Below are 54337 nucleotides of genomic sequence, written 5' to 3' on the forward strand. Positions count from 1 at the left end.
TTCCCGACAGCTCCGGGCAGGACCGTCAGCGATGGTTGGCGACGGCGCAACATCCCGATCTCCCCCCTTGTGGGGGAGATGCCCGGCAGGGCAGAGGGGGGTATCGAGCGCCGCCAGTGCCGACATGATTACCGCTTGACCTCCCAGGTCGTGACCCGCTCGCCGGTGACGGGGTCCTTGCCGTCCTTGAGCTGGATGCCCTTGGCCAGAAGATCGTCGCGGATCTTGTCGGCTTCGGCGAAGTTTTTCGCCTTCAGCATTTCGAGGCGCATATCGACAAGGGCCTCGACGGCGGCGGAAAGCTCATTATTCGCCTGATAATCGCGAAATCGCTTCACCATCTCGTCAATGCCTTGTTGAATCTTTGCTAGCAGGGGCGGCGATCTACGATCCGTAGCTGTATCAAAGTGCTCCTGAATTGCACGAGACGGCATAAGTCCCATAAGGCCAAGTGTACTTGCGAGAGCTCCTACTCGATCTGAAGATAAGTCACCGGAATATTTGTTGTTAAGCAGCTTTATCGCCTCCCCAATCTGGAGGTCATCTGCAGCGAGCAATAGTGCGTCATGGTCGGGTGCGGAGAACATCCAGCGTGAATCGTGCCCGGACAGCTTGGACATCCAGCCTCTAGATATATTCTCTGCCTCCTCCAGCCGCTTCACCGAAAAGTCGATCGGCTCGCGATAGTGCGTCATCAGCATGGCGAGCCTGAGCACTTCGCCCGGCCATTTGCGGCCGCCGAATTTCTCCGTTTCCAGCAACTCGTTGATGGTGACGAAGTTACCCTCCGACTTCGACATCTTGCGGCCCTCGACCTGCAGGAAGCCGTTGTGCATCCAGACATTCGCCATCACATGGGTGTTGTAGGCGCAGCAGGACTGGGCGATCTCGTTCTCGTGGTGGGGGAAGATGAGGTCGAGCCCGCCGCCGTGGATGTCGAACTGGTGCGGTTTCGCCTTGCCCTTCGGCGACAGCCGGTCGCGGGCCTCCTGCCAGAGATAGCGGTCGGACATCGCCGAGCACTCGATATGCCAGCCGGGACGGCCGTAGATCGAGACGGCGCTGCCCGCGACGGTGAAGGCGGCGGCCCAGCCGGGCTCGGTTGCGGCCGATTCCTTCCAGAGCACGAAGTCGGCCGGATTGCGCTTGTGCGCCTCGACGGCGATGCGCGCGCCGGCCTGCTGGTCCTCGAGCTTGCGCTTCGAAAGCTTGCCGTAATCCGGCATCGAGGCGGTGGAGAACAGCACTTCCTGGCCCTCCGCGCCGGCCGCCACATAGGCATGGCCGGCGTCGAGCAGCCGCTGGATGATCTCGATCATCTGCGGGATGTTGTCGGTCGCCCGCGGCTCGACGGTGGGCGGCAGCGTGCCGAGTGCGGCCACGTCCTTGTGGAACTGGCTCTCGGTCTTTTCCGTGACCGCACGGATCGCCTCGTTGAGGCTCATCGAGCCGTCGGCGATCCGGCCGCCGAAGTCACGCAGCGCCCGGGCGTTGATCTTGTCGTCGACGTCGGTGATGTTGCGCACGTAGGTCACGTGCTCTTCGCCGTAGACATGCCGGAGCAGCCGATAGAGGACGTCGAAGACGATCACCGGGCGCGCATTGCCAATATGGGCGAAGTCGTAGACGGTGGGGCCGCAGACATACATGCGCACGTTCGTCGGGTCGATCGGCTCGAAATCGGCCTTTTCGCGCGTCAGTGTATTGTAAAGCTTGAGGCTCGCGGCCATCGAATGTCTCCCAGAATCAAACTGCCGGCTGGGCCGGGTCGTTTGTCATCTGGGACTGTTCAGGAGACGAAAACGGCCGGGCCAGCGGTTGCGCTAGCGAATAATAATCCCGCAAATGCAGATCGTCGTTTTCATGGCCAGCGTTATGGCGCGCCGGCTGTGATTGGTCAAGGGCCCATGCCTCGGGTTCCCGCCGGCGTCACGATCAGGGCGCGGCCGGTGCCTTGAACCTGAGGGGCAGGAGGCCGAGCACCATGGCGCAGCCGGCGATGATCACCGCCGCCCCGGCGAACTGGATGGTGGTGAGTCGCTCGCCGAGAACCACCGCGCCGACGAGGACGGCGACAACCGTCACGGCGAATTCGACGCTGATTGCGCGCGTCGCACCGATCCGGGAGACGAGGCCGAAATAGACGACATAGGTGAGCGAACTCATCACGCCCGCGAGCACCACGAGGTAGAGGTAGTCGGTCGGGGCTGGTGTGCCGGGCACCGGAACCAGATAGACGAGCGGCAGGGTGAGGAAGCCGCCCGAGAGGAAGGAGCCGATCGTCACCTCCCATGCGCCGGTGGTCTTCAGGTGGCGGCTCGCATAATTGCTGCCGAAGGCCGCCGAGAAGGTCGAAAACAGCATGCCCGCGCAGCCGAGCACGAAGGTGCCGTTAATCGGCGCCGCCGGAAAGCCGACCAGCATCACGATGCCGAGCGTGCCGAGCACGAGGCCCACGATGCGCGCCGGCGTGATCCGCTCGATCCCCCAGAGCTGGCCGATGATCATCGAAAAGAGCGGGATCGCCGCGACGAAGATCGCGGCCATGGCGGTGCCGATCAGCGGCGTGGAATAGGAAAGGCCGATGAGCTGGCCGGCGACCGTCGTGGCGCCGACCACGATAAAGGGCAGGGGACCAGAGGAGAAATCGAGCCTGCGTCCGGTCGCCTTCGCCGCAACGAGCAGGATCAGACCGGCGAGGAAGCAGCGGAAGGTGACGGCGCCGATCCAGCCGAAGGCCTCGACGACCCTCAGCAGCAGCAGGAAGGAGAGCCCCCAGGCGAGCGAAAGGAAAGAATAGGCTGCGATGTCGCGGGGCTGCATGGGTGTGGCCCTGGTCTGAGTGGATGTCTGAGGGCGGGGCAGGTCAAGACCCTTGTGTTTCGACCATCCGCCTGATCTTCACGGCTTTCTCGAAGTGGTCGAGCCGATGGGTGCGTATCCACCATTCAGCTGCTTCCATTAGAAGTTCCGGGTCATCGTTCTTGTTGGCGAAGAAGGCGTAGAAGGACAGGCCGACGCCCGGACCTTTTTCCGCGACCTTCCGGTCACAAACCTCGATGATCTTCAGTCTCAGGCTCTCTCGCATCAACGACCGCCATTCAGGGAGTTCAGCGTGGCGGAAGCCCGCCCTGTTTGCGTGCCGGCTCGCTTCACTCCGGCAGGCGATAGTCCTTGAGCTTGCCGTCGCGCACGACGAAGAGCTTGCCGGTCTCGGTGAGTTCCGGTCCGCAGAGCGGCAGGATCCGGGCGGCGACCTCGGACGGATGCGGCAGCGTCGAGGGGTCTTCGCCGGGCATGGCCTGGGCGCGCATGGCGGTGCGGGTGGCGCCGGGATCGACCGAGACGACGCGCAACGGCAGGCGCTGCGTTTCACCGGCCCAGGTGCGGGCGAGCGCCTCGACGGCGGCCTTGGAGGCGGAGTAGGGGCCCCAGAAGGGCCGGCACTTGTGCGCGGCCGCCGATGACATGATGACGGCACGGCCCTGGTCGGACTTGACGAGCAGCGGCTCGACCGAGCGGATCAGCCGCCAGGTGGCCGTGACGTTGGTCGTCATCACCTTTTCGAAGACCTTCGCCTCGACATGGCCGATCGGCGAGATGACGCCGAGGATGCCGGCATTGGCGACGAGAATATCGAGCTTGCCCCAGCGCTCGAAGATCGAGGCGCCGAGCGTGTCGATCGCCTGCATGTCGGCGAGGTCGAAGGGCACCAGCGTCGCCGAACCGCCGACGGCTTTGATCGCGTCATCGAGTTCCTCGAGCCCGCCGACGGTGCGTGCGCAGGCAATGACATGCGCGCCGGCCTTGGCGAGTTCGAGCGCGGTGTAATAGCCGATGCCGCGCGATGCGCCGGTCACGAGCGCGATGCGGTCCTTCAGGTCGATTGTCATATAAGAATTCTCCCGGAGAAGCGGTGCAATGCCACACCGACGATAGGAATTCAGGCGGTGCGGCCCGCACCTTACCTCCCCCTTGAGGGGGGAGGTCGCAGCGAAGCTGCGGGAGAGGGTGAGCGGCAACAGCAGAAGATGTCACCCCACCCCGGACCTTCGGTCCGACCCTCCCCCTCGAGGGGAGGGTGGCTGCGTCATCACCCGTTGCTGGCCAGCATGGAAACCTTGCGGCCGACCTTTTCGCCTTCCCGGTCGAGCAGGCGGGTCGGATAGTCGCCGGTGAAGTAATGGTCGGTGAACTGCGGGCGTTCCGGATCACGCGGCGCTCCACCGACCGCCTTGTAGAGCCCGTCGATCGACAGGAAGGCGAGCGAATCGGCGCCGATATACTTCGCCATCGCGTCGACGTCGGCATACTGGTTGGCGAGCAGCTTGTCGGCGTCCGGCGTGTCGATGCCGTAGAAATCGGGATGGAAGATCATCGGCGAGGCGACGCGGATGTGCACTTCCTTGGCTCCGGCGTCACGGATCATCTGCACGATCTTGAGCGAGGTGGTGCCGCGCACGATCGAATCGTCGACCAGCACGACGCGCTTTCCCTCGATCATCGCGCGGTTGGCGGAGTGCTTGAGCTTCACCCCGAAGGCGCGGATCTGCTGCGTCGGCTCGATGAAGGTACGGCCGACATAATGGTTGCGGATGATGCCGTATTCGAACGGGATGCCGCTCTGCTGCGCATAGCCGAGGGCGGCCGGCGTGCCGCCGTCCGGAACCGGCACCACGACGTCGCCTTCGACCGGCGCTTCCTTGGCGAGGTTCATGCCCATGTTCTTGCGGGTCGTATAGACGTTGCGACCGCCGACGACCGAATCCGGCCGGGCGAAATAGACGTATTCGAACAGGCAGAGCCGCTCCGGCTGGGGCTTGTTCGGCTTGCGGGCATCGATGCTGATCGAGCCGTCCGGCTGGATTTCGCAGATGATGACTTCGCCGTTCTCGACGTCGCGGATGAATTTTGCGCCGATGATGTCGAGTGCGCAGGTTTCCGAACAGAAGATCGGCTTGCCGTCGAGCTCGCCCATGACGAGCGGCCGGATGCCGATCGGGTCGCGGGCGGCGATGAGCTTGGTGCGGGTCATCGCCAGCATAGAATAGCCGCCTTCCATCTGGCGGATCGCGTCGATGAAGCGGTCGGAGGTCGACGCATGGCGCGAACGGGCGATCAGATGCAGCACGACTTCGGTGTCAGAGGTCGACTGGCAGATGGCGCCTGTCGCGATGATCTGCCGGCGAAGCGTCAGCCCGTTGGTGAAATTGCCGTTGTGGGCGATCGCGATGCCGCCTTCTTCCAGCTCGGCGAACAGCGGCTGCACGTTGCGGAGCGCCACTTCGCCGGTCGTCGAATAGCGGGTGTGGCCGATCGCGACCGTACCGGGCAGCTTCGCCAGCGTCGCCGGATCGGTGTAGTGGTCGCCGACGAGGCCCATGTGCTTTTCGGTGTGGAACTGCTGGCCGTCGAAGGAGACGATGCCGGCCGCTTCCTGGCCGCGGTGCTGGAGCGCGTGCAGGCCGAGCGCCGTCAGCGTCGACGCGTCGGGATGTCCCAAAATGCCGAACACCCCGCATTCCTCATGCAGGGTGTCGCCGTCGAGACCGTCTTCGAAGGAGGTGAAATCAGACTGGTTCATGGAAGCAGGCCTTTGCTCGGTGCGGGACAGGTACACTATACACGGTTCTCGGGGCGCTTTCGCCGGATGATCCCGCTCCGGCGGCGCCCGATGGCTTTCATGTTCTATATAGGAAGCGGCAGCCGCCGCTGCCCGTCAGTTTCCGGTCGGCTGCGTCGTTTCTGCCGGCGGGGCGAGAGTCTGCGACGGTGCCGCCTGTCCGGCCGGCGCCTGATCGGTGGGAGCCTGCTCTGCCGGCGCCTCGCCGTCGGCCTGTTCCTTGCCGAGGATGCGGGCGCGCAGCTGCGGCTCGATGTCTTCCGGCAGCACCGCTTCGAGCTTCAGGACCAGCGCGTCGAGGAAGGGTTTCGATTTGGCGTTGTTCACCCAGTCGGGGCGATGCTTGACGTCGATCAGCCAGTTCCAGAAGGCGACCGCGACCACCAGCAGCAGGATGCCGCGGGCCGCACCGAAGAGGAAGCCGAGCGTCCGGTCCAGCGCGCCGATGCGGCTGTCGATGATGAAGTCGGCGATGCGCGTCGTGATGAAGGAGATGACGATCAGCGCGATCAGGAAGACGATGCCGGCGGCACCGGCGAGCGCGATGCGCTCATCGCTCGTGTAGTTCTTGATGTAGGGAAGCACCAGCGGATGCAGATAGTAGGCGGCGGCGACGGCGCCGACCCAGCTTGCGATCGAGAGCACCTCGCGGGAGAAACCGCGAACCATGGCGAGAACGGCGGAAAACAGGACAACGCCGATGACAATACCGTCAAAAATAGTGATGGGCATCTAAATCAACTCCAAGACGGCCGGCCCCGGCCTGCGTGATCGTCATCGCGTTCGGTGATCCCATACACCGCATTGCGGCCGAAAAAGGATCAGTTGCCGTCCGTGTCCTCTCCGGCCTTCACCCTGGACCCGGCGATGCGCGCGACCAGGTCTGGAAGGCTTTCGATCTCGCTCCACCGCCCCGCCGTGCCTTTTGGCAGATCGGGCGAGGCCGAAGGCAGCACCGCACGTGCAAAGCCGAGCTTTTCCGCTTCCTTCAGCCGTTGGGCCGTGTGCGCAACCGGCCGGACGGCGCCGGACAGGCTGACCTCGCCGAAATAGACGCAATCGGCGGGAAGGGCAAGTCCGGCCAGCGAGGAAACCAGGGCAGAGGCCACAGCCATGTCCGCGGCGGGTTCCGAGATGCGGTATCCGCCGGCGACGTTGAGGTAGACGTCGTGGCTGCCGAGCCGCACGCCGCAATGGGCCTCGAGGACGGCGAGGATCATCGACAGGCGGGAGGAATCCCAGCCGACGACGGCCCGTCGCGGCGTGCCGAGCGAGGTCTGGGCGACCAGCGCCTGCACCTCGACGAGCACCGGCCGCGTGCCCTCCATGCCGGCGAAGACGGCCGCTCCCGGGGCTTTTTCGTTGCGTTCTCCGAGGAAGAGCTCGGACGGATTGGCGACTTCACGCAAGCCCCGATCCGACATTTCGAAGACGCCGATCTCGTCGGTCGGACCGAAGCGGTTCTTGACGGTGCGCAGGATGCGGTAGTGGTGGCCGCGGTCGCCCTCGAAGTAGAGGACCGCGTCGACCATGTGCTCGACGACACGCGGGCCGGCAATCTGTCCGTCCTTGGTGACATGGCCGACGAGCACCATGGTGGCGCCGGTCTGCTTGGCGAAACGAATCATCGCCTGCACGCCCGTGCGGACCTGGGTGACGGTTCCGGGCGCCGAATCGGCGGTGTCGCTCCAGAGCGTCTGGATGGAATCGATGATGACGAGGTCAGGCCGCTTGCCCTCGGCGAGGGTCGCCAGGATGTCCTCGACATTGGTCTCGGCGGCGAGCAGCACGTCGGTTTCGGCCGCCTGCAGGCGCTGCGCCCGCAGCCGGACCTGCGCGACCGCCTCTTCACCCGAAACGTAGATGACGCGCCGGCCCTTGCGCGACAGCGCCGCCGCCGCCTGCATCAGAAGCGTCGACTTGCCGATGCCCGGATCGCCGCCGATCAGCACCGCCGAGCCGCGCACGAAGCCGCCGCCGGTTGCCCGGTCGAGCTCGGCCATGCCGGTCGGGATGCGCGGCGCCTCCTCGATCTCGCCGGAGAGCGAGGTGAGCGTCACCGGCCGGCCCTTCTTCGGCACCTTGCCGGGGCCGGCGCCGATGCCGCCCATCGGGTCTTCCTCGACGATGGTGTTCCACTCGCCGCAGCCGTCGCATTTGCCCGCCCATCTCGTATGGACGGTGCCGCAGTTCTGGCAGACGAATTGGGTTCGGGCTTTGGCCATGGATCAGGTATCGCTTTCGGGGAGATTTTCGGTGGTGGTGTCCTGGCGCCCGTGCATCACGCGGAGGACCGTGACGGTTTCATCCGTGACACGGACAAAAAAGCGCCGGTCTCGATAGGTGAAGACACGAATGTCGTCGCCCATATCTTTCATGCTCGTGCCGGTGAGGCCGAGCCGTGCCAGGTTTTCGATCTTGTTGTAGAGGTCGAGCGCAAACCGATTGGCCGCGACAGGGCTGAACCTTGCAATATGGCGATAGATCGACCGGAGATCCTGCCGTGCCTTTCTCGACCAGACAACCTCACGGCTTTTGGGCATCGTTCTCGGCGCGCTGCAAATCCGCCAGGAACTCCTCGGCACTTCCATAAGTGTAGACGCGGCCGGCTTCCACGTCGTCGATCCCTTCCTGGATGAGCATGCGAAGGTCCGCTTCGTCCCGTTCGCGCAAGAGCCGGAGACCTGCAGTCACCACCTCGTCGGCGCTCCCATAGAGGCCCGAGCTGATCTGCTTCTCGACGAACTTCTCGTCGCGCTTATTCAACTGGATGTTTGGCACGGTTGGCTCCGTTCAGCAGATGGTGCAGGGTTTGCTCTTGAGAACAATAGCAGAACAAACCCTTGGCTGCCAGAGGTCAATTCTCGTCTTCGAGATAGTGCCGCTCGTAGCGAAGGCCGAGGCCGACGAGCATTTCGTAGCCGATCGTGCCGCCGGCGCGGGCGACCTCGTCGAGCGGCATGTTCGGGCCGAAAAGCTCGACATAGTCGCCGGCCCTGACGGCGCCGTCCGGCAGGTCGGTGACGTCGAAGATCGTGAGATCCATGGTGACGCGGCCGGCGACCGGAACGCGCTTGCCGGCGATGAAGCCGCAGGCGCCCGCGATACCGGTCTCGCGGAGCGGAACGCCGCTGCCGGAGAGGCTGCGCAGATAGCCGTCGGCATAGCCGGCCGCGGCGATCGCGAGCCGGCTGTCGCGCTGAAGTGTCAGGGTGCCGCCATAGCTCACCGTTTCGCCCGCCGCGGCCTCGCGGACCTGAAGAATGCGGGCCTCGGCCTTGGCGACCGGGCGCATCGGGTTCTCGACGCCGTTGACGGCCTCGCCGCCGTAGAGCGCGATGCCCGGACGGGTCAGGTCGAAGTGGTAATCGGACCCGAGGAAAATTCCAGCAGAAGCTGAGAGACTTGATTCGATCCCTTCGAAAGCGGCGCTAACCTCGCGGAAAGATTCCAGTTGCCGGCGGTTCATCGGCGACGACGGATCGTCCGCGCAGGCGAGATGGCTGAGCACGAGGACCGGCGAGAAGCTCGCCGGGCGCGATACGTCGCCGGCCAGTTCGAAGGCTTCTTTCATGCTGAGGCCGAGCCGGTTGAAGCCGGTATCGACATGCAGCGCGCAGGGGTGGTCGCCTCGTTCGGAGACGGCCGCCATCCACAGCGCGAGCTGCTCCTCAGAGGCGATCACCGGCACGAGGTCGTTCTCGAAGAAGGTCTGTTCTGCACCGGGCCAGAGGCCGGAGAGCACGAAGATGCGCGCGTCCGGCGCATAGGCCCGCAGCGTCGCCCCTTCGGAAGGAACGGCGACGAAGAAGTCGCGCGCGCCCGCCTCGTAAAGCGTGGTGCCGGCGTCCTCGATCCCCATGCCGTAGGCGTCCGCCTTCACCACCGCCGCGGTGCGCGCGCTGCCGGAGCGCCGCGCCATGTCGCGCCAGTTGTCGGCGAGCGCGCCGAGATCGACGGTGAGCCGCAGCGGCGCATTGAGGAAGTCTTCGGGAAGCTCCGGGATTTCGGTGAGAGCGGTCATCTGGCACTATGCATCGTATGGGGAGGAGCGGAAGGGTCGGAGAGGCGACCCGGTGACGGCCCGACCCTATCACTTTTGTTCAAGACTGGAATGGTCGAGTGCGGTAATATTTTGCGATGCACAACGTTTCGCAGACAGAGGCGGCGAGCGGCATGCCGCTGACGACGGCCGAACGCACCAATTTCTGGCGCGACGGCCGCTTCGCCGGCATGGAATGCCTGAGCGCCACCTTCCGCACCCACGAATACGCGCCGCACGCCCACGACACCTTCTCGATTGGAGCGATCGAGAGCGGCAGCCAGATCTCCCGCATCCGCGGCAGCCGTGAGGAGACCGGCCCCGGCCATCTCTATCTCATCAACCCGGAGGTCGTGCATGACGGCGCGCCCGGCGCTGAAGGCTATCGCTACCGCATGATCTACCCGGGTGAGGCGCTCTACCGCGATGTCCTGGAAGACGTCACCGGCAGGGCCTGCCACGGGACGCCCGCTTTCGCCCGCGGCACGCCGCTCGACCCGGAGCTGGCGCAGGCCTTCCACCGAGCGCACTGCGCGCTGGAAGACAATGTCGGGGCGCTCGAGGCCGAGGAGAGCATGTTCTCGGTGCTCGCGGCGATCTTCGTCCGCCACGGCAGCCGGCGCATCTCACCCATCGACACCCGGGAACGCAGCGCAGTCTGGCGGGTGCGCGACCATCTCTCGGAGAATTTCGCGAAAGACGTCGGCCTCGACGAACTCGCGGCGACGGCGGGCCTGTCGCGCGCGCATCTGATCCGTGCTTTCCGCAAGGAATTCCACATCACCCCGCACGCCTTCCTCACCGACATCCGCGTGCGGCAGGCGCGCGTCCTGTTGCGGCTCGGTCGCCCGATCGCCGATGTCGCGCTCGACTGCGGCTTCGCCGATCAGGCGCATTTCAGCCGGCATTTCAAGGCGCGCACCGGCGTCACGCCCGGCCAGTTCCGCAAGGGTTGATCACTTTCCTTCAAGACCCGTCTGCCCTGCCTGCCTATGAGAGACGTATCATCGACAACAGGATGCCTGACATGCCGGACCATCGTGGCGGCCGCGCCGCCGAAGTCTTCTCTGCCATGCGCCGCATGGCGCCGCTGATCGCCGCCGTGATCCCGATCGGCCTCGTCTTCGGGGCGGCCGCGGCGGGCAACGGCCTTTCGCCGCTCGAAGCGACGCTGATGAGTGCGCTGGTCTTCGCCGGCGGCTCGCAATTCGTCGCCATGGACATCTGGACGCATCCGGCGAACTGGGCGGCACTCGGCGTCTCCGCCTTCCTGGTCAACATCCGCCACGTGCTGATGAGCGCGTCGCTCGCGCCGAAGCTCGGGCACTTTCCCGGCTGGCGGAAGTATCTCTCGGTGCTCTTCCTGACCGACGAAGGCTGGGCGGTTGCCGAAACCCACGCGGCGAGTGCGAGGCTCACCTCGCTCTGGTATGTCGGCGCCGTCATTCCCTTCTACTTCGCCTGGGTGGCGTCCGGCCTTGCCGGGTCGCTCGCCGGCGCCTTTCTCGGCGACCCGGCCGTCACCGGACTCGATTTCGTCTTCTGCGCCGTCTTCATCGTGCTGGTCATGAATTTCTGGAAGGGTGCGCGCACCGGAATGGTACTCCTTGCAAGCGGGCTGTCTGCCGTGCTGGTGCATGCGGCCGTGCCGGGCGTCTGGTATATCCTCGCCGGCGCGCTCGCCGGTGTCGCCACGGCCGTCCTCATGCCCGACGGCCAGGAGGTCACGGCATGACGCTCGATCCGCAGACCTTTCTCGCGATCCTCGCGATGGCGCTCGCAACCGCCGCAACCCGCATCGGCGGGCTCGTCCTCTTCGGCTTCCTGACGCTGGACCGCCGGCAGAAGCGGGCGATGGAGGCGATCCCGCCGGCGGTGCTGATGGCGGTCGTCGCACCCACGGCGCTCGCCACCGGACCGGCGGAGACGATCGCCGCGGCCGTCACGGCGCTAGCGGCGCTGCGCCTGCCGCTGCTTGCCGCAACCACGCTCGGCGTCGGCGCCGTGGTGGTGTTGCGGGCAATTGGGCTCTGAGATCGTCACGCCGCGGTAGGCTCCAGGTTCTCGGCGATGAACCGGGCACGGAACTCCGTGGGGCTGATCCCGAGCTTCCGGCGAAAATGGTGCCGGAGCGAGTGAGCGGATCCGAAGCCGGCGGCGATGGCAATCTCCTCCATCCGGGCCGTGCCGCGGCGGAGCAACTGCTTCGCCAGCGTCACCCGTTCGGTCACCAGCCATTCGCCGGGCGCCATGCCGGTGGCGTCGCAAAAGCGGCGCTGGAAGGTGCGATCGCTCATGCGGCAGAGGCGGGCCATTTCGGCGATGGTCCACTCGCGGGCGAGGTCGCCGCGGATGGCGTCGAGCACCGGTGCGATCTCGGCGCCTTCGCGGAGTGCGACCGGCCGTTCGAGGAACTGTGCCTGCCCGCCGGAACGATGGGCAGGCATCACCAGCCGTCGGGCGACCGAGTTGGCGGCAGCCGGACCGAAGTCGTGCCGGATCATCTCGATCAGGAGGTCGATGCCGGCGGCACTGCCGGCCGCCGTAAATATCCCGTCATGCGACCTGTAAAGGGAAGCTTCGTCGACGACGAGGCCGGGGTGCTTGCGGCGCAGGGCATCCGCATAACGCCAGTGTGTCGTGGCGACCCCCTTGTCGAGAAGACCGGTCGCCGCAAGTACGAAGGCGCCGGAACAGAGTGAAACCAGCCGTGCGCCGCGCGCATGCGCCGCCCGCAGCCGCCGAAGCAACCCATCCGGCACCGGCATGTCGACACCGCGCCAGCCGGGCACGACGATGATGTCGGCTTCGTCGAGGCGATCGATGCCGCCGTCCGCGGTCACGGTCAGGCCGCCATGGGCTCGCATCGGCCCCTCATCGACCGCACAGGTGGCGAAGCGGTACCAGCCCGGTCCCATCTCCGGGCGGCTGAGACCGAAGATCTCGGTCACGATGCCGAATTCGAATGTGCACAGGCCGTCGTAGACGAGAGCGACGACGAGAGGGCCGGTTGTCGGGGCGGGGTTTGTCATGATTTACACGCTTATTGTCATTCCTGCCAATTTGCAACGCTGGCGTTTCGTTCGATGTTTGCCGCGTCGAAAGGAGACCAAGTGATGACCTCTGCCGTGACTGCCGTGAAACCCGCTCCGAGCAACATTGCCCAAGAGCACTTTTCCGCCGAATTTTCCTTTGAAACCGATTGCTGGGACGTTCACGATGCCCTGGCGAGAGGCGCGGACTTCGTACTGCTCGACGTTCGTAGCCCCGCCCTCTATGCGAAGGGGCACATCCCGGGGGCGGTGGGGCTGCCGCATGGGAAGATCACCGCCAACCGCATGTCGGAGTGGCCGAAAGATACGGTCTTCGTCACCTATTGCGCCGGACCCCACTGCAACGGCGCCGCCCGCGGCGCACTGCGGCTTGCCGGTCTCGGCCGCCCGGTGAAGATCATGGCCGGCGGCATAACCGGCTGGCTGGACGAGGGCTTTGAACTCGCGGCCGCAGAGGCGCCGTGATGCCCGTCGTGGGTGAGGCGGCGTCGCAGCACGCCGACGACCTCCTCGAACTGATCCGGGAACACGCCGCCTATGAGCGGACGACGGCCGGAATCACGCGGGAGGAGCTTCTGCGGCTGCTGACCGAGAGGCATGTTCCCGTTCGCCTCTTCGTCGCGCAAAGCGATCGCTTGCAGGGATATGCCGCCCTGACCTTCGATCACTCGCTGTGGCGGGCCCGCCGCTTTGCTCATCTCGACTGCCTGTTCGTCCGCGCATCCGGTCGCGGCAAGGGAATGGGAGCCAGGCTTTTCGCGCATGTCGTCGATGAGGCGCGCGCATCCGGCGCTGATCGTCTCGAATGGCAGACACCGGACTGGAACCGGGACGCGATCCGGTTCTACGAGCGCGAAGGCGGTGTCTGGCATGCAAAGGCCCGCTTCAGTCTCGCGCTCTCCTGACGGCCGAAGCCGAGGCAGGCCGGCATGGCGACGAATTGGGCGCGGGCAATGGGGCTCTGAAGCCGGCCCGCGACGCTACAATCGTTAGCGAGGCGAATAGGCAACCGCGGCACGGCGCTCCAGGTATTTGCTGAACTTCGATAGCGGGAAGCAGATGACGAAATAGATCAGCGCCACGAAGCCATAGACGATGAACGGCTGGAAGGTCGCGTTCGTGACGATCGTTCCCGCCTTTGACAGTTCGACGAAGCCGATGATGGAGGTCAGGGCCGTGCCCTTGACGACCTGGACGGAAAAACCGGCCGTTGGCGGGATGGCGATGCGAAGCGCCTGGGGCAGGATGACGAGGCGCATCTGCTGGACATGGTTGAGGGCGAGGCTTTGTCCGGCCTCCCATTGGCCCTTCGGGATCGATTCGACGCAGCCTCGCCAGATCTCGGCCAGGAATGCGGCGGTCCAGCAGATCAGAGCCGCCGCTGCCGCAAGCCATGCCGGTACGTCGATCCCGAAAAGCCCGAGGCCGAAGAAGGCGAGAAACAATTGCATCAGCAGCGGCGTGCCCTGAAAAAGCTCGATATAGCCGCGCGCCAGATTCCGGACGAATTTCGACTTGCCGATCCGCAGGAACAGGATCGCCAGCGCGACAACGCCGCCGCCGAGGAACGACACCATGGACAGTACCAACGTCCAGCGGGTGGCCAGCAACAGATTGCGCAGGATATCCCAGGTCGAAAAATCGCTCATCGTGCCGGCACTTTCGGGAATATCCGGCGGCCGACCAGGGCGAGCAGCTGGCGCAGGATGATCGCCAATGCCAGATAGATTGCTGTCGAGAGCATGTAGGCCTCGAAAGCCCTGAACGTGCGTGACTGGATGAAGTTGGCCGCGAAGGTAACGTCTTCGGCGGCGATCTGCGAGACAACCGCCGATCCGAGCATGACGATGACGATCTGGGAGGAGAGTGCCGGCCAGATGCGCTGCAACGCCGGCACCAGCACGACGAGGCGGAAGGTCTGGAGGGGCTTGAGAGCAAGCGCGGCCCCGGCCTCGAACTGGCCCTTGGGCGTCGCTTCGATACCGGCGCGGATGATCTCGCAGCTGTAGGCGCCGAGATTGATGATCATTGCAAGATTTGCGGCCTGCAGTTCGGAAAACCGAACCCCCAAAGAGGGCAAGCCGAAGAAGATGAAGAAGAGCTGGATCATGAACGGCGTATTGCGGATCAGCTCGACATAGGCGGCGACCGGCGGGCGCAGCATTCGCGGTCCGAGTGTCCTTGCCCAGGCGCACAGAACTCCGAGAAGGACGCCGACCACGGCGCCAACCAGTGTCAGTTCGACGGTGATGAGAAGGCCGTTGAAGATGATGGGGCCGTATTCCCAGACCCAGCCGAAATCGAAAATGTAGTGCACGGCGCCCGCCTGTGTCTGCAGAATGGGCCGCCGCCCGTCCAGGCGGGCGGCGGTGTCCGGTCAGCCGATCAGAGATCGGCCGGCAGCGACGTGCCGAGCCACTTCTCGGCAATCGTGTTCAGCGAGCCATCCGCCTTGGCGGCGGCGATGATGCCGTTGACTTGTTCGAGCAGGGCGGGTTCGTTCTTGTTGAGGCCCACATAGCAGGGCGAGTTCTTGATGAGGAACTTGGGTTCCGGCCGCTTCGGCGGGTTCTTCTCGAGAATTGCGGCGGCGACCACGTTGCCGGTCGCAACCGCCTCGACCTGTCCGGAAAGGAAGGCGGAGATCGTGCCGTTATTGTCCTCGTAGCGCTTGATGGTGGCGTCTTGCGGCGCGACCTTCGTCAGTTCGAGATCCTCGATGGCGCCGCGGGTCACGCCGACGGTCTTGCCGGCGAGATCGGCGGCCGATTTGATCTCCAGGCCCGCCGGGGCGAAGACACCGTTGTAGAAGGGGGCGTAAGCCGCGGAAAAATCGATCACCGCCTCGCGCTCGGCATTCTTGCCAAGGCTCGATATGACCAGATCGACCTTGTTGGTTTGCAGATAGGGTATGCGGTTGGCGCTGGTCACTGGAACGATCTCGACCTCAACGCCGAGCTTGCCCGCGATCAGCGTCGCCATGTCGATATCGTAGCCCTTTGGTGCCATGTCCGCGCCAACGCTGCCGAAGGGTGGGAAATCCTGCGGTACGGCGACACGCAGCTTGCCGCTGGATTTGATGCTTTCCAGCGCGTCGGCCAAGGCCGGAAGCGGTCCGGCGAGAGTGGCCGCCACGACGGCTGCTGTGGCGAAGGCACGTGTCATGAAGGTTCTGCGTTGCATGTAATGCTCCCTGTTCTGTCTGGAACAGCAGGAGCAATCCGCGTGCCAGTTCCAGAGAACCTGCAAGGGACAGCGGCCCGAACGCTTACGAGTTGTCGAAATTCTCCGGACAACCGGGGTTCTGTGGCTCTCCGATTTCTATTGCATGCCCGTCGGGATCATAGAACCGGAACACGCGTTGCCCCCATGCCTGCCGCTCAACGGGATGTATTAGTTTCACGCGAGGCCCGATTTCTGCGAAAGCCGCGTCAACGTCTTCATGCTCAAAATACAATAGTAGATTTCTCTGGCCATAAGGTTCTTGCGAAGTGGTTGCTTCGCGCCAGACCGTCTGTTCGAGCGACTGCCCCTCGTGTATCGCAAAGCCCGTTTCGAAGAGCACGAAGCTCCCAAAATCCTCCAATACTCTCAGGCCGAGTATATCTTGGTAGAAGGCCTTGGACCGGCCGATGTCGCGGACGAAAGGAATAGGATTGACGAAACGCATCGAATTCCTCTCGCGACGTTCAAGTCTCCGTCACACAAGGCAAAACCCCCGTGCCTCCTGCGACCGCGCCCCGCAATGTCCAAAATCTCCGAAAGCCTGCTGTCGGCAGAAGCAGATGCAGGCCTTCGATGGTCAAGAGATGGGCACGCGGCTCCCGCTCAATGCTCCTCGTACTGCGTGAAGCTCGGGTCGGCGAGATCGGCGAAGCGGGTGTATTCGGCCTGGAAGGCGAGCTTGACGGTGCCGGTTGGCCCGTGACGCTGCTTGGCGATGATGACGTCGGCCGTGCCCTTGACCTTCTCCATCTGTCCTTCCCATTCGGCGTATTTCGGGTCGGCGGGGTCGCGCGGTTCCATGTTCTTCACATAGTATTCCTCGCGGAACACGAAGAGCACGACGTCCGCGTCCTGTTCGATAGAGCCCGATTCACGCAGGTCGGAGAGCTGCGGGCGCTTGTCGTCGCGGCTTTCGACCTGACGGGAGAGCTGCGAGAGCGCGACGATCGGAACGTTGAGTTCCTTGCCGAGCGCCTTGAGGCCCGTGGTGATCTCGGTGATTTCCTGCACGCGGTTCTCGCCGGCCTTCTTGGAGCCGGTCATCAGCTGCACGTAGTCGACCACCAGGCAATCGAGGCCGCGCTGGCGCTTCAGGCGACGGGCGCGTGCCGCGAGCTGTGCGATCGAGATGCCACCGGTCTGGTCGATATAGAGCGGCACCTTCTGCATGGTCTGGGAGAAGCCGACGAGCTTCTCGAAGTCCTGCTCGGTGATATCGCCGCGGCGGATCTTCGAGGACGAGACTTCGGTCTGCTCGGACATGATACGGGTGGCGAGCTGTTCGGACGACATTTCGAGCGAGTAGAAGCCGACGACGCCGCCGTTCCTGGCCTTGAAGGAACCGTCCGGCATGACCTCGGGCTCGTAGGCTGCGGCGATGTTCCAGGCGATGTTCGTCGCAAGCGAGGTCTTGCCCATGCCCGGACGGCCGGCGAGGATGATCAAGTCGGAGCGCTGCAGACCGCCCATCTTCGAGTCGAGCGAATGGATGCCGGTGGAAATGCCGGAGAGATTGCCGTCGCGTTCGAAGGCGGCGCCCGCCATGTCGACGGCCAGTGCCACCGCGTCGCTGAAGGCCTGGAAGCCGCCGTCGTAGCGGCCGTTCTCGGCGAGTTCGAAAAGGCGGCGTTCGGTGTCCTCGATCTGCGCCTGCGGCGGCATGTCGAGCGGCGCGTCATAGGCGATGTTGACGACGTCCTCGCCGATCTGGATCAGCGCGCGGCGCAGCGCCAGATCGTAGATCGCGCGGCCGTAGTCCTCGGCGTTGATGATCGTCACCGCCTCGGAGGCGAGGCGGGCGAGATATTGCGCGACCGTCAGGTCGCCGACCTTCTCTTCGGCCGGCAGGAAGGTCTTGATGGTGACGGGGTTCGCCGTCTTGCCCATGCGGATGATCTCCGAGGCGACCTCGAAGATCTTGCGGTGCAACGGCTCGTAGAGATGGACGGGCTTCAGAAAGTCCGAGACGCGGTAATAGGCGTCGTTGTTGACGAGGATCGCGCCGAGAAGCGCCTGTTCGGCCTCGATGTTGTTCGGCGCTTCGCGATAGAGCGGCTCGGCCTGCTGGGGGGGCGTGATCTTGCGCACAGCGTCGTTCATTGCGGGCTACCGTTTCCCTCGTTCATGCTCGTCGACAGCCAACCGGTTTGACGATCGACGACAGGATAGTCAACAGCAATCGGGCGATTCCACGCCCGCTCGGCGGGCAGACGGTCCGTGCCGGCAGTTGTCCCTTTTATCCACAGGCCGGCGGGTTTCCGTACGGTCCGATTGGGATTCCGCTTGCGCGCCCGCGGGCGGCGGCGAATCGCCCGGCACGGATGATTCTACACCGTGGCGGAAACGTCCGGAGGGAATTCTTCGGCGGCCTGTGGGGCCGGGCCCTCCCGCAAAAGAAAACGCCCGGGCCGCATGGACCCGGGCGTCGAAATCCGGCTTGCGACGGATGTTATTCCTGTTCGCCTTCGAACTCGGCGTCCGGGTTGAAGAAGTCTTCCGGACGCAGGGCGTCTTCGTCGACGCCGTAGATCGCGTCGGCGGAGGTCAGGCTTTCGCCCTTGGCCTGGCGTTCGGCTTCTTCGGCCGAGCGGGCGACGTTGAGCTCGATCGACAGCTCGACTTCGGCATGCAGGTGCAGGGTGACCTGGTGCAGGCCGATCGACTTGATCGGCTGGTTGAGTTCGACCTGGTTGCGCGAAACGTTGAAGCCTTCGGAGGCCAGGATCTCGGCGACGTCACGAGCGGCGACGGAGCCGTACAGCTGGCCGGTTTCGCCGGCCGAACGGACGACGACGAAGGACTTGCCGGAGAGGGCGTCGGCGACCTTCTGGGCTTCCGACTTGCGCTCGAGGTTGCGGGCTTCGAGGGTGGCGCGTTCGGCTTCGAAGCGGGCCTTGTTGGCGGCGTTGGCGCGCAGCGCCTTGCCCTGCGGCAGGAGATAGTTGCGGGCAAAGCCGTCGCGAACCTTCACGGTTTCGCCCATCTGGCCGAGCTTGGCGATACGTTCGAGAAGAATGACTTCCATTTTCGTTTCCTTTCAGTCTTGAAGTTCAGGTGTTGCGGTTGTCAGGTTTGTCGGCGGGTCGCGCCGGCGTCAGCGCCACGGTCCGCCGGGTGTCCGACAGGCCGAGGACGAGAATGAAGAAGGCGGGCAGCACGAGCAGCGCCGAGAGATAGGCGAGCACCAGCGCCGGCGCGCGCCAGTCCTTGCCGCGGGTGCGCAGGTGCAGGGAGGCGAAGCCGGCAAGCAGGAACCCCGCGCCGAAGGTGCCACAGACGGTTGCGCCGACAAGGGCCGGAACCCCGCCGTAGAAGCTCGCGAGAATGCCGGCGAGGAACACGAAGAGCGCGTTGCGGTTCATCCTGAGTGCGGACGGAATGTCCTCGCGCGGGCGCAGGGCGTGGCCGGAGGCGGCGACGATCCGCACGGCGACGTAGTAGGCCGAAAAGAGCATCAGCACCCAGGTGCCGCCCTGCATGACCGGCAGCATCGTCAGCATCATGCGCTTCAGCTGCGCGACGCTTGCGGCATCCGGCGCCATTGCGGGGTTCTCGCCGCCCTGGACCGACTGCAGCAGCGCATCGACCATCTGGCTGACGAGGTCCGGGCCGTAACCGATCATGATCCCGAGCACGACGACGGCGAGCGCAACCAGCGAACAGAGGTGCAGCAGGATATCGGAGAGCGGATACCATGCCATAAGGTGGTCGGGGCCTCCGATCTCGGAGGCGGGACGCGCGAGGTTCGCAAGATGGCTGAGCCAGCCCGCCGGCAGCAGCGTGAAGATCGCCATGGCGAAGGCGAAGAGCGGCGAGACGGCGATCGCGCCGACGGCGGCGGCGGTGACGACTGCGATGATCGCGGCAATGTTGCCCCAGCCGAGGCCGACGATGAGCACGGGAAGGGCGGACGCCGCGTAGAGGAGAGAGGCAAACGACGGCTGCGCATTCGCGCCCAGCACCAGCAGGGCGGCGGTAATGCCGGCGAGAACGCCGGTCAGCAGCAATGTCGCATTCACCTGTTTCACGTCGCTGTCCTGCTTTTCGAAGCAGTTAGGGGAAGATCCGGATTCGATCTGTGAACGTCCGGTCCCCAACATGGGTTTTCAAGGGTGCCGATCCGCGCCCATCGCGGAAGGGCGGTTCCGCCGGCCGAAGCCGGCGGAACGATGTCGGATTACGCTACGACGTAGGGCAGCAGGCCGAGGAAGCGGGCGCGCTTGATGGCCTTGGCCAGTTCGCGCTGCTTCTTCTGGGAAACTGCCGTGATGCGGGACGGAACGATCTTGCCGCGCTCGGAAATGTAGCGCTGCAGGAGACGAACGTCCTTGTAGTCGATCTTCGGTGCGTTCGCGCCCGAGAAGGGGCAGGTCTTGCGACGACGATGGAACGGGCGGCGTGCCGGAGCAGAGGATGCATCAGCCATTGTGTTTTCTCCTTGTGCTCGAAATTACGCGCGGTCTTCGCGCGGACGACGCTCGAAGCCGCCTTCGCGCGGACCACGGTCCGGACGCGGGCCACGGTCGCCGAAGTCGCGGCGCGGGCCGCGGTCGTCGCCTTCGCGGCGCGGACGGTCGTCGCGGTCACGCTTCTGCATCATCGCGGACGGGCCTTCTTCGTGGGCTTCGACGGCGATGGTCATGTAACGAAGAACGTCTTCGTTGATGCGCATCTGGCGTTCCATTTCATGGATGGCGGCCGCCGGAGCGTCGATGTCCATGAGCGCGTAATGCGCCTTGCGGTTCTTCTTGATGCGGTAGGTGAGGGACTTCAGGCCCCAGTTCTCGATGCGCCCGACCTTGCCGCCGTTAGCTTCGATGACGCCCTTGTACTGTTCGACGAGGGCATCAACCTGCTGAGCGGACATATCCTGCCGGGCAAGGAATACATGTTCGTAAAGAGCCATTGTAGACTTGCCTTTCTTGCGGTTGTCGTCACCCGGATCCGGCGCTAAGCCTCAACGACTGCTCTTGGAACTGGAAAATCCAGGCAAGAAAAGCGTTTGATCGAGACGGTCGAGAGCGGAGACACGGGAGGCCGGCAACCCTTCGGTGCCTGCGATCCTTGGTTCAAGGACCTGCCCTCCGTTCAGCCACCAGCCGAAGGACCGGGTGTTTTGAACAGCGCGCTTATACGCATTTTTCGCGGAAAGGCAAGGCTGAAAAGCCGGAAGTGTGCTTCCGTCAGATCGCGAGCGCCAGATAGCCGCCGTAGAGCACGAGCAGCAGGACCCCGAAGAGCCGGTTGACCGGCCGGTCGAGCAGGATCGCCGCGGTGAAGACTGCCGCCGCGGCCAGCATCACCGGCACGTCGAAACGGGAGAAGCGCGGTGCGACGGGAACCGGCAGCACAAGCGCCGTCACGCCGAGGATGAAGAGGATGTTGAAGATGTTCGAACCGACGACGTTGCCGACGGTGACGTCGGACTGGCGGCGGGACGCCGCCACGACGGCGGTCGCGAGTTCCGGCAGGCTGGTGCCGACCGCGACGACCGTCAGGCCGATCACCGCCTCGGAGACGCCGAAGTCGACGGCGAGCTTCGTTGCGCCGCGAACGAGCAGTTCGGCGCCGGAAAACAGCGCCGTAAGGCTTGCCGCGATCAGAATGGCGATCCGCGACCACGGCAGTTCCTCGCCCTCGATCGTCTCGACGATGCGCGTCGACGGATCGCGCCGGGCCTTGCGGTAGCCCTGTCGCAGATAGACGCCGAGGAGAACCACCATCACCAAGCCGGCGATCCGCCCGACGGCGCTGAACTGCACGAGCAGGAGCATCAGCGTGGTGGCGGCGAGCATCACCAGCGCGTCACGCCGGACGGCACCGTCCCATTCCTTCATCGGCGAGATGGCAGCACCGACGCCGATGATGAGGAGCGTATTGGCGATGTTGGAGCCGACGACGTTGCCGAGCACGAGTCCCGGCGACGCAGCGAAGGCGGCGCGTAGCGAAACCAGGAGCTCCGGCAGCGAGGTTCCGAAGCCGATGACGACCAGCGAGACGAGCAGCGTCGGGATGTCCAGCCGGCGGGACAGGGAGACGGTGCCGCGCAGCAGCCATTCCGCGCCGAAATAGAGACAGACCAGGCCGCTCGCTACGAGGAGGTAATCCATATTGCTCCGCTTCGCCGTCCAGACGGTTCCATTGGAGCAGTCCGGACGGCCGTGCGCAATATGAAATGGCAGCTTCTGCGTATGTCGCGATGCCGCGGGGGGCCTCAGATCGGCATGGGATAGAAGCGATGGACCTTGGCGATCTCGGCGAGAACCTCGTCCGAGAGCGCGAGATCTGCGGCCGAGATATCGGTCTTCAGCTGCTCCATGCTGGTCGCGCCGATGATCACCGAGGCCATGAAAGGTCGCGTGAGGCAGAAGGCGAGTGCCATCGCGGACGGATCGAGGCCGTGCTTGCGGGCAATCTCGAGATAGGCGCGCGTCGCCGGCTCCTGGCGGGGCTGCAGGCGTCCGCCGATGTCGCCGTTGATCGAGCCGCGGGAGCCTGCCGGCTTCTGCCCGTCGAGATACTTGCCCGAAAGGATGCCGCCGGCGAGGGGAGAATAGGCGAGCAGGCCGACATCCTCGTGATGCGAGACTTCTGCAAGGTCGAGATCGAAGCTGCGGTAGAGGAGGTTGTACTCGTTCTGGAGCGTCGCCACCCGCGGGAGCCCCTTCTTCTCGGCGAGCGAGAGATATTTGAGCGTGCCCCAGGCCGTTTCGTTGGAAAGGCCGATCGCGCGGATCTTGCCGGCCTTCACGCAATCGTCGAGCGCGGAGAGTTTTTCCTCGATGTCGGCGACAGCCTTCTCGTGATCCTGCTTGAAGGGATTGTAGGTCCACGCCTGGCGGAAATGATAGTGGCCGCGGTTCGGCCAGTGGATCTGGTAGAGGTCGATATAGTCGGTCTTCAGCCGCTTGAGGCTCGCGTCGACCGCCTCGCGGATTGCCGCACCGGTGATCGGGCCACCGCCGCGGATATAGGGCCGGCCGGAGCCGGCGACCTTGGTCGCGAGCACGACGTCCTTCCGCTTGCCGGTCTTTTCGAACCAGTTGCCGATGATCGTCTCGGTGTCGCCATAGGTCTCGGCGGAGAGCGGCGTGGTCGGATAGAGTTCGGCGGTATCGAAGAAGTTGATGCCGCGGTCGAGCGCGTAGTCCATCTGCGCGAAGGCCTCGGCCTCCGTGTTCTGCGAGCCCCAGGTCATCGTCCCCAGGCAGATTTCGGACACGGTGATGCCGGTGCGGCCAAGCCGGTTCATTTTCATCAGATATGCCTCAAGTTATGGAAGGCGGGCCGGAAGGGCCACGGAAGGTTTCCCGTAATGTAGCGAGAAATCGAAGCGCCGCAAGATCGCCGCCTTTCACCTGCTCCACGGGAGGATTCTCCCAGAAGTGCGGGTGCCCGTAAGGGTAGTAACCGGACCTTCATTGTTCGCGTATAACTCCCACCTTCATTAGATGCGAATGTCAGCGGAGGGACGATGGAGCGCGCAACGATCGCCTCACATGTATTTGCGCTAATCTGCACGTCACTCTTGATGGGCTTTGCGGCACATAACGCGCTCAATGCCGAACACATGGCAGAACATATGCTGGAGGTTGGAGCAGTTACGGAAGCACGGGTGCTCGCGGCGAGAGTGACGGGTGGTCGAAAGCACTGCCGATATGACCTGAAATATTCCTTCCGCACGGATGATGGTCAGACAGTCTTCGGCGAAGCCGGGCCTAGATGCCGGAAAAATAGCTGGTTGCCTTGGGCTGCTTCCGACCCGGTGCCGGATGCTCTGAGTGTTGTGTACATGAAGAATGATCCCTCTCGCTTCCGTCTCATGTGGGAGCTGGAGCAGGACTTGAAAATTACCTCGCCTTTCGTTGCTATCCTCGCCTTTCTCGTCTTTTGGGCAGGCCTCTACACGCTTGCTCGTCGGACGATCGCGTGGATGGCAAAACTACCGTAGTTCGGGCGAGATATGTTTGGCGGATGTGCATTAAGCCCGGTCCATTAGCTCAAACACTTGACTTGCAAGGCAAGAGTGTGAATTGAAAGCCGCCAAATGAGGCAATTCAGCGAGGCAGCAATGACAATTGCATTCACCTTTCCCGGCCAGGGCAGCCAGGCCGTCGGCATGGGCAAGGAGCTTGCGGCGACCTATCCCGAGGCCCGCGCGGTCTTCGAGGAAGTCGACGAGGCGCTCGGCGAAAAACTCTCCTCCGTCATGTTCGAGGGGCCGGAAGAAACCCTGACGCTGACCGCCAACGCCCAGCCGGCGCTGATGGCCGTATCGATGGCGGTGATCCGCGTGATGCAGGCCCGCGGCCTCGACCTCAAGTCCAAGGTCGCCTTCGTCGCCGGCCATTCGCTCGGCGAGTATTCCGCGCTCTGCGCCGCCGGCACCTTTTCGCTCGCCGATACCGCACGGCTCCTGCGCATCCGCGGCAACGCCATGCAGGCCGCCGTTCCGGTGGGCGAAGGCGCCATGGCCGCGATCATCGGGCTCGAGCACGGTGACGTGCAGTCCATTTGTGTCGAAGCCTCGGCCGTCGGTCCCTGCCAGATCGCCAACGACAACGGCGGCGGCCAGCTGGTGATCTCCGGCGCGAAGGCCGCGGTCGAAAAGGCGGCAGCGCTTGCGACCGACAAGGGTGCCAAGCGCGCCATCATGCTGCCGGTCTCGGCGCCCTTCCATTCCGCCCTGATGGGCCCGGCCGCCGAGGCGATGCGCGAGGCGCTCGCCAAGGTCGAGAAGAAGGACCCGGTCGTGCCGCTGATCGCCAATGTGCGCGCCGCACCGGTCACCGCCGCCGACGAGATCGCCGCCCTGCTGGTCGAGCAGGTCACCGGTCAGGTCCGCTGGCGCGAGACGGTGGAATGGTTCGCCGCAAACGGCGTCACGACGCTTTATGAACTCGGCTCCGGCAAGGTCCTGACGGGTCTCGCCCGCCGCATCGACAAGTCCGTGAACGGCATCGCCGTCAATACGCCGGCCGATATCGACGCCGCGCTGGCAGCACTTCTCGCCTGATACTCCGTTTCAAAAAAACAAGGATTGCGATCATGTTTGATCTGACCGGCCGCAAGGCTCTCGTCACCGGCGCAACCGGCGGCCTCGGCGAGGAAATCGCCCGCCAGCTGCACGCGCGCGGCGCCATCGTCGGCCTGCATGGAACGCGTGTCGAAAAGCTCGAGGCGCTCGCCGCCGAGCTCGGCGACCGGGTCAAGGTCTTCCCGGCGAACCTGTCGAACCGCGACGAAGTGAAGGCGCTGGGCGAGAAGGCGGAAGCCGATCTCGAAGGCGTCGACATCCTCGTCAACAATGCCGGTATCACCAAGGACGGCCTCTTCGTTCGGATGAGCGACGAGGACTGGGACAGCGTGCTCGAGGTCAACCTGACGGCGGTCTTCCGCCTGACGCGCGAACTCACGCATCCGATGATGCGCCGCCGCTTCGGCCGCATCATCAACATCACGTCGATCGTCGGCGTCACCGGCAATCCGGGCCAGACGAACTACTGCGCCTCGAAGGCCGGCATGATCGGCTTTTCGAAGTCGCTCGCCCAGGAGATCGCGACGCGTAACGTGACCGTCAACTGCGTTGCGCCGGGCTTCATCGAAAGCGCTATGACCGGCAAGCTGAACGACAAGCAGAAGGACGCGATCATGGGCGCGATCCCGATGAAGCGCATGGGCACCGGCGGCGACATTGCAGCCGCCGTCGTCTACCTGGCGTCGAACGAGGCGGGCTACGTCACCGGCCAGACGCTCCACGTCAACGGCGGTATGGCGATGATCTGACGCCTGCGCACGATGTGTGCGGGATTTGCATGTTGAGCAGCCTCTCGCCGGTGATTTTCAGGCTTTGCGAAGGGCTTAAAGCATGTTAAGCGGGCCAAGGCTGTGTACAGTCGTCCCGAAATGACAGGCGGCAGTTATGCCTAGGCTGCTGTTCGTTGTGGATTGGGCTGAACGAGTTTGCCGGTGAGGTTGCAAATGCATCGATCGCCGGTTTGATACAGGGTAGGGGACCGTCGCGGCGCCCCGATACAAAGAAGGTCGAGGAAACCGACATGAGCGATATCGCAGAACGCGTGAAGAAAATTGTAATTGACCATCTTGGCGTTGATGCCGAGAAAGTCGTCGAAGGCGCGAGCTTCATCGACGACCTGGGCGCAGACTCGCTCGACACGGTCGAATTGGTCATGGCTTTCGAAGAAGAGTTCGGCGTTGAAATCCCGGACGACGCGGCCGATTCCATCCTGACCGTCGGCGACGCGGTAAAGTTCATCGAGAAGGCTCAGGCCTGATCGTTGACATGCTAGGCAGGCGGATCGTTCTCGATCCGGCCTGCGGAGGCCCGCTCCTGGCGGGCCTTGCTGTTTTCAGACCGAAAGAACAGGTGGGCTGCGGACTATGAGACGGGTCGTTATCACCGGTACCGGCATGGTATCGCCTCTGGGGTGTGGAACCGAGGTGACGTGGTCGAGACTTCTCGCCGGACAGAGCGGCGCACGCCGCGTGACCGAGTTCGAGGTCGATGACCTGCCCGCGCAGGTCGCCTGCCGCATTCCGACCGAGGGCGAAGGTGCATTCAGTCCGGACGACTGGCTGGAGCTCAAGGAACAGCGCAAGGTCGACAATTTCATCATCTACGCGATCGCTGCCGCCGACATGGCGCTCGAGGATGCCGGCTGGCACCCCAAGAGCGACGAGGACCAGATCGCAAGCGGCGTGCTGATCGGCTCCGGCATCGGTGGCATCGAAGGCATCGTCGAAGCGGGATTCATCCTGCGCGACAAGGGCCCGCGCCGCCTGTCGCCGTTCTTCATTCCCGGACGCCTCATCAACCTCGCGTCCGGCCAGGTTTCCATTCGCCACAAGCTGCGCGGCCCGAACCACTCGGTCGTCACTGCCTGCTCGACCGGCGCCCATGCCATCGGTGACGCAGCGCGCCTGATCGCGCTCGGCGATGCCGACGTGATGGTCGCGGGCGGCACCGAATCGCCGATCAGCCGCATCTCGCTTGCCGGCTTTGCCGCCTGCCGTGCGCTGTCGACTGCCCACAACGACGACCCGACCCGCGCCTCGCGCCCTTACGACAAGGACCGTGACGGCTTCGTCATGGGCGAGGGGGCCGGCATCGTCGTGCTCGAAGAGCTGGAGCACGCCAAGGCCCGCGGCGCCAAGATCTACGCCGAAATCGTCGGCTATGGCCTTTCCGGCGACGCCTATCACATCACCGCCCCGTCCGAAGACGGCGAAGGCGCGCAGCGCTGCATGGCGATGGCGCTGAAGCGCGCCGGTCTGACGCCCGCCGATATCGACTACATCAACGCCCATGGCACCTCGACCATGGCCGACGTCATCGAGCTCGGCGCTGTCGAGCGGCTCGTCGGCGATGCCGCCTCGACGATCTCGATGTCGTCGACCAAGTCGGCGATCGGCCATCTGCTCGGTGCCGCCGGCGCCGTCGAGGCGATCTTCTCTGCGCTCGCGATCCGTGACAATATCGCGCCACCGACGCTCAACCTCGACAATCCCGAAGTGGAGACGGCGATCGACCTCGTGCCGCACAAGGCGCGTGCGCGTGAGATCAATGTCGCGCTTTCCAATTCGTTCGGATTCGGAGGCACGAATGCCTCGCTGGTCCTGCGTCGCTACCAGGGATAACCAGCCGGGAGGCCCGGCGCGCCGGAACGACGCTTTCGGGATGGATGCCGCGTACTGGTTTTCGCCGCAATGTCCGGCGAAAGAGCGGCTGGACCGAAATGGAGAGGAGTGCCGGTGAACGAGATCGATCAGAACAGCGGGAATGAAATCGGCCGCGGTGCGGAAACCGCGTCCAAGGGACCGATCATTCCGAAATCGCCGGCCGAAGCGCTGAAGCCGGAACGGGTTCCCGCACCTCCGAGACGCTCGCGCAAGGCGCGCAGCCAGCTGGTGATCTTCCTCAATTTCCTGATGTCGCTGACGGTCATGGTCTTCGTGATCGCCGTCGCCGGTTTCTATTACGTGATGTCGGCCTACCAGGAGCCGGGACCGCTGCGGGCGAATGTCAATTTTGTTGTTCGTAGCGGCGCCGGTCTTTCCGAGATCGCCAACAACCTCGAACGGAGCGGTGCCGTCACTGATTCCCGTATCTTCCGCTATGTGACGGCCACCTATCTCGATGACAACGAGACGCTGAAGGCCGGCGAATACGAGATCAAGGCGAACGCGTCGATGAAGGAGATCATGGACCTCCTGAAGTCGGGCAGGTCGATCCTCTACTCGATCTCCTTCCCGGAGGGGCTCTCGGTCAAGCAGATGTTCAAGCGGCTCGCCGACGATCAGGTGCTCGAAGGCGAGCTGCCGGCGGAACTGCCGGTGGAAGGGGCGCTCCGGCCCGATACCTACAAGTTCTCCCGCGGGACGAAGCGCGACGAGATCATCAGGCAAATGATCGCGGCGCAGGAAAAGATCGTCGACCAGGTCTGGGAGAAGCGTGCCCCCGACCTGCCGCTGAAGAGCAAGCTCGAACTCGTGACGCTCGCCTCGATCGTGGAGAAGGAGACAGGCAAGCCCGACGAACGCGCCCACGTCGCTTCCGTCTTCTACAATCGGCTGCAGAAGGGTATGCGTCTCCAGTCGGACCCGACGATCGTCTACGGTCTCTTCGGCGGCGACGGAAAGCCCGCCGACCGCCCGATCTTCCAGTCGGACCTGAAGAAGGAAACGCCCTACAACACTTACATCGTCAAGGGTCTGCCGCCCGGGCCGATCGCCAATCCCGGCCGCGAGGCGCTGGAGGCGGTGGCCAATCCGTGGCGCACCGAGGACCTCTACTTCGTGGCGGACGGCACCGGCGGCCACGTCTTCGCGGCGACGCTCGAAGAGCACAACGCCAACGTCAAGAAGTGGCGCAAGATCGAAGCCGAGCGTGGCGTCGAACCCGACGTGGTGATGGACGCTCCGCCGACGAACAACTAGCGGTCCGATTCCGGCGCTCACATTCCCGGGCTTTGCCCGAACCGCGAACGCCGGATAAACGCCTGTTTCCAGAGCCTACGGAGTAGATCGATGGCACTGCAATCCATGACCGGCTTCGCCCGAAGCGAAGGGACGAGCGGGCGCTATCGCTGGGCCTGGGAGCTGCGCTCGGTCAACGGCAAGGGGCTCGATATAAGGCTGCGCCTGCCGAGCGGGATGGAGGCTCTCGAGGTCGAGGCGCGTCATCGCCTGTCCGAGGCGCTCTCCCGCGGCAATCTGCAGGTGACGCTTTCCGTGACCATAAGCGAAAATCGCGTCGAGGCCGTCGTCAACGAGGAGGCGCTCGCCGCCGTCCTGAAGCTGCGCGACGCGCTCGGCTCTTCGGTCGTCGATCCTTCGCCGATGCGCCTCGATGCGCTTCTGAACATCCGCGGGCTCGTCGAGTTCCGCGAGGCGGTCGACAGCGAGGAAATCATCGCCGCGCGTGACGCCGCAATCCTCGACGGCCTTTCCAGAGCAATCGCCGCCCTCGGTGACATGCGCCGGCGGGAGGGTGAAGCGCTCGGCCGCCTTCTTTCCGGGCATGTCGACAAGATCGAAGAGCTCGCCCGTCGAGTCGAGGCCGATCCGTCACGCTCGCCGGAGGAGATCGCCCGCAAGCTCGAGGCGCAGCTTCAAGCGCTCCTGGAGTCTGCACCGTCGCTCGATCGCGACCGGCTGCACGCCGAAGCGGCACTGCTGGCGACGAAGGCGGACCTTCGCGAAGAGATCGACCGATTGAAGGCGCATGTCGCCGCCGCCCGCGAGCTTTTGACCGAAGGCGGCCCCATCGGCCGCAAGCTCGATTTCCTGGCACAGGAATTTAACCGCGAATCGAATACCATCTGTTCCAAGTCGAATGCCGTCGCTGTGACCTCGGCCGGCATCGAGCTGAAGGTCGTCATCGACCAGTTCCGGGAACAGGTCCAGAATTTGGAGTAGGAAATGGGTAAGCCGAAGGGGAGCGTGGTGGAGATCGCCAGGCGGGGATTGATGCTGGTGATCTCGTCGCCGTCGGGCGCGGGCAAGTCGTCGATCGCGCGCACGCTGCTCAGCCAGCCGGACATGCAGATCAGCGTGTCGGTGAGCGTCACCACGCGCGAACGTCGCCACAGCGAGGTGGAAGGCGTTCACTACCGTTTCGTCTCGCAGCGCGAGTTCGAGGCGTTGCGCGCCTCCGACTCCCTGCTCGAATGGGCCGAAGTTCACGGCAACTTCTACGGCACGCCGCGCGACCCGGTGGAGATCGCCATGGCCGAAGGCCGCGACATGCTCTTCGACATCGACTGGCAGGGCGCCCAGCAGCTGCAGGAAAAGATGCCGGCGGACGTGGTGTCGATCTTCATCCTGCCGCCGACCATGGCCGAGCTGCAGTCTCGCCTGCATCGCCGTGCGGAAGACACCGAGGAGGTGATCCAGACGCGGCTTGCCAATTCGCGGTCCGAAATCGAGCACTGGCGGGAATATGATTACGTCATCGTCAACGACGACCTCAACACCGCGATCGATTCGGTGAAGTCGATCATCAAGGCGGAGCGTCTGCGGCGCGACCGGCGCCACGGCCTGTTCGACTTCGTCAACGGGCTCATCACCGAGGCGTAACAGCCGGAGGTAGGCCAGGCCGGTTCATCTGGCTGGCCGGTTCAGAGCGAGTTCGCCAGCCGGACGAATTCTTCCACCGACAGCGTCTCGGCCCGTCTCGCGGGGTCGATGCCGGCCTTGACGAGGAGGGCCTCGCCGCCGAGCGGTTTCAGGCTCTGGCGCAGCATCTTGCGGCGCTGGCCGAAGGCGGCCTGCGTGACGCGTTCGAGCTTTTCGGCAGAACAGGGCAGGGGATCGGCCTTCGGGACGAGATGGACCACCGTCGAGGTGACCTTCGGCGGGGGCGTGAAGGCCTGCGGCGGCACGTCGAAGGCCATGTGGGCGTCGGTCCGCCAGCCACAGAGCACGCCGAGGCGGCCGTAATGGTCGTCGTCCTCGTGTGCCACGATGCGCTGGCCGACTTCCTTCTGGAACATCAGCGTCAGCGACTGCCAGAACGGCGGCCAGGCCTTCGGCAGCAGCCAGTTGACCAGCAGTTGCGTGCCGACATTGTAGGGCAGGTTGGCGATGATCTTGACCGGACCTTCGGGCACGAGCGCCTCGAAATCGGTCTTCAGCGCATCACCTTCGATCACCTCCAGCCGGCCGGGATAATGTTCGGCGATCTCGGCGAGCGCCGGCAGGCAGCGGGCGTCGCGTTCGACGGCGATGACCTTCCTGGCACCGAGCGCAAGAATCGCCCGGGTGAGGCCACCCGGTCCGGGGCCGACCTCGAACACGGTCACGCCCTCGAGCGAACCGGCGGTGCGGGCGACCTTCTGCGTCAGGTTGAGATCGAGCAGGAAGTTCTGGCCGAGTGCCTTGCGGGCGTCGAGTTCATGGCGACGGATGACGTCGCGTAGCGGCGGAAGACCGTCGAGGGCCGCCATCAGGAGGCGGCGCCCGCGCCTGCGGGGCGGGAGATCTCCGAGGCGAGCTTCAGCGCGGCGACGAGGCTGTCGTGGCGGGCGATGCCGGTACCGGCGATGCCGAAGGCGGTGCCATGGTCGGGCGAGGTGCGCACGAAGGGAAGACCGAGCGTCACGTTGACGGAGTCGTCGAAGCCGAGCGCCTTGACCGGGATCAGCGCCTGGTCGTGGTACATGCAGACCGCGACGTCGTAGCGCCGGCGGGCTTCGTCATGGAACATGGTGTCGGCCGGCAGAGGCCCGAAGGCATCGATCCCTTCGGCGCGCAACTGCGTGATCGCCGGATGGATGATCTCTTCGTCCTCGAGCCCGATCGCCCCGCCTTCACCCGCATGGGGGTTGAGCCCGGCGACGGCAAGCCGTGGCGAAGAAAGGCCGAAGCGTTCCTTGAGGTCCCTGGCGATAATGCGGCAGGTGTCGAGGATCAGCGTCTCCGTCAGCGCGGCCGGAACGTCCTTGATCGGGATGTGGATGGTGACCGGCACCGCCTTCAGCTTCGGCCCCGCAAGCATCATCACCGGACGCACGCTCTTTCCGGTAGCGCGGCTCGCGAGATCGGCCAGAAATTCGGTATGGCCCGGAAAGCCGAAGCCGGCCTCGTAGAGTACGGCCTTGGCAATCGGGTTGGTGACCATGCCGCGTACCTTGCCTTCGAAGCACAGCCGGACGGCCGTCTCGATGGCGGCGATCGTCGACCTGGCGGTTGCGACATGCGGGCTGCCCGCCACGACGTCGACACCGGCCGAAATCGGCAGCACGGGAAGTGCGTCGGCGAAGACGGACATGGCGCCGGCGGCGTCGGTCTCCTTCAGCGGAACGTCGATGTCGAGCTGTCTGGCGCGGACCGCGAGAACGGCCGGATCGCCGATGAAGAGGAAGGGCGGCAGGCCATGGACCGACCGCTCCAGCCAAGCCGAAAGCGCGATGTCGGGGCCGACGCCGGCCGGGTCCCCCTGGCTGAGTGCGAGAGGAAGGCTCTCGGTCTGTGTCATCGTCAGTCGGTCCCGGAGATCAGCGGTAGACGATCTGCGCCTTCGAGCGCAGGTCGTCGAGGTACTTCTTGGCGTTCGGATTGTCAGTCGCCTTGTCCTTGCCGAGGTCTTCGGCGCGGAAGACGACTTCCGCCGCGACGTCGTCCGACACCTGGCGCTGGTTGCAGATCGCCAGATATTCGACACCGCGTTCGGTGACGCGGGTTCCGGTCGTGCCGTCCTTCGCCTTCTCGATCAGCGGCTTCCACTCTTCCGGCAGTTCGGGCGCGAGCACCCGGCCGAGGTTGCGGATCGATACGTCACGGTAGTTCTTGGCGAACTCCATCGCCTGGTCGCAGCCGGGGAACTTCGAACGCGAGGCTTCCGCTTCCGACTTGCGCTTGCCGACGATGCCCTTCTTGTTGGCGGGCACGACGAAGATCACCTGCTTCAGGAAGTATTCCGTCGTGACCGGCTTCTCCTTGCGTTCCAGCAGGCGCGTCGCGACTTCCTGGCTCGAAAGCTTGCCACGAGAGCCGTAGCGGGCGTTGACGAGGCGCGGCCAGCTCATCGAGACGGCGATATAGGCCTTGAAGTGGTCGGCGGTGACGCCTGCCTGGTTCAGGATGCCGGTGAGTTGCTGAACGGAGAGCTTGTTCGAACTGGCGAAACGCTCAAAGGCCGCATCGACTTCGTCGGTGCTGACCGACATACCGACGCGCGCAATCTCCTGCCGCTTCAGCGTCTCGTCGACCATCTCCTCTCGGGCAATCTTCTTCAGGTCGCCCTTGCGGCGCTGAAGTCGCAGGAAGGCGATGCGCTTGGCGACGTCGCCCGTGGTGATCGCGGTCTTGTTGACGACCGCGGCGACTTCGCTTGCCGCGTAGGCGGCGGGAACGATGGGTAGAGGACCGGGGCCTGCGGTGAAGGCGAGCGCTGTCGCACAAAGAAGCAGGATACGTGTCTGCTTTTTGCCAAAGGTCATTGGCATTCCTTTCCATCGGGCGCGCAATTGTCGGCGCGTCCCGGCATTTCGTTGGCCACCGAAGTATAATGTGCCGCAGGGATTGCACAATCCGTGCGGCGAAACAATGACATTCGCGCCGGCGCGCAGCTGGCGTTCGTCCTGTATGCTCGAAGGGGGGACCACGATACGCTCATGCCTGACCCGTTCCGCAGCCTCGATCAATCGAAGCCGGCGAGATCGGTCTTGCCGATGCGCACGTCGCCGAGCGTGCGGAAGGTCAGCCGGGCGCCGATCGTCCAGTCGCTTGCGGATTCGTCTGACGGGTCGCGCTTGTCGGAATAGACCAGCGAGAAGATCGTGCACTCGTTGGCATAGGAAATGCCGATCCCCTTGCGGTTGATCGTGGCGTTGTTCAGATCCCAGGTGAGCGAGCCGAAGACCGACCAGTATTCGTCGATCTTGACCGAGCTTGCCGCCTGCAACTCGTCGTTCTTGTCCTGGAAACCGTATTCCGGCTGTGCGGCGATCTGCGTGTAGGTGAGGTTCGCCAGCAGCCGGTCGTTGGTGAAGCCGAGGCTCGCGTCGGTGCGGCGCACGTCGAACGTCCTTTCGTCGAAACGCGCATTGGCACTCAGCGTCAGCCCGTTCGGGATGTCGATCCCGGCCATGCCGACATAGTCGGAGCGGTCGGTTTCGAGACCGGAATCGGCGCCGGCATGGACGAGGTCGTCGGTCGCAAACGAGTTGAGGCCGGCGAGGTGGTACGATTGGCCGAAGATGGCCCGCAGGCCGAAACCGTTGTCGAGCGTGCCGGTATAGCGGATGCCGACATTCGCGCGGGTGCCGCCCTCGACCCGGTCGAAACCGGAGAACTTGTCCCGCTCGAAGAGGTTGGTGGCGTCGAAGACGAAGCTTTGCGCATCCTCGTTCGGAAGCCGGCCCGCGAGCTGTTCGTCGTTGCGCGCATAGATCTGCGCGATCGGCTCGACGATATGGCTGCTGTTGTCGGTAGTGATCAGGATCGGATACCGCGCCTCGAGCCCCGCCGTCAGCATGTAGCGGGTCGCCGTCGCCTCGTTATAGTAGTTGCCGGTGTAACCCGTCGGGCTGTTCATATCGAGCCAGTAGGCGTCACCGCGCGCGGCAAGCAGCGGCGTAAGCTGAAGTCCGCCCGGAACGGAGAAGGTCCGCTTCCATTCGGTTTCGGCGGTGATCCGGCTCATCGAACCTTTGAGGCCGCGGAAACGGTCGTTGATGCCGTCGGCGTTGGCGTCGACCTCGTCCGTCTTGAAGCGCGAAAGCGCGGTGAAGTTGAGCGTGCCGGACAATTGCCCGCCCGCGACCGGTTCCGGCGCGACATAGCTGTAGTCGAGCGACGGCAGCACGACCGGCTGGCGCTTCTCGGCGTTGCTGTCCGGGTCGGCGTCCTGCACGTCGAAATAGTAGCCGTGCAGATCGAAATAGTTCCGCTCGCCGAGGCCGGTCAGATAGACGTCGTTCGTGTGCGTCGTCTCGTCGAGGCCGTCGAGACTGTAGGTGCGGGCGAAGTTGTTGTCGCTCTGCAACATGACATCCCAGCCGAATGTCCAGCGGGGATTGATCTTGAACTCACCCTTGGAGGCGACCATTCCGCGCTGGTCCCGGCGCGCATCGCTGGTGCCGGCGTCGAAATTCTCGCTGTTGAGCTGCTGGATGCCGGCCAAGCGGAGCGTCGCCGTTCCTTTCTCGAAACGCTGGCGAACTTCCGTCTCGAGAAGCAGGCCCTGGCTGGTGAAGCCGGTGGCGCGGATCGTCGCATCGCGCTGGTTCGAAAGCGCGATGTAGTAAGGTACCGTCAGGCCGAAGCCGAGGTTCTGCGAGGTCTGCATTTCGGGGAAGAGGAAGCCCGATTTGCGCTTCACCGTATGATCCGGCACCTCGAGGAAGGGGAGCACCGCGACCGTCCTGCCGAAGAGCTCGAAGCGGGCCTTTTCGAGACGGATCGTGTGGGTCTCGCCGTTCTGGACCACGCGCTCGGCCTTCACCTGCCAGAGCGGCGGACGCTCCGGGTGATCGGCGCAGGGAAGGCAGGCCGTATAGACCCCCTTGTTGAGAATGATGTCCCGGCCACCGACACGCTCGCCGCTTTCGGCGGCAAGCCGGGTGTTGTCGGTCGTCTCGATCCGGAGCGCCTTGAGGAAGCCGTCCGCGAAATTGTCGGTGACGTCCATCGAGTCGGCATAGAGGCGGTTGCCGCCCGGCTCGACCAGTTCGATGTTGCCGGTCGCTGTCATGCGGCCGCTCTTCTGGTCGTATTCGACCTGCCGTGCGACCATCTGGTAGCCGGCATAATTGATCTGTACGGCGCCGCGCGCCACGACGCGCTCGGCGTCACGGTCATAGACGAGTTCGTTGGCGGCAAGCAGAAGCTTCGCGTCTTCGGGAATGCTGGGTTCGAGATTGCGCAACTGTCCGCTGTCCTGCGCGCGCACGGCGACCGTCGAGGACAGGTAGGAGCACACAGCGGCACTCGTCAGCAGGGCCAGAAACAGCCTTCTGATATTTCCGCGGTCTGTTACCGCCACTAACCATCCTCCTGATGAAGCAGGATCGTCGCTCCGAGTGCCATCGCCACGACGACCGGTACCCATGCCGCGACGAATGGCGGCACGACACCGCTGCTTCCGAATGCTTTGACAAGCGTGGTTACAACATAAAGCACGAAGCCCGAAAGGATTCCACCCAGAATCACCGACCGGGACTGGTTGAATCTACTGAATTTTAACGAAACGGTGGCGGCGATCAGAGTCATGGCCACGAGGAGGAACGGTAGCGACAGCAGCGAGTGAAATTGCGTTTCAAGCGCTTTGGTTGAGACGCCGAACGATCGCGCAACTGCAATTTTCTGAGAAAGATCATAAAAAGCAACGGTCTCCGGCTGCGCGAGCCGCTGTTGTACGAATTCCTGTTTCAGATTGGTACTGACCTTCGCTGTCGCGAGCCTTGCCGGAACCTCGCCCGGCCGCGTCTCGGTGACGTCGGTAAGAAGCCAGTAACCATCTTTCAACTTTGCCGACCGCGCATCCTGTCGCAGGATGATCCGCCCGTCGCTGTCGAAGTGTATGAGGACGGCATCCGTGATCAGGGTGCCGTTGTCCAGAACCGTCCTTCCGCCGATGACGACGTCGTCCTTGCCGCTGATCTGGCGCAGCCACGGAACTGCCGTCGTCTCCTTGCGGCGATTGCTCGCCTCGCGCCACGTCGATTCGATATTGAGCGCCTGGCTCTGTCCCCAGGCGGCCATCGGATTGATGACCAGCGTGGTGACGAGGCCGATCAAGAGCGCCCCGACGACAAACGGCATCATGAACTGCCAGACCGAGATGCCGGCGGCGCGCGCGACGACCAGTTCCGACTTGCGGTTGAGGGCAATCAGCGTCGTCATCCCGACGAAAAGGGCGACGAACGGGATGGTCTGCTGCAGGATGAGCGGCAGACGCAGCGCCGTCAGATAGAGGACGCCCGGCAGCGAATAGCCGGTGAGCCCGGCGAACCGGCCCGTCGTCTCGCTGAAATCGATGAGATAGATGATCGACGTCACCCCGATGAAGAACCAGAGCGTCGTCACGATGTAGCGCCGGAAGAAGTAACGACCGAGGGTGAAGATCATGGTGTCTTGCCCTCTTCGCCGGCCTCGTTGCCGGCAAGCCGCACGTTGATCGCCCGCATGGCCCGCGCCGTGCTGTCGGAAAACGGACGCGGCAGGCGCCAGGAACTGCCCCGCCAGAGTTTCATCGCGGCGAGGCCGCTGCTGACGATCGGCAGGAGATAGATGAGCGGCGCATAGGCCTCGTTCTTCTCGGTGAGCTTCACGGTGTAGTTGCCGAGCCAGAAGATGACGAGTGCGATCGTCAGCGCGGTCGCCATCGGCGGAATACGCGCCTCGCGATGGGAGCGGGCATTGCCGGAAAGGGCCAGCGCAATCAGCGAGAAGACGAACGGGAAGGTCCAGCTCGTGAGCCGCTTGTGCAGTTCGCTGCGGTATTCGCCGTAGTTCTTCTTGACGTCCGGATCAGTCATGTCGGGGTTGAAGAGATAGGGCAGGTCGCGGTCGAGGGCATGCAACCGCGCCTGGCCGCGCGTCTGCGTCAGATCCGAAAGGTCGAAGGAGTAGGAATCGAACCGTACGACCGAGACGTTGCCGTCCGGCGCCTTGCGGTGCACTTCTCCGTCGCGCATCACCAGGGCGGTGCCGGTCTCGTCGACCGCGCCTTCGCGGGCGTAGTAGATAAGGTCGTAGGCAGGATCGCGGGAGTCGGCGACCAGCAGTCCCTTGAGTACGCGGCCGGACAGTCGCTCCGAAATCTGCACGTAGAGCCCGTCCTCGATGCGGCGGAAGGTCTTTTCCTCGATGACGGTCGACAGAAGGTCGGCATAGGCGGCCGCGACCATCTCGCGGGCGGCGACCCGCAGCTTGGGCTCGACGAAGTTCGCCATGAAGAAGGAGAATATCGAAAGCAGGATCGTGAACACGATGATCGGGCGATTGATGATGCTGCGCGGGGCGCCCGCCGCGTCGATCACTGCCAATTCCGAATCGTTGTTCATCGCCGAGAGCGTCTGGGTGATGCCGATCACCAGCGCGAACGGCAGCACCGCCGGGATGATGGTCGGCAGGATGAGGGTCGCAAGCTTCATGAACGAACCCACCGACTGGCCGCTGTCGGTCACCAGATTGATTCGCCCAAGCACCTGCGTGGTCCAGATGATCGCCAGGACCGGCAAGAGGGCGGTGAGCATCATCTGAAAGACGCGCCGCAGAATGTAGTGTTCGAGAAGCTTCATTCCATTTCCCGAGGGCGTGACGTTCGGGCCGCGCCGGCGACTGAGGATACCGGGTTCTCTACGACGGTTGCGGCGATTTGGCGACAGGATCGATGCGGATTTTCGTGTCTCTACCGCTCAATTTTCCGTTTTCGCGATATTTCGAACACGGCGAAGACGGCGGCAAAGATCACCAGCGAGGAAAGCCAGCCGAGCACGACGTCGGAGAGATAATGGCCGCCGAAGGCGAGTCTCATCGCCGGCGTCACCAGTGCGACGACGAGGATCGGCGGCGCGAGGACCGGGCGGAGCTTCGCCGGCAGGAAGAGGAGGAGGCAGGCGACCCATCCGGCACCCGCGGCCTCGCCTGAAATGAAGGAGCAGTTGTTGTCGCATTGCCCCATGAACGAGCCCGCCGGGACGAAGGGCAGGTCGCCACCGAAGAGGTCGGTCTGATAGGGGCGGGGCCGTCCGGAAAAGCTCTTGAGCAGCAGGTTCACCAGCACATAGGGGCCGAGGAGGAGAGCGGCGAGCGCGAGGCCGAGTTGCTGCAGCCTTGCCGCACCATAGGCCGCGCTGCGCCGGGCGAGGCCGTTGACGAGAATTCCGAGCAGCAGCGCGCCGGCGGCGGCCGGAACGTAGAAGAAGACCTTCCTCACGGCGACGGCGAGGGGATCCTGGCTCCACGGAAAGCTGCCGCAGACGGTGCTCTGCGCATGGGCCCCGGTGCACGGACCGGGCTCGAAGAAGGCGCTGGCGACTGCAAGGTCGATGTCGGGCCACAGATAGAAGACGAGCAGCAGCGCCCACCAGAGCACGAAGAGGGCGAGGGCGGCGCGCAGCATCTTTCGCGTTCCGGGCTGTTGCAGGTGCCCGCTCTCGGCGGCTTGCAGGTTGATCTTCACGTCGGCTGTTTCCGGTCTTTTCGAGGCGGCGCGACCCTATCCGCTTCCCCGCCCGGCAGGCAAGAGGGAGAGGCCGCAGGACTTGCCAACGGTGCAAAGAGCGGTATGTCGGGACAATTGACGCTTGCGTTCATGACCGAAAGGGCCATGATCCCGGCTTTCGTTTCGACCTTCCCCCGGAGTCTCCATGTCTTCCAAATTCGACATTTCCTTCGCCAAGGACCACCGGATCAGCGGCGGGCTCGCCGTGCTCCTTCAGGTTCAAGGAGCCGACGCGGCCGCCGGCGCCGAGGTTGCGGACCCCGAAGGCGTGATCGCCAGGGCCGCCAAGATCGGCAAGTTCACCGGCAAGGCCCGCGCCGTGCTCGACATCCTCGCACCGCATGGTTCGCCGGCCGACCGGATCGTCGTTCTCGGCCTCGGCAAGACGGCCGAGATCACCGCCAACGACTGGCTGCGCGCCGGCGGCGCCGCGGCCGGGACCTTCAAGTCTGCTGAGAAAGTGACGGTCTTCTTCGACGCGCCGGGTCTCGACGCGAGCGGCAAGGCCGCCGCCGACTTCGCCCTCGGCATGCTGCTGCGCAGCTATGACTTCGACGCCTACAAGACCCGCAAGGGCGACGACAACGGCAACGGCAACGGAAAGTCCGAGCCGAAAGAGGTCAAGGTGACGATCGTCACCGCCGAGGCCTCCGCGGCGCGCAAGGCGTTTGCCGACAACGAGGCGATCGCCCAGGGCGTCGTTCTCGCCCGCGATCTCGTCAACGAGCCCGCCAACGTGCTGGGGCCTGAGGAATTCGCCGACAAGGCGAAGGCGCTGGAAGCGCTCGGCGTCGAGGTCGACATCCTGACCGAGAAGGACATGAAGAAGCTCGGCATGGGCGCGCTGCTCGGCGTCGCCCAGGGCTCCGTCAGGCCGCCGCGGCTCGCCGTCATGCAGTGGAAGGGTGGCAAGCACAAGGACAAGCCGATCGCCTTCGTCGGCAAGGGCGTGGTCTTCGACACCGGCGGCATCTCGATCAAGCCGGCCGCCGGCATGGAGGAGATGAAGGGCGACATGGGCGGTGCCGCAGCCGTCACCGGCCTCATGCATACCCTCGCCGCCCGCAAGGCGAAGGTGAACGCCGTCGGCGTCATCGGCCTCGTCGAGAACATGCCGGACGGCAATGCCCAGCGGCCGGGAGACATCGTCACCTCGATGTCCGGCCAGACGATCGAGGTCATCAACACCGATGCCGAAGGTCGCCTCGTGCTGGCCGATGCGCTCTGGTACTGCAACGACCGCTTCAAGCCCGCCTTCATGATCAATCTCGCGACGCTCACCGGCGCGATCACCGTCGCGCTCGGCAACCTGCACGCCGGCCTGTTCTCGAACGACGACGCTCTTTCGGAGCGATTGCTGGCGGCGGGGCTTGCGACCAACGAGCGCCTGTGGCGGATGCCGCTCGGCAAGGACTACGACAAGATGATCGATTCCAAGTTCGCCGACATGAAGAACTCGAGCGGACGTCAGGCAGGCTCGATCACCGCGGCGCAGTTCCTCAAGCGCTTCGTGCAGGAGACCCCCTGGGCGCATCTCGACATTGCCGGCACCGCCATGGGTTCGCCGACCGACGAGATCAACCGCTCCTGGGGATCAGGCTTCGGCGTCCGGCTCCTCGACGAGCTGGTGCGCGCGCACTACGAAGCGTGACGGGAAGGCGGGCGTCTTGGCCGAGATCCTCTTCTATCATCTGACGGAATCGAAGCTCGAGGACGCCCTGCCACCGCTTCTCGAAAAGAGCGTCGAGCGTGGCTGGCGGGTCGCGGTGCAGGCGGCCGATCCTGCCCGCCGTGACGCGCTCGACGCCCATCTCTGGACCTGGCGCGACGAGAGCTTCCTGCCGCACGGCACCGATGCGGCGGAAGGCGCCGAGCAGCAGCCGGTGCTCATCACCGTCTCTCCGGAAAACCTCAATGCGGCGAGCGTACGCTTCCTCGTCGACGGCGCCGAGCCGCCGGAAGCGCTGGATTACGACCGTGTCGTCTTTGTCTTCGACGGTTACGATCAGGCCCAACTCGAAGCCGCCCGCGCGCAGTGGAAGAAACTGAAGGGTGAGGGCCACGCGCTCACCTACTGGCAGCAGACGGCCGAGGGGCGATGGGAGAAGAAGGCCTGAGACAGGCCTTTCGTCAGGACTGGCGGAGGTCCGTCTGCGAGAATCCGTCGCCGACATAGAGGAGCGGTACATTGGCCGCCCGGCTGCCGGCATAGGAAAAACAGTCGCCGAAGTTCAGCTCCGCCGGATGACGTCCCTTGCCGTAGCGCGCGAAGGCCTCGAGCGCGTTCGCCGCCATCTCCTCGGTGACCGGCGTGACGCGGATGTCGAGGACGTCGAGGAACTCTTTCACCAGCCGGTCGGCCGTCGGCGGCTCCAGCTCCAGCCTCTTGCCGAGCACGGTCGTCGCCTCGAAGACGGCGGTCGGCGTCGTCATGCGCGGCGTGGCGGTGGCGTCGAGCCGTTCAATGAGCGCGCCGGCTTCCGGCGCGTCGATCAGGATGGCGACGATGGCCGAGCTATCGACGAACATCGGCATCTCCCCACATCTGATCCAGGAAGGCCCTGTCGTCGAAGGGGCGCAGGCTCGCATGGTCGGCGAGCGCGTACTTCTCGCGCAGCCGGGTGACCCGTTCGCCGAGCGAGGGCTTTGCCAGCTCCTCGTCGATCACACGCTGAAGCGCAAGGCGGATCGCCTCGGTCTTGGTGGGCGCTTTCAGGATGGCTCGCGCCTGTTCGGCCAGAGCGTTGACGCATTCGTCCCGCACGTAGAGGGGCATGACGGCTCCTTGGGAATATACAACTTACGTATAATGGATATCCCGGACCTGTTCAAACCTCAGCCGGCCATCGCCTCTTCATATTCGGTGGACAGTTCGAGCCACTGTTCCTCGGCGGCTGAGAGCTTTGCCGCGGCCTCGCCGCGCTGCTTTGCCTTTTCCGCTGCCTTGGCCGGATTCTTCTCGTAGAGTGCCGGATCTGCAAGTTCCGCATCAAGCGCCTGAATCAAAGTCTCCAGTTTCTTCGTCAGGGACTCGATTTCATTGATCTTTTTCCTGAGCGGCGCGAGGCTTGCCCGCTTGTCGGCGGCGGCCTTGCGCTGGTCGGCCTTGTTCACCTGGGCGCCTGCATCGGCCTTATCCTTCTCGTCCGGCTTGCGCGCCGCGGTGACCACAAGGCTGCGATAATCCTCCAAGTCGCCGTCGAAGACGCTGACGGTGCCGTTGTTGACGAGCCACAGCCGGTCGACCGTCGCCTCGATCAGGTGCCGGTCGTGGGCGATCAGGATGACGGCGCCGTTGTAGTCGTTCAGCGCCTCGATCAGCGCGCGGCGGCTGTCGATGTCGAGATGGTTGGTCGGCTCGTCGAGAATCAGGAGATTCGGCGCGTGGAAGGCGGAGAGCCCCATCAAGAGGCGCGCCTTCTCGCCGCCGGAAAGGTCCTTGGCGGCGGTCGCCATCTTCTCGGTCGCAAGTCCCATCTGCGCGACGCGGGCGCGCACCTGCGCCTCGCCCGCCTGCGGCATCAGCCGGCGCACATGGTCGACCGGCGTCTCGTTCGGCACGAGGTCGTCGAGCTGGTGCTGGGCGAAGAAGCCGACCGAGAGGTTCGGCGCGAGCTTCATTTCGCCGGCCTGCAGGTTGAGCCGCCCGGCGATCAGCTTGGCGAAGGTGGACTTGCCGTTGCCGTTCGAGCCGAGGAGGGCGATGCGGTCGTCGGCGTCGATCCGCAGATTGATGTTCTTCAGGATCGGCTTGCCGGGCTCGTAGCCGACAGCGCCGCCGGAAATCGCGACGATCGGCGAGGCCGGCTGTCTCTCCGGTTCCGGGAAGGAGATCGGCTGGACGTGATCCTCGATGACGGCCGCGACCGTGCCCATGCGTTCCAGCGCCTTGATGCGGCTCTGGGCCTGCCGCGCCTTCGACGCCTTGTAGCGGAAGCGGTCGATATAGCTCTGCATGTGCTTGCGCGCCGCGTCGCTCTTCGCCTTCGCCTTCATCTGCAGTTCGTCGGCCTCGGCCTTCTGCCGCTCGAACAGGTCGTAGCCGCCCCGATAGAAGGTGAGCTTCTTCTGGTCGAGATGGATGATCGCGTTGACGGCGGTGTTCAAGAGGTCGCGGTCGTGGCTGATGATGATGACGGTGTGTGGATAGCGCCGCACATAGTCCTCGAGCCAGAGCGTGCCTTCGAGGTCGAGATAGTTGGTCGGTTCGTCGAGGAGCAGGAGGTCCGGTTCGGAAAAGAGCACGGCCGCGAGCGCCACGCGCATGCGCCAGCCGCCGGAGAACGACGAGGCCGGGCGGCGCTGCGCCTCGTGATCGAAGCCGAGACCGGCGAGGATCGTCGCGGCGCGCGCCTCCGCCGAATGGGCGCCGATGTCGGCGAGCCGCGTCTGGATCTCGGCGATGCGGTGCGGATCGGTCGCCGTTTCGGCCTCCTTGAGGAGGGCCGCGCGCTCCTTGTCCGCAGCCATGACGATCTCGATCAGCGCCTCTTCGGTACCCGGCGCTTCCTGCGCCACCTGGCCGATGCGGGCGTTCTTCGGGATGGTGATCGATCCCGTTTCGGCGGAGAGTTCGCCGGTGATGATCTTGAAGAGCGTCGACTTGCCGGCGCCGTTGCGGCCGACGAGGCCCGCCTTCGTGCCCTCCGGCAGCGAAACGGTGGCGTGGTCGATCAGGAGCCGCCCGGCGATGCGGGCCGAGATGTCGTTGATGGTAATCATGGCCTTGGCTTTTGGCGGAAGCGCTCGCCAAAGGCAAGACGCGAGCGGCCCCGCCGGCGGTGTGGGTATGCGGGCTCTGCGCCGGGGTGTCCGGCGGGCAACATTTTCCGGCTGTTTTCGCCTTCGGGCGTCAGGCGGCGCGGCGACCCGCGACGCCGGGCGCAAAACACGCGATGGGCGCGCGCGGGTCCACCTTGGCGGCGGCGAGCGCCTGTTCCGCCCGGGCAGTGAGATGTTGCGCACTCTCGGCGTCGTCGCTGAGGGCAATCCCGATCGACAGTCCGAGTGCGCCGTTGTCCTCGCCGTCGGCGGTGGCGAAGACCAGCCCGTTCTCGACCGAATCGTGGATGCGCCCGGCGATCGTCCGAGCGGCGGCGTCATCGACGTCGGCGAAGAGGAAGGCGAACTCGTCGGCTCCGATGCGGGCGACGAAGTCGTTCTTCTTGATCGACTTCCTCAGGATCGCGGCGAGCCGCTTGAGAATGCGGTTGCCGGCCTCCGTGCCGTAGTCGCGGTTGACGGCGGCGAACCCGTCGATGTCGGCGATGAGAAGGGCGGTACCGCGTGGCAGCGCCCCGGACTCGTAGAGGCTCTCGAGGCGGTTGGCGAAGGCGATGCGGTTCGGCAACCCGGTCAGGCGATCGCGCAGGATTGCGGCCTTGGCCGCACGCGTCGCTCGCTCGGCAGCGTCGAGCCGGTCCAGACCGGCCTTCAGCGCCTGCTCGGCCCGGCTTTCGCTTCGAAGAAGTTCGGCGGCGGAGGATTGCAGGAAGTCGACGTCGGTGAGGAGATCCTCGACCCCGCGGTCCCGGTCCTCGCGGATCGCGCGGAGGAGCGTCTCCATGGCGCCGACGAAGGTCTGCTTCTCGCGAATGGCGGCGGACATCTCCTCCGCGGCCCCGGAGAGAACACGCGCGGCCTCCACGCAGGATTTCTCCTCGATGAGCCCGCAATGGCCGGTGAGACGGTAGGCGAGGCCGATCCGGTCGAGCACATGCTGCGGCGGGTTGGGCGCAAGCGAGGTGACGTCGCGGGCGAGCGCCGGATCATGCCCGAAGAGCGCTTCGTGGAAGAGTTCGTAATTGCGCGGCAGGGCGTCGACCTTGAGCCGCGCCATCGCCTGCGTGACGCGCTGCAGCCGGTCCGTCGCCTCGTTCTCCGCCGATGCCGTCCCTTCGTTCCGATGGCCCATCCCGCTTTCCCCGTCCAAAGCTCGTTTGCTTCCCTGGCTTCTTCCGGAGACCAGATGAGGCGGAAAGCCTGTGCAATCCGTAAACGATGGGCGCGCCGGCGCGTGATGCGCAACGGAGTTTGCCGGGAGGGTTAAGGGACCGTCTCCAGCCGGGTCAGATCCACTGCTGCCCTTCCTGCCGCTGGAAGTAGACGAGGTCGAGCACGAGCGAGGGCTTGCCGAGCGCCGTCAGCGCCATGTGCGCCTGCCCGCGGTGATGGGTCTGGTGGTTGAAGAAATGTGCGACCGCGGCACCGAGCTTGTGGCTGATCGGCTCCGGCTTGACGATGGTCGTGTAGGAGATGCGGGCGTCGAGCGATGCCTCGTCGAGCCCGTCGACCCAGCGGATGATGCGCTCGTCCTCGACCTGTCGGGCGGCGGCGAGATCGGCGAGCGTTTCATAGGGTCGCTCGTCGAGCGCGCGGGAGGTGGGACCTTCGCCGGTGAAACGCCGCATCCAGATGCGGTCGCCGACGAGGATGTGGCTGAGTGTGCCGAAGAGCGAGCCGAAGAAGGCGCCGGTGTCACGGAAGAGCTCGTCCTCGGTGAGTTCTGCGGCGGCGGCGTAGACCCGCTCGTTGGCCCAGCGGTTGTAGGCGGCGAACATCTGGCAGTGCTGCAGCATTTCGGGTCTCCGGAACGAGTGACGCCTCAGTCTAGGCGAGGGGAACTGAAGTGTGGGTGATGGGTTCGATGAAATTTCCTGATTTGATTGCGCCGCAGCCATGCCCTTGAATGCCGGCGATCATTCTTGGAACAAGGAGCCCCGCGATGTCCAGAACCCTCTACTCGCTTTGCGGCAGTGATCTCTCCCGCCCGTTCTCGCCCCATTGCTGGAAAGTCGTGATGGCTCTGAAGCACAAGGGGCTCTCCTATTCCGAGCGGCCGCTGCCGTTCACGGCCATCCCCGATATCGAGAACGGGGCGACGCGGACGGTGCCGTTGCTGCGCGACGGCGACCGCCTGATCTCCGACAGTTTCGCCATCGCGCTCTATCTCGACGACGCCTATCCGGACGAGCCGACGCTGTTCGGCGGCGAGGGTGGCAAGGCGCTCGCCCGCTTCGTCGAGGGCTTTTCCCAGACGGTGATCCATCCGGCGATCACCCGCATCGCCATCATGGACATCCACGACATGCTCGACGAGGCGGACCGGGCCTATTTCCGCCGAAGCCGCGAACAGCGTTTCGGCGTGCCGATCGAGGAAGTCGCGGCCGCCCGTGACCAGGAAATCGCGGCCTTCCCCGACAAGTTCACGCCGCTGCGCCACATGCTGACCTTCCAGCCGTTCATCGGCGGTGACGGCCCGCTCTTTGCCGATTACATCCTCTTCGGCGCGCTGCAGTGGCTGAGGATCACGACCGGCTCGGTGCACTTGCCGCAGGACGATCCGGCCTATGCCTGGTACGAGCGTTGCCTCGACCTCTACGACGGCGAGGCCAGGAAGGTCGCCTAACGCTCCTCAGCGCCCGTAGGTCACGGTGATCGCGGCCTTGGCGAGTGCATTGGCATTCGTCATGAAGCCGATCAGGGCGCCGCTGGCATTCTGGTCGAGGTCGAGCTTGTCGACCGAGAGTGCGGTCACGGTGAAGATGTAGCGGTGCGTCTCGCCGGCCGGCGGGCAGGCGCCGAGATAGCTTGCGAAGCCGGCGTCGGCGCGGCTCTGCACGGCGCCGTCCGGTGCGCCCTTGTTCGGCGTGACGCCGCCTTCGAGCCCGGTAACCGAGGCCGGGACGTTGAACATCACCCAGTGCCAGAAGCCGGAGCCGGTCGGCGCGTCCGGATCATAGGCGCTGACGACGAAGCTCTTCGTGTCCGCTGGTGCATTTGACCAGGAAAGCTGCGGGGAGATGTTGCCGCCGTCGCAGCCGAAGGTATTCGCGACCTGCGCGTCGGAAAGCGTGCCGCCGTCGCGGATGTCGGCGCTCGATAGCGTGAAGTCCGCAGCCTGTGCGGCAAAGCCGGAGAGGCTCGCGATGGCGGTTGCGAGAACGAGGGATTTCAACATGGTCTGGCTCCTTTGCTTTGGAGCCCTACCGTAGCCGGCACTTCACTCCGCCGCGGCCCTCGGACGCTCGACTTCTGTCCCGGAACGCTCGCCGTCGCCTGCGGCGGAGCGGATGTCGCGCGGCGAGAGCCCGAAGCGGGCGCGGAACCGCGCCGCGAATTTCGACGCCGAGCCGTAGCCGACGTCGAGCGCGACGCGATTGATCGGCAGTTCGCTCGCCTGGAGGAGGGCAAGCGCGGTCGTCATGCGGACGTCGGTAATGATCTCCGTGAGGCTGGTGCCGAGAAGGGCGAGCTTGCGCCGCAGCGTCTGCTCGCTCATCGCAAGCGCGCCGGCGACGGTCGCCGCCGGCCAGTCTGCGGCGGGATCGGTCCGGACGAGCGCGCGGATGCGCCAGACGAGATGTTCGCGCATGTCCGGCAGGAGGCCGATCCCCCGCGCCTGCAGGCGGATCACCAGTTCGCCGAGGACATGGCGATGAACGCTCTCCTGCGTCGAGGCTCCCTCGGCGATGGTTTGCCGTGCACGGGCAAGCGCATCGAGGAAGCCGTCGTCCGGCGCGATGTGGACGGCCCCGGTCGTCGGCCGCGCCGCGGGGTCGGCATAAGCGGCGACCAGCGACGGTGCGAGGCTCAGCGCCTCGGCGTGATAGGCGCCCGTCTCCCCGACGCCGTTGATGATCACGCATTCGAGGCCTTGCGGTACGAAGACCGCTTCGCCCGGGCCGGCGATGACCTCGTCATGGTCCGTGATGACGCGCTTCCAGCCCTGCCTGACGAGGATCAGCGCCGGCTCGTCGATCTGGAACTGCCGGAACCGGCCGGTCGAGGCCTGCAGGATGGAGCAATGGACGGCAAGTCCGGGCAGGGCCGCGGTGAAGCGGCTGGCGCCGTCTGCGGGGCTTTTCATGGAAGGGCTCCTGTCGATTGCCGCGTGGTCGAACCGCTAGGGAACCGCGGCCGGCCATGTCGGCGGGCAATGATATGACGGTCTCGTGAAATTCGTCCATCCCCCTTGTTTTCGGGCCTTGAGGCGGGTAGATACCGCCCACTTTCCCCATAGGACAAAAGGATGAGAACCATGGCGATTGAACGCACGTTTTCGATGATCAAGCCGGACGCAACGAAGCGCAACCTGACGGGCGCGATCACCAAGATGCTCGAAGATGCCGGCCTGCGCGTCGTCGCGTCGAAGCGCGTATGGATGAGCAAGCGCGAAGCCGAAGGCTTCTACGCCGTGCACAAGGAACGTCCGTTCTTCGGCGAACTCGTTGAAGGCATGACCTCGGGCCCGACCGTCGTACAGGTCCTCGAAGGCGAAGGCGCCATCCTGAAGAACCGCGAAATCATGGGCGCCACCAACCCGGCCCAGGCCGCCGAAGGCACCATCCGCAAGACCTTCGCGCTGTCGATCGGCGAGAACTCGGTTCACGGCTCGGACGCCCCGGAAACCGCCGCCCAGGAAATCAAGTACTGGTTCTCCGACACCGAGATCGTCGGCTGAATCAAGTCCTGAGGCCTTAGCCTCAAGCATTTGAAGACATTCGGGAAGCCGGGGCGGAAACGCTCCGGCTTTCTTGCTTTTCCGTGTCCTCGTTCACGTCCCGGAGGCCGGCGCCGGGCAATCCTTGTCCGGATCGAAATCCTGGCTGCCGTCGCCCTTGAAGACCTCGGGATTGGGCGTGTAGATCGGTCCGACCACCAGCGGTTTCGCCGGCAGGATGCTCTGGTCGAGCGTCGAGGTCACGCTCGTTTCGATCGTCTGGATCACCGCGTCCTTGTCGTCGAGGATGCGGATCGTCACCGCATAGGGCTTGTCCTTGACGATGCAGTGGACCGGCGGGCTTTCGAGCGACACCTTCTCCCAAAACGGGAAGATCTTCGAGCGCGTCACGAGCGGCGGGCCGCCGGCCGGGTTCTCGTAGGTCGTCTCGGCGAAGCTCTCCTCCGGCAGCGGGCCATTGCGCGCCAGCGTGATGACGTAGGTCGCAGCGGCGATGCGGTAGTTGAAGATGAAGACACGGCCCGAGACCTGGAGTGGCTCGTTCGCGTCCTCCCGCTGACAGCCCGCGAGCGGCAGCAGCGCGAGCAGGGCGGCCGCGATCCATCGCGTTTTCATGACAAGGCTTCCTTCTTCTTGCGATAATGGCGGTGCGCTTTGGTGCGGTTGCCGCAGACCGCCATGTCGCACCATGTGCGGCTGCGGTTCTTGCTGCGGTCGAGGAACAGCCAGCCGCAATTGGCGCAGATCTTGATCCGGTCCTGTTCCGGCGCCGACACGAGCCGGAGCGCGGAGAACGCGGTTGCTGCATCGAGCGCATCGCCGCTTTCCGCCGCACGCAGATTGGCGGCGATCGCCTCAAGAAGGAAGGCAAGCCGTTTGCGCGTGTCGGGGCCGGCCGCGCGGGCGCGGAAATAGCCGTCGATCTCCTCGCGCAGGCGGATGAACCGCTCCCGGGCGCCAGGCGAAAGCGGCGCGAGCTTTGCAAGGAGATCGTGCTCCGCGCCATGGGTGCGGGCGGCCGGAACGAACAGGTCGAGTTGCGCCGGATCGTCGAAACGATCGACGCGGCGGTCGGGGTCGAAGCGGAGGACGACGCTGTTGGCGACGTCGAAAGCCAGTGTTCCACCGGAGAAGCGATGAGGGGTCCAGGAAAAGGTCATGGCGGAATTATAACTGGCAAAATTAAAAATGATAGTTATAAATCTCTCGAAAGAAGAGGGGGATCATGGCTTATCTGTTGCAGCAACTCGCCAATGCCGTGCCGGTCGCCGCGCTCTATGCGGCGCTCGCCTTCGGCTATTCGCTCGCCTTCGCCATGACGCGCCGTGCCGACATCACCTTCGGTGCGCTCTTCGCCTTCGCCGGACAGATCTATGTCTTCTTCGCCCACGCCGGCTGGAACCAGCTCTATCTCGTGCTGCCGGCGGCGCTCGCCCTCGGCGCCGCGGCCTCCTTGCTCTATACGTTCGGCGCCGCGGTGCTGATCGGCCGCCACGTGATGTTGCCGCTGCGGCGGGCCTCGCCGAACACGGTGATCGTCGCCTCGCTCGGCGTGCTCGTAGTGCTGGAGGAGATGGTGCGGATCGCCATGGAGAGCCGCGGCCTGTGGCTCTCGCCCTTCCTCAACCGCGAAGTCGTCTTCTGGGCCGACGGTGGCTTCAAGGTGACGCTGACGCTCATCCAGCTTTTGAATGCCGCGATAATGGTCTCGCTCGTCTTCGTGGGCCACCTGCTTCTCACACGCACCCGCCTGGGCCGGGTCTGGCGCGGCGTCGCCGACGATCCGCTGGCCGCCGAGATGTGCGGGACGGATGCGCGCGCCGTCTTCGTCTGGTCCTACGTCGCCTCGGCGGCGATCGCCGCCGTCTGCGGTGTGCTCGCGACTTCGTATTACGGCACGATGGATTTCGGGGCGGGGCTGATGTTCGGCCTCAAGGTGGTGCTGGTGGCTGCGGCCGGCGGCTATTCGGTGCCGCTGCGCTCGGCGCTCGGTGCCGCCGCCGTCGCTCTCGCCGAGACGCTCTGGAGCGGTTACGGCCCCATTCTCTGGCGCGATCTCGTCATCGCCGGAGGCTTGGTGACCGTGCTGGTAATCAGCCGGCAAGAACGGGCGATTCCGTAAGGATGGCGCCTATCGCCACTTGTCGAGCGCTTGTGTGTCGGCGTCCTTCGCCGAGACCCAGTCGCCGGCGGAACCGTCGCGCCGGTGCTCTTTCTTCCAGAAGGGGGCGGATGTCTTCAGATAGTCCATCATGAACGCGGCGCCGTCGAAGGCGGCCTGACGGTGCGGGGCAGCAGCGAGGACCAGCACGATGTTCTCGCCGGGGGCGATCTTGCCGTAGCGGTGGATGGCGGTGAGGCCGAGAAGCCCGAAGCGCTCGACGGCGATCCCGGCGATACGGCGCATCTCCGCCTCCGCCATGCCGGGATAGTGTTCGAGTTCGAGGGCGGAAAGGGTGCCGGCTTCGTCACGGCAGAGGCCGACGAAGCTGACGATCGCGCCGATGTCTCGGCGCCCTTCCGTCAACACCGCGGTCTCGGCGGTAGCGTCGAAATCCTCGCGCTGGACGCGGATGCTCGGCGCGGCAGCCATGTCAGCCACCCGTCATCGGCGGGAACAGGCCGATCTCGCGGGCGCCGGCAATCGGCTCGTCATGCTCCACATGTTCCTGGTTCACCGCGACGCGGATCGCCTGCGGAAACTGGAAGGCCGCCTCGTATTCCTCGCCGAGCCCGCTCAGGTACTGGATGAGGTCGCCGGCCGTGACGACGCTTTCCGGCAGGTCGAGCTCTTCCTCGCCCTTGCCGATCCTCTCCCGTACCCATGCGAAATAGACGAGCTTCATCGCGGTCAGTCCACCATGTGCTTCACGCCGGCACGGAAGTAGTCGTAGCCGGTGTAGATCGTCAGCAGGGCCGCGACCCAAAGGAGCGTGATGCCGATCTCTGTCGTATAGGGCAGGACCTTGTCACCGGCGGGGCCGGCGAGCAGGAAGGCGATCGCGACCATCTGGATCGTCGTCTTCCACTTGGCGATGCGGGTGACTGGCACGCTGACCTTGAGCGCCGCCAGGTATTCCCTGAGCCCCGAGACAAGGATCTCGCGGCAGAGAATGGTGATCGCCGCCCACAGCGACCAGCCGGCGATGGTGCCGTCGGCTGCCACGAGCAGCAGGACGGAGGCGACCAGCAGCTTGTCGGCGATGGGGTCGAGCATGCGGCCGATGTTGGAGGTCTGGTTCCAGATGCGCGCGAGGTAGCCGTCGAGGAAGTCGGTGACCGAGGCGATGATGAAGAGCGTCAGCGCCGTCCAGCGGGCCCAGTCGGAGCTCGCGAGTCGTCCCTCGACGAAGAAGCAGAGAACGATGACGGGAACCGCGACGATGCGGCCATAGGTCAGCAGATTGGGGATGTTTAATGCGCGGGACGCCATGAAAGACCTGTGATTTCTCAATTCGGGTGTAGATGACGGTTTTCTCTCTTCACCGTCAACTGGTCACCCACGGGTTTTTTCGTCTTCCGTCACATAGACCTGCGGCGGAACTGAGGTGCTTCCGATTGCGACACCCGCTATTGCCGGCGTACCGGTGCCGGGATCGGCCTCGGGCCACCGGCCCTAGTCGGCGCCGCTCTCGTGGAAGTGATTGTAGATCTGGCGGGCGACGGCCTCGGAAATCCCCTCGACCGATGTGAGGTCGCTGATCGCCGCCCGCGAGACGGCCTTGGCCGTCCCGAAATGCTGGAGAAGCGCCCGCTTGCGGGAAGGGCCGATACCGCCGATCTCGTCGAGCGGGTTTTTTACCATCTCCTTCTTGCGTCGTGCCCGGTGCGATCCGATCGCGAAGCGGTGCGCCTCGTCGCGCAGCCGCTGGACGAAATAGAGCACGGGATCACGCGGCGGCAGGGTGAAGTCGGGTCGCCCCTCGATGAAGAAGCGCTCGCGGCCGGCATCGCGGTCGACGCCCTTGGCGACGCCGATCGCCGTCACGCAGTCGCGGATGTCGAGGTCGTCGAGGATGGCGCGCACGGCCGTCATCTGGCCCTGGCCGCCGTCGATCAGGATGACGTCCGGCCATGCCGGGAAATGGTTGTTCTCTGCCTCGTCGACCGGCGGCTGGCTGCGGTCGGGCTTGCCCTCTTCCTTCAGGAGACGCGAGAAGCGCCGCGTCATCACTTCCCGCATCATGCCGAAGTCGTCGCCGGGGGTGATGTCCGTCGATCTGATGTTGAACTTGCGGTACTGGTTTTTCACGAAGCCTTCGGGACCCGCAACCACCATGCCGCCGACGGCATTGGTGCCCATGATGTGCGAGTTGTCGTAGATCTCGATGCGACGCGGGACGTAAGGCAGGCCGAAGGTTTCGGCAAAGCCCTGCAGCAGGCGCGACTGCGAGGCCGTCTCGGCGAGCTTGCGGCCGTGCGCCTCACGGGCATTGGCGATCACGTGGTCGAGAATGTCCTTCTTCTCGCCGCGCTGCGGCACGAGCACATGGACCTTGTGGCCGGCGCGCTCGGAAAGGGCTGTTGCGAGCAGGTCCTGTTCCTCGATCGTCTCCGAGAGCAGCACCTGCCGCGGGCAGGGCTTGTCGTCGTAGAACTGTGCGAGGAAGGCGCCGAGCACCTCGGCGCCGGAAAGCTGCGGGTCCGCCTTCGGGAAATAGGCGCGGTTGCCCCAGTTCTGGCCGGTGCGGAAGAAGAAGACCTGGATGCAGGAAAGCCCGCCCTCGTGATGGATCGCGAAGACGTCGGCCTCCTCGATGCCGGCCGGGTTGATGCCCTGATGGCTCTGCACGTGGGAAAGGGCGGCCAGCCTGTCGCGGAAGACGGCGGCGCGCTCGAAGTCGAGGTTTTCCGCCGCCTCGTTCATCGCCCTGGCGATCGCCGCCTTCACGTTCTGGCTCTTGCCGGAGAGGAAGTCCTTCGCCTCCCTGACGAGGCCGGCATAGCCCTCGTCGCTGATCTCATGCGTGCAGGGGCCGGAGCAGCGCTTGATCTGGTAGAGCAGGCACGGCCGTGTGCGCGTTTCGAAGACGCTGTCGGTGCAGGTGCGCAGGAGAAAGGCCCGCTGCAGCGAGTTGATCGTGCGGCCGACCGCGCTCGCCGAGGCGAAGGGGCCGAAATAGTCGCCCTTGCGGGCACGCGCCCCGCGGTGCTTGAAGATCGCCGGTGCCCGGCTGTCGCCCGTGATCAGGATATAGGGAAAGCTCTTGTCGTCACGCAGCAGGACGTTGAAGCGCGGCCTCAGCCGTTTGATGAGGTTGGCTTCGAGCAGCAGCGCCTCGACCTCGGTCCGGGTCGTGACGAATTCCATGTGCGCCGTCTCGCGCACCATGCGGGCGATACGGTTGGAGTGCACGCGGCCCTGCGCGTAGTTGCCGACACGCTTCTTGAGGCTGCGGGCCTTGCCGACATAGAGCACGTCGCCCTCGGCATTCATCATCCGGTAGACGCCGGGGCTGTTCGGCAGCTTCTTGACGAATTCGCCGATCAGTTCGGCGCCGGAGAGGCCCTGGTGGTCGATGCCGCCCTCGTTCCAGTCGATCGAAAGCGCGGACACCGGCGATTCGCTCTCGACGACGCCTTCGTCCTCATCCTCCGTGCCGTCATAGAGAACGCCGCCGTCCGGCAGCTTTCCTCCCGTCATTCCACAATCTCCGTGCCCGGCCTCAGCCAGGCAAGATGCTGGCCGCCGTCGACGGCAATCATTTGGCCGGTGATCGACGGCGTGTCAAAAAGA

61 protein-coding genes (1 of these 61 running past the window's edge) are annotated in these 54337 nt (G+C 64.8%); 18 read left to right on the forward strand and 43 right to left on the reverse strand.

Annotation, left to right across the window (positions count from 1 at the left end; all coding sequences use genetic code 11):
* Positions 1–128 precede the first annotated feature (128 nt).
* The 10 genes from cysS to alr form a co-directional block, all read right to left on the reverse strand.
* Positions 129–1730: a cysteine--tRNA ligase gene (gene cysS, locus NHF53_RS06345; RefSeq protein WP_252833541.1), complete on the reverse strand. Its 1602-nt coding sequence runs from the start codon at positions 1728–1730 to the stop codon at positions 129–131.
* Positions 1731–1935: 205 nt separating this feature from the next.
* The gene (locus NHF53_RS06350) at positions 1936–2823 is read right to left on the reverse strand and encodes a DMT family transporter (RefSeq protein ID WP_252833542.1); all 888 of its coding nucleotides are present in this window, start codon (positions 2821–2823) and stop codon (positions 1936–1938) included.
* Between the two features lie 43 nt (positions 2824–2866).
* Positions 2867–3088: a DUF6500 family protein gene (locus NHF53_RS06355; protein WP_252833543.1), complete on the reverse strand. Its 222-nt coding sequence runs from the start codon at positions 3086–3088 to the stop codon at positions 2867–2869.
* Between the two features lie 64 nt (positions 3089–3152).
* The gene (locus NHF53_RS06360; RefSeq protein WP_252833544.1) at positions 3153–3893 is read right to left on the reverse strand and encodes an SDR family NAD(P)-dependent oxidoreductase; all 741 of its coding nucleotides are present in this window, start codon (positions 3891–3893) and stop codon (positions 3153–3155) included.
* A 200-nt stretch (positions 3894–4093) separates the two neighbouring features.
* Entirely contained in the window at positions 4094–5584 is a 1491-nt protein-coding gene (purF, locus tag NHF53_RS06365; RefSeq protein ID WP_252833545.1) for an amidophosphoribosyltransferase, read from the reverse strand.
* 135 nt (positions 5585–5719) lie between these two features.
* Positions 5720–6355, reverse strand: coding sequence for a CvpA family protein (locus NHF53_RS06370; RefSeq protein WP_252833546.1), 636 nt, complete (start codon positions 6353–6355; stop codon positions 5720–5722).
* Between the two features lie 89 nt (positions 6356–6444).
* Positions 6445–7848 (reverse strand): DNA repair protein RadA, encoded by a 1404-nt coding sequence (gene radA, locus NHF53_RS06375; protein WP_252833547.1) that lies wholly within the window; start codon positions 7846–7848, stop codon positions 6445–6447.
* A gap of 3 nt (positions 7849–7851) precedes the next feature.
* Positions 7852–8166: a type II toxin-antitoxin system RelE/ParE family toxin gene (locus tag NHF53_RS06380; RefSeq protein WP_252833548.1), complete on the reverse strand. Its 315-nt coding sequence runs from the start codon at positions 8164–8166 to the stop codon at positions 7852–7854.
* A complete protein-coding gene (locus NHF53_RS06385; protein WP_252833549.1) occupies positions 8150–8404 on the reverse strand; it encodes a type II toxin-antitoxin system ParD family antitoxin in 255 nt (84 codons plus the stop codon). Before NHF53_RS06385 ends, NHF53_RS06380 begins: the two co-directional genes overlap by 17 nt.
* A gap of 76 nt (positions 8405–8480) precedes the next feature.
* Positions 8481–9647 carry an alanine racemase gene (gene alr / locus NHF53_RS06390; RefSeq protein WP_252833550.1) on the reverse strand — a complete coding sequence of 389 codons (1167 nt, stop codon included), beginning with the start codon at positions 9645–9647 and terminating at the stop codon, positions 8481–8483.
* A gap of 152 nt (positions 9648–9799) precedes the next feature.
* On the opposite strand from alr, the gene NHF53_RS06395 reads away from it, so the two are divergent.
* From NHF53_RS06395 to NHF53_RS06405, 3 genes are all read left to right on the forward strand, one after another.
* The gene (locus NHF53_RS06395; protein ID WP_252834930.1) at positions 9800–10621 is read left to right on the forward strand and encodes an AraC family transcriptional regulator; all 822 of its coding nucleotides are present in this window, start codon (positions 9800–9802) and stop codon (positions 10619–10621) included.
* 71 nt (positions 10622–10692) lie between these two features.
* Positions 10693–11400 carry an AzlC family ABC transporter permease gene (locus NHF53_RS06400; protein WP_252833551.1) on the forward strand — a complete coding sequence of 236 codons (708 nt, stop codon included), beginning with the start codon at positions 10693–10695 and terminating at the stop codon, positions 11398–11400.
* Positions 11397–11699 carry an AzlD family protein gene (locus NHF53_RS06405; RefSeq protein ID WP_252833552.1) on the forward strand — a complete coding sequence of 101 codons (303 nt, stop codon included), beginning with the start codon at positions 11397–11399 and terminating at the stop codon, positions 11697–11699. Before NHF53_RS06400 ends, NHF53_RS06405 begins: the two co-directional genes overlap by 4 nt.
* A 5-nt stretch (positions 11700–11704) precedes the next feature.
* Here the strand turns inward: NHF53_RS06405 and ftrA are convergent, their stop codons facing one another.
* Positions 11705–12697, reverse strand: a complete 993-nt coding sequence (ftrA, locus tag NHF53_RS06410) for a transcriptional regulator FtrA (protein WP_252833553.1) — start codon at positions 12695–12697, stop codon at positions 11705–11707.
* A gap of 84 nt (positions 12698–12781) precedes the next feature.
* Here ftrA and NHF53_RS06415 point away from each other — a divergent pair, with 84 nt between their 5' ends.
* Together NHF53_RS06415 and NHF53_RS06420 are read left to right on the forward strand one after the other, a co-directional pair.
* Positions 12782–13183 carry a rhodanese-like domain-containing protein gene (locus NHF53_RS06415; RefSeq protein ID WP_252833554.1) on the forward strand — a complete coding sequence of 134 codons (402 nt, stop codon included), beginning with the start codon at positions 12782–12784 and terminating at the stop codon, positions 13181–13183.
* On the forward strand, positions 13183–13623 hold the full coding sequence (locus NHF53_RS06420) for a GNAT family N-acetyltransferase (protein WP_252833555.1): 441 nt from the start codon (positions 13183–13185) through the stop codon (positions 13621–13623). The genes NHF53_RS06415 and NHF53_RS06420 overlap by 1 nt, the downstream gene beginning before the upstream one ends.
* 84 nt (positions 13624–13707) lie before the next feature.
* Here NHF53_RS06420 and NHF53_RS06425 read toward each other — a convergent pair whose 3' ends face one another.
* The 11 genes from NHF53_RS06425 to NHF53_RS06475 form a co-directional block, all read right to left on the reverse strand.
* Entirely contained in the window at positions 13708–14367 is a 660-nt protein-coding gene (locus NHF53_RS06425; protein ID WP_252833556.1) for an amino acid ABC transporter permease, read from the reverse strand.
* Positions 14364–15035 carry an amino acid ABC transporter permease gene (locus NHF53_RS06430; protein WP_252833557.1) on the reverse strand — a complete coding sequence of 224 codons (672 nt, stop codon included), beginning with the start codon at positions 15033–15035 and terminating at the stop codon, positions 14364–14366. Before NHF53_RS06430 ends, NHF53_RS06425 begins: the two co-directional genes overlap by 4 nt.
* Positions 15036–15103: 68 nt before the next feature.
* Positions 15104–15883: a transporter substrate-binding domain-containing protein gene (locus NHF53_RS06435; RefSeq protein ID WP_252834931.1), complete on the reverse strand. Its 780-nt coding sequence runs from the start codon at positions 15881–15883 to the stop codon at positions 15104–15106.
* Positions 15884–15986: 103 nt separating this feature from the next.
* Positions 15987–16388 (reverse strand): VOC family protein, encoded by a 402-nt coding sequence (locus tag NHF53_RS06440; protein ID WP_252833558.1) that lies wholly within the window; start codon positions 16386–16388, stop codon positions 15987–15989.
* Between the two features lie 158 nt (positions 16389–16546).
* The gene (locus tag NHF53_RS06445) at positions 16547–18043 is read right to left on the reverse strand and encodes a replicative DNA helicase (RefSeq protein ID WP_114361974.1); all 1497 of its coding nucleotides are present in this window, start codon (positions 18041–18043) and stop codon (positions 16547–16549) included.
* A 349-nt stretch (positions 18044–18392) separates the two neighbouring features.
* Positions 18393–18968: a 50S ribosomal protein L9 gene (gene rplI, locus NHF53_RS06450; protein ID WP_114361975.1), complete on the reverse strand. Its 576-nt coding sequence runs from the start codon at positions 18966–18968 to the stop codon at positions 18393–18395.
* Between the two features lie 25 nt (positions 18969–18993).
* Positions 18994–19971 (reverse strand): DUF2232 domain-containing protein, encoded by a 978-nt coding sequence (locus tag NHF53_RS06455; RefSeq protein WP_252833559.1) that lies wholly within the window; start codon positions 19969–19971, stop codon positions 18994–18996.
* A gap of 149 nt (positions 19972–20120) precedes the next feature.
* The gene (rpsR, locus tag NHF53_RS06460) at positions 20121–20369 is read right to left on the reverse strand and encodes a 30S ribosomal protein S18 (RefSeq protein WP_112686882.1); all 249 of its coding nucleotides are present in this window, start codon (positions 20367–20369) and stop codon (positions 20121–20123) included.
* Between the two features lie 24 nt (positions 20370–20393).
* Positions 20394–20849 carry a 30S ribosomal protein S6 gene (rpsF, locus tag NHF53_RS06465; RefSeq protein ID WP_112686884.1) on the reverse strand — a complete coding sequence of 152 codons (456 nt, stop codon included), beginning with the start codon at positions 20847–20849 and terminating at the stop codon, positions 20394–20396.
* Between the two features lie 277 nt (positions 20850–21126).
* Positions 21127–22053 (reverse strand): calcium/sodium antiporter, encoded by a 927-nt coding sequence (locus NHF53_RS06470; RefSeq protein WP_252833560.1) that lies wholly within the window; start codon positions 22051–22053, stop codon positions 21127–21129.
* Between the two features lie 104 nt (positions 22054–22157).
* Complete coding sequence (locus NHF53_RS06475; protein ID WP_252833561.1) at positions 22158–23201, reverse strand: aldo/keto reductase; 1044 nt, start codon at positions 23199–23201, stop codon at positions 22158–22160.
* 216 nt (positions 23202–23417) lie between these two features.
* On the opposite strand from NHF53_RS06475, the gene NHF53_RS06480 reads away from it, so the two are divergent.
* The 8 genes from NHF53_RS06480 (at position 23418) to gmk (ending at position 30541) form a co-directional block, all read left to right on the forward strand.
* The gene (locus NHF53_RS06480) at positions 23418–23894 is read left to right on the forward strand and encodes a DUF3592 domain-containing protein (protein WP_252833562.1); all 477 of its coding nucleotides are present in this window, start codon (positions 23418–23420) and stop codon (positions 23892–23894) included.
* 120 nt (positions 23895–24014) lie between these two features.
* Complete coding sequence (gene fabD, locus NHF53_RS06485; protein ID WP_252833563.1) at positions 24015–24959, forward strand: ACP S-malonyltransferase; 945 nt, start codon at positions 24015–24017, stop codon at positions 24957–24959.
* Positions 24960–24991: 32 nt separating this feature from the next.
* Positions 24992–25729 carry a 3-oxoacyl-[acyl-carrier-protein] reductase gene (gene fabG / locus NHF53_RS06490; RefSeq protein ID WP_148155782.1) on the forward strand — a complete coding sequence of 246 codons (738 nt, stop codon included), beginning with the start codon at positions 24992–24994 and terminating at the stop codon, positions 25727–25729.
* A 272-nt stretch (positions 25730–26001) separates the two neighbouring features.
* Positions 26002–26238: an acyl carrier protein gene (locus NHF53_RS06495; RefSeq protein ID WP_027507378.1), complete on the forward strand. Its 237-nt coding sequence runs from the start codon at positions 26002–26004 to the stop codon at positions 26236–26238.
* Between the two features lie 106 nt (positions 26239–26344).
* Complete coding sequence (gene fabF, locus NHF53_RS06500) at positions 26345–27601, forward strand: beta-ketoacyl-ACP synthase II (protein WP_114361981.1); 1257 nt, start codon at positions 26345–26347, stop codon at positions 27599–27601.
* Between the two features lie 114 nt (positions 27602–27715).
* Positions 27716–28900, forward strand: coding sequence for an endolytic transglycosylase MltG (gene mltG / locus NHF53_RS06505; RefSeq protein WP_252833564.1), 1185 nt, complete (start codon positions 27716–27718; stop codon positions 28898–28900).
* A gap of 90 nt (positions 28901–28990) precedes the next feature.
* Positions 28991–29881: a YicC/YloC family endoribonuclease gene (locus tag NHF53_RS06510; protein ID WP_252833565.1), complete on the forward strand. Its 891-nt coding sequence runs from the start codon at positions 28991–28993 to the stop codon at positions 29879–29881.
* A 3-nt stretch (positions 29882–29884) separates the two neighbouring features.
* Complete coding sequence (gene gmk / locus NHF53_RS06515; protein WP_252833566.1) at positions 29885–30541, forward strand: guanylate kinase; 657 nt, start codon at positions 29885–29887, stop codon at positions 30539–30541.
* Positions 30542–30582: 41 nt separating this feature from the next.
* On the opposite strand, the gene rsmA is transcribed toward gmk, so the two are convergent.
* The 7 genes from rsmA to NHF53_RS06550 form a co-directional block, all read right to left on the reverse strand.
* On the reverse strand, positions 30583–31410 hold the full coding sequence (gene rsmA, locus NHF53_RS06520; RefSeq protein WP_252833567.1) for a 16S rRNA (adenine(1518)-N(6)/adenine(1519)-N(6))-dimethyltransferase RsmA: 828 nt from the start codon (positions 31408–31410) through the stop codon (positions 30583–30585).
* Positions 31410–32441 (reverse strand): 4-hydroxythreonine-4-phosphate dehydrogenase PdxA, encoded by a 1032-nt coding sequence (gene pdxA / locus NHF53_RS06525; RefSeq protein ID WP_252833568.1) that lies wholly within the window; start codon positions 32439–32441, stop codon positions 31410–31412. Before pdxA ends, rsmA begins: the two co-directional genes overlap by 1 nt.
* A 19-nt stretch (positions 32442–32460) precedes the next feature.
* The gene (locus NHF53_RS06530; RefSeq protein ID WP_252833569.1) at positions 32461–33405 is read right to left on the reverse strand and encodes a SurA N-terminal domain-containing protein; all 945 of its coding nucleotides are present in this window, start codon (positions 33403–33405) and stop codon (positions 32461–32463) included.
* 200 nt (positions 33406–33605) lie between these two features.
* A complete protein-coding gene (locus NHF53_RS06535; protein WP_252833570.1) occupies positions 33606–35951 on the reverse strand; it encodes an LPS-assembly protein LptD in 2346 nt (781 codons plus the stop codon).
* Positions 35951–37036 (reverse strand): LPS export ABC transporter permease LptG, encoded by a 1086-nt coding sequence (gene lptG, locus NHF53_RS06540; RefSeq protein ID WP_114361988.1) that lies wholly within the window; start codon positions 37034–37036, stop codon positions 35951–35953. The genes NHF53_RS06535 and lptG overlap by 1 nt, the downstream gene beginning before the upstream one ends.
* On the reverse strand, positions 37033–38211 hold the full coding sequence (locus NHF53_RS06545) for an LptF/LptG family permease (protein ID WP_114361989.1): 1179 nt from the start codon (positions 38209–38211) through the stop codon (positions 37033–37035). The genes lptG and NHF53_RS06545 overlap by 4 nt, the downstream gene beginning before the upstream one ends.
* A gap of 110 nt (positions 38212–38321) precedes the next feature.
* Complete coding sequence (locus NHF53_RS06550) at positions 38322–39095, reverse strand: phosphatase PAP2 family protein (RefSeq protein WP_252833571.1); 774 nt, start codon at positions 39093–39095, stop codon at positions 38322–38324.
* Positions 39096–39282: 187 nt separating this feature from the next.
* On the opposite strand from NHF53_RS06550, the gene NHF53_RS06555 reads away from it, so the two are divergent.
* Together NHF53_RS06555 and NHF53_RS06560 are read left to right on the forward strand one after the other, a co-directional pair.
* Complete coding sequence (locus NHF53_RS06555) at positions 39283–40788, forward strand: leucyl aminopeptidase (RefSeq protein WP_252833572.1); 1506 nt, start codon at positions 39283–39285, stop codon at positions 40786–40788.
* Positions 40789–40804: 16 nt separating this feature from the next.
* The gene (locus tag NHF53_RS06560; protein ID WP_252833573.1) at positions 40805–41254 is read left to right on the forward strand and encodes a DNA polymerase III subunit chi; all 450 of its coding nucleotides are present in this window, start codon (positions 40805–40807) and stop codon (positions 41252–41254) included.
* 13 nt (positions 41255–41267) lie between these two features.
* On the opposite strand, the gene NHF53_RS06565 is transcribed toward NHF53_RS06560, so the two are convergent.
* The 5 genes from NHF53_RS06565 to NHF53_RS06585 all read right to left on the reverse strand — a co-directional run bounded on the left by NHF53_RS06565 (position 41268) and on the right by NHF53_RS06585 (position 45715).
* Entirely contained in the window at positions 41268–41666 is a 399-nt protein-coding gene (locus NHF53_RS06565) for a type II toxin-antitoxin system VapC family toxin (protein WP_252833574.1), read from the reverse strand.
* A complete protein-coding gene (locus NHF53_RS06570; RefSeq protein ID WP_252833575.1) occupies positions 41653–41913 on the reverse strand; it encodes a type II toxin-antitoxin system VapB family antitoxin in 261 nt (86 codons plus the stop codon). The genes NHF53_RS06565 and NHF53_RS06570 overlap by 14 nt, the downstream gene beginning before the upstream one ends.
* 59 nt (positions 41914–41972) lie before the next feature.
* Positions 41973–43859 (reverse strand): ribosomal protection-like ABC-F family protein, encoded by a 1887-nt coding sequence (gene abc-f, locus NHF53_RS06575; RefSeq protein WP_252833576.1) that lies wholly within the window; start codon positions 43857–43859, stop codon positions 41973–41975.
* 130 nt (positions 43860–43989) lie between these two features.
* On the reverse strand, positions 43990–45051 hold the full coding sequence (locus tag NHF53_RS06580) for a diguanylate cyclase (protein ID WP_252833577.1): 1062 nt from the start codon (positions 45049–45051) through the stop codon (positions 43990–43992).
* Between the two features lie 154 nt (positions 45052–45205).
* Positions 45206–45715, reverse strand: a complete 510-nt coding sequence (locus NHF53_RS06585) for a DinB family protein (RefSeq protein ID WP_252833578.1) — start codon at positions 45713–45715, stop codon at positions 45206–45208.
* Between the two features lie 146 nt (positions 45716–45861).
* Between NHF53_RS06585 and NHF53_RS06590 the strand changes: the two genes are divergently transcribed.
* Entirely contained in the window at positions 45862–46545 is a 684-nt protein-coding gene (locus tag NHF53_RS06590) for a glutathione S-transferase family protein (protein ID WP_252833579.1), read from the forward strand.
* 6 nt (positions 46546–46551) lie between these two features.
* On the opposite strand, the gene NHF53_RS06595 is transcribed toward NHF53_RS06590, so the two are convergent.
* A complete protein-coding gene (locus NHF53_RS06595) occupies positions 46552–47094 on the reverse strand; it encodes a YbhB/YbcL family Raf kinase inhibitor-like protein (protein WP_252834932.1) in 543 nt (180 codons plus the stop codon).
* 45 nt (positions 47095–47139) lie between these two features.
* A complete protein-coding gene (locus tag NHF53_RS06600; protein WP_252833580.1) occupies positions 47140–48006 on the reverse strand; it encodes an AraC family transcriptional regulator in 867 nt (288 codons plus the stop codon).
* Positions 48007–48177: 171 nt separating this feature from the next.
* Between NHF53_RS06600 and ndk the strand changes: the two genes are divergently transcribed.
* A complete protein-coding gene (ndk, locus tag NHF53_RS06605) occupies positions 48178–48600 on the forward strand; it encodes a nucleoside-diphosphate kinase (RefSeq protein ID WP_112686940.1) in 423 nt (140 codons plus the stop codon).
* Between the two features lie 93 nt (positions 48601–48693).
* On the opposite strand, the gene NHF53_RS06610 is transcribed toward ndk, so the two are convergent.
* Together NHF53_RS06610 and NHF53_RS06615 are read right to left on the reverse strand one after the other, a co-directional pair.
* Positions 48694–49215 carry a hypothetical protein gene (locus NHF53_RS06610; protein ID WP_252833581.1) on the reverse strand — a complete coding sequence of 174 codons (522 nt, stop codon included), beginning with the start codon at positions 49213–49215 and terminating at the stop codon, positions 48694–48696.
* On the reverse strand, positions 49212–49760 hold the full coding sequence (locus NHF53_RS06615; RefSeq protein ID WP_252833582.1) for a CGNR zinc finger domain-containing protein: 549 nt from the start codon (positions 49758–49760) through the stop codon (positions 49212–49214). Before NHF53_RS06615 ends, NHF53_RS06610 begins: the two co-directional genes overlap by 4 nt.
* Before the next feature lie 65 nt (positions 49761–49825).
* Between NHF53_RS06615 and NHF53_RS06620 the strand changes: the two genes are divergently transcribed.
* Positions 49826–50722 carry a branched-chain amino acid ABC transporter permease gene (locus NHF53_RS06620; protein WP_252833583.1) on the forward strand — a complete coding sequence of 299 codons (897 nt, stop codon included), beginning with the start codon at positions 49826–49828 and terminating at the stop codon, positions 50720–50722.
* Between the two features lie 9 nt (positions 50723–50731).
* Here the strand turns inward: NHF53_RS06620 and NHF53_RS06625 are convergent, their stop codons facing one another.
* From NHF53_RS06625 to NHF53_RS06645, 5 genes are all read right to left on the reverse strand, one after another.
* The gene (locus tag NHF53_RS06625; protein ID WP_252833584.1) at positions 50732–51193 is read right to left on the reverse strand and encodes a molybdenum cofactor biosynthesis protein MoaE; all 462 of its coding nucleotides are present in this window, start codon (positions 51191–51193) and stop codon (positions 50732–50734) included.
* Position 51194: 1 nt separating this feature from the next.
* Complete coding sequence (gene moaD, locus NHF53_RS06630; RefSeq protein WP_252833585.1) at positions 51195–51446, reverse strand: molybdopterin converting factor subunit 1; 252 nt, start codon at positions 51444–51446, stop codon at positions 51195–51197.
* A 5-nt stretch (positions 51447–51451) separates the two neighbouring features.
* Positions 51452–52033, reverse strand: a complete 582-nt coding sequence (pgsA, locus tag NHF53_RS06635; RefSeq protein WP_114362006.1) for a CDP-diacylglycerol--glycerol-3-phosphate 3-phosphatidyltransferase — start codon at positions 52031–52033, stop codon at positions 51452–51454.
* Positions 52034–52216: 183 nt separating this feature from the next.
* Positions 52217–54244 carry an excinuclease ABC subunit UvrC gene (gene uvrC, locus NHF53_RS06640; RefSeq protein WP_252833586.1) on the reverse strand — a complete coding sequence of 676 codons (2028 nt, stop codon included), beginning with the start codon at positions 54242–54244 and terminating at the stop codon, positions 52217–52219.
* Positions 54241–54337 carry the final stretch of an SDR family oxidoreductase gene (locus tag NHF53_RS06645; RefSeq protein WP_252833587.1) on the reverse strand. 668 nt of this gene lie beyond the right edge of the window, so the window shows 97 of its 765 coding nt (coding positions 669–765); its start codon lies beyond the right edge, outside the window; its stop codon occupies positions 54241–54243. Before NHF53_RS06645 ends, uvrC begins: the two co-directional genes overlap by 4 nt.

Source organism: Ciceribacter sp. RN22, assembly GCF_024054295.1.
Classification (GTDB): domain Bacteria; phylum Pseudomonadota; class Alphaproteobacteria; order Rhizobiales; family Rhizobiaceae; genus Allorhizobium; species Allorhizobium lividum.

Bases quoted from the DNA above. Each gene is read 5' to 3' on its own strand.
- lptG (WP_114361988.1), bottom strand. From the start codon at position 37,036: ATGATCTTCACCCTCGGTCGTTACTTCTTCCGGCGCTACATCGTGACG.
- NHF53_RS06400 (WP_252833551.1), top strand. From the start codon at position 10,693: ATGCCGGACCATCGTGGCGGCCGCGCCGCCGAAGTCTTCTCTGCCATG.
- uvrC (WP_252833586.1), bottom strand. From the start codon at position 54,244: ATGACGGGAGGAAAGCTGCCGGACGGCGGCGTTCTCTATGACGGCACG.
- NHF53_RS06370 (WP_252833546.1), bottom strand. From the start codon at position 6,355: ATGCCCATCACTATTTTTGACGGTATTGTCATCGGCGTTGTCCTGTTT.
- NHF53_RS06415 (WP_252833554.1), top strand. From the start codon at position 12,782: ATGACCTCTGCCGTGACTGCCGTGAAACCCGCTCCGAGCAACATTGCC.
- rpsR (WP_112686882.1), bottom strand. From the start codon at position 20,369: ATGGCTGATGCATCCTCTGCTCCGGCACGCCGCCCGTTCCATCGTCGT.
- NHF53_RS06580 (WP_252833577.1), bottom strand. From the start codon at position 45,051: ATGGGCCATCGGAACGAAGGGACGGCATCGGCGGAGAACGAGGCGACG.
- NHF53_RS06475 (WP_252833561.1), bottom strand. From the start codon at position 23,201: ATGAAAATGAACCGGCTTGGCCGCACCGGCATCACCGTGTCCGAAATC.
- gmk (WP_252833566.1), top strand. From the start codon at position 29,885: ATGGGTAAGCCGAAGGGGAGCGTGGTGGAGATCGCCAGGCGGGGATTG.
- fabF (WP_114361981.1), top strand. From the start codon at position 26,345: ATGAGACGGGTCGTTATCACCGGTACCGGCATGGTATCGCCTCTGGGG.
- NHF53_RS06620 (WP_252833583.1), top strand. From the start codon at position 49,826: ATGGCTTATCTGTTGCAGCAACTCGCCAATGCCGTGCCGGTCGCCGCG.
- rsmA (WP_252833567.1), bottom strand. From the start codon at position 31,410: ATGGCGGCCCTCGACGGTCTTCCGCCGCTACGCGACGTCATCCGTCGC.
- NHF53_RS06625 (WP_252833584.1), bottom strand. From the start codon at position 51,193: ATGGCTGCCGCGCCGAGCATCCGCGTCCAGCGCGAGGATTTCGACGCT.
- NHF53_RS06470 (WP_252833560.1), bottom strand. From the start codon at position 22,053: ATGGATTACCTCCTCGTAGCGAGCGGCCTGGTCTGTCTCTATTTCGGC.
- NHF53_RS06405 (WP_252833552.1), top strand. From the start codon at position 11,397: ATGACGCTCGATCCGCAGACCTTTCTCGCGATCCTCGCGATGGCGCTC.
- NHF53_RS06360 (WP_252833544.1), bottom strand. From the start codon at position 3,893: ATGACAATCGACCTGAAGGACCGCATCGCGCTCGTGACCGGCGCATCG.
- NHF53_RS06510 (WP_252833565.1), top strand. From the start codon at position 28,991: ATGGCACTGCAATCCATGACCGGCTTCGCCCGAAGCGAAGGGACGAGC.
- ftrA (WP_252833553.1), bottom strand. From the start codon at position 12,697: ATGACAAACCCCGCCCCGACAACCGGCCCTCTCGTCGTCGCTCTCGTC.
- NHF53_RS06610 (WP_252833581.1), bottom strand. From the start codon at position 49,215: ATGAAAACGCGATGGATCGCGGCCGCCCTGCTCGCGCTGCTGCCGCTC.
- purF (WP_252833545.1), bottom strand. From the start codon at position 5,584: ATGAACCAGTCTGATTTCACCTCCTTCGAAGACGGTCTCGACGGCGAC.
- NHF53_RS06565 (WP_252833574.1), bottom strand. From the start codon at position 41,666: ATGTTCGTCGATAGCTCGGCCATCGTCGCCATCCTGATCGACGCGCCG.
- pdxA (WP_252833568.1), bottom strand. From the start codon at position 32,441: ATGACACAGACCGAGAGCCTTCCTCTCGCACTCAGCCAGGGGGACCCG.
- cysS (WP_252833541.1), bottom strand. From the start codon at position 1,730: ATGGCCGCGAGCCTCAAGCTTTACAATACACTGACGCGCGAAAAGGCC.
- NHF53_RS06420 (WP_252833555.1), top strand. From the start codon at position 13,183: ATGCCCGTCGTGGGTGAGGCGGCGTCGCAGCACGCCGACGACCTCCTC.
- fabD (WP_252833563.1), top strand. From the start codon at position 24,015: ATGACAATTGCATTCACCTTTCCCGGCCAGGGCAGCCAGGCCGTCGGC.
- ndk (WP_112686940.1), top strand. From the start codon at position 48,178: ATGGCGATTGAACGCACGTTTTCGATGATCAAGCCGGACGCAACGAAG.
- NHF53_RS06395 (WP_252834930.1), top strand. From the start codon at position 9,800: ATGCCGCTGACGACGGCCGAACGCACCAATTTCTGGCGCGACGGCCGC.
- NHF53_RS06355 (WP_252833543.1), bottom strand. From the start codon at position 3,088: ATGCGAGAGAGCCTGAGACTGAAGATCATCGAGGTTTGTGACCGGAAG.
- NHF53_RS06425 (WP_252833556.1), bottom strand. From the start codon at position 14,367: ATGAGCGATTTTTCGACCTGGGATATCCTGCGCAATCTGTTGCTGGCC.
- moaD (WP_252833585.1), bottom strand. From the start codon at position 51,446: ATGAAGCTCGTCTATTTCGCATGGGTACGGGAGAGGATCGGCAAGGGC.
- NHF53_RS06585 (WP_252833578.1), bottom strand. From the start codon at position 45,715: ATGCTGCAGCACTGCCAGATGTTCGCCGCCTACAACCGCTGGGCCAAC.
- abc-f (WP_252833576.1), bottom strand. From the start codon at position 43,859: ATGATTACCATCAACGACATCTCGGCCCGCATCGCCGGGCGGCTCCTG.
- NHF53_RS06600 (WP_252833580.1), bottom strand. From the start codon at position 48,006: ATGAAAAGCCCCGCAGACGGCGCCAGCCGCTTCACCGCGGCCCTGCCC.
- NHF53_RS06530 (WP_252833569.1), bottom strand. From the start codon at position 33,405: ATGACCTTTGGCAAAAAGCAGACACGTATCCTGCTTCTTTGTGCGACA.
- rpsF (WP_112686884.1), bottom strand. From the start codon at position 20,849: ATGGCTCTTTACGAACATGTATTCCTTGCCCGGCAGGATATGTCCGCT.
- pgsA (WP_114362006.1), bottom strand. From the start codon at position 52,033: ATGGCGTCCCGCGCATTAAACATCCCCAATCTGCTGACCTATGGCCGC.
- NHF53_RS06480 (WP_252833562.1), top strand. From the start codon at position 23,418: ATGGAGCGCGCAACGATCGCCTCACATGTATTTGCGCTAATCTGCACG.
- fabG (WP_148155782.1), top strand. From the start codon at position 24,992: ATGTTTGATCTGACCGGCCGCAAGGCTCTCGTCACCGGCGCAACCGGC.
- NHF53_RS06350 (WP_252833542.1), bottom strand. From the start codon at position 2,823: ATGCAGCCCCGCGACATCGCAGCCTATTCTTTCCTTTCGCTCGCCTGG.
- NHF53_RS06615 (WP_252833582.1), bottom strand. From the start codon at position 49,760: ATGACCTTTTCCTGGACCCCTCATCGCTTCTCCGGTGGAACACTGGCT.
- NHF53_RS06545 (WP_114361989.1), bottom strand. From the start codon at position 38,211: ATGAAGCTTCTCGAACACTACATTCTGCGGCGCGTCTTTCAGATGATG.
- NHF53_RS06440 (WP_252833558.1), bottom strand. From the start codon at position 16,388: ATGCGTTTCGTCAATCCTATTCCTTTCGTCCGCGACATCGGCCGGTCC.
- NHF53_RS06495 (WP_027507378.1), top strand. From the start codon at position 26,002: ATGAGCGATATCGCAGAACGCGTGAAGAAAATTGTAATTGACCATCTT.
- NHF53_RS06590 (WP_252833579.1), top strand. From the start codon at position 45,862: ATGTCCAGAACCCTCTACTCGCTTTGCGGCAGTGATCTCTCCCGCCCG.
- NHF53_RS06435 (WP_252834931.1), bottom strand. From the start codon at position 15,883: ATGACACGTGCCTTCGCCACAGCAGCCGTCGTGGCGGCCACTCTCGCC.
- NHF53_RS06555 (WP_252833572.1), top strand. From the start codon at position 39,283: ATGTCTTCCAAATTCGACATTTCCTTCGCCAAGGACCACCGGATCAGC.
- radA (WP_252833547.1), bottom strand. From the start codon at position 7,848: ATGGCCAAAGCCCGAACCCAATTCGTCTGCCAGAACTGCGGCACCGTC.
- NHF53_RS06380 (WP_252833548.1), bottom strand. From the start codon at position 8,166: ATGCCCAAAAGCCGTGAGGTTGTCTGGTCGAGAAAGGCACGGCAGGAT.
- NHF53_RS06445 (WP_114361974.1), bottom strand. From the start codon at position 18,043: ATGAACGACGCTGTGCGCAAGATCACGCCCCCCCAGCAGGCCGAGCCG.
- NHF53_RS06570 (WP_252833575.1), bottom strand. From the start codon at position 41,913: ATGCCCCTCTACGTGCGGGACGAATGCGTCAACGCTCTGGCCGAACAG.
- alr (WP_252833550.1), bottom strand. From the start codon at position 9,647: ATGACCGCTCTCACCGAAATCCCGGAGCTTCCCGAAGACTTCCTCAAT.
- rplI (WP_114361975.1), bottom strand. From the start codon at position 18,968: ATGGAAGTCATTCTTCTCGAACGTATCGCCAAGCTCGGCCAGATGGGC.